The following is a 57,671-nucleotide window of genomic DNA, read 5'->3' on the forward strand; positions in this document are numbered from 1 at the left end:
CCTCGCCGTGTTTCCTTTATCTCAGTCGGAAACTACGAAATCCGTACGCCGATGATCAAGGCGCTTCCGCTTTTGTTGTCGTCTAGCTTCAGCGCCTATCAGCTAGCGTATTTCTCCGTTTTCTCCCTACGATAAGTCAACATCGGCTCGTGGACTACCTCGCCGTGTTTCCTTTATCTCAGTCGGAAACTACGAAATCCGTACGCCGATGATCAAGGCGCTTCCGCTTTTGTTGTCGTCTAGCTTCAGCGCTTATTGCTAGCGTATTTTTTGGCCAATTGCTGAAATGATTCATTCGTATTTGTGATGAGTATTTTTGTCCCGATTGGTACTTTGTCATATAGCTTTTCCACCGAATCTTTATGCATCCGTATACATCCATTGGAGATATATTTTCCAATGGAACTCGGATCATTTGTTCCATGGACACCATAGATTCTCCCATTTGTATGTTTCGCGTCAAAGCCAATCCATCTTGTTCCAAGTGGATTTCTTGGATCTCCACCAGGAATATTTTCCCTTCTATAATAGGGATTTTTAGCTTTCACTGTAATTGTGAACAGTCCTTCAGGTGTTAGCTCCTGCGTTTTCCCTGTGGCTACTTGCTCAACCATTTGAATACTCCCATTTTCAACATAAGCTAATTGATTGATCCTCTTATTTACAATCACCAAAGGTTCTACTTGTTTTGCATCCCATTCAGTGGACCAAAAAGGCGTAACCAAAAATGAAATAAAGAGAAGTAGTCGAAACATTTTTTACCACATTCCAATCAATGAATTTAACATTAGTTTGCGACTTCTCTTCTTTTTTCATGCGAGGGTCTTTTGTTTATTTAACCCTTTAAAAGAACTTTTAATCCTTAAATACTGTTTCATTTCCCATAAAAAATGAAATAGTGCAGCCCTTGCTTCAAATTCTTCACGTGTCTGTGGCAAATCCGCTTGTTCAAATGATTTCTTCATATTATACAGTTTTTTAATATAAAGAGCAGCTGTATTTCCCGGGTGAATATGATGGCTGAGGTCTTCCATGAAATCTGCAATCATTTTTGCCTGATCCACTTGATGCGATATGGAAGTAACAATAGGCAATACTCTTTCTAATATGTCTAATTGTTTTTCCCTCATTTTGAAATAATAGTAAAAAGTATTTTCCTCTTTTAATAAATAATTCTCTGTATGACGGGAGGAGAGGCTTATTGCCTTTTCAAGAAGGTTTGCTGTCTCAACTAACTCTTTTCCATCCCAATTTCGGTCTTTATTCGTACGTAAATAATAAATGATTTCTTCAAAAATCTTTTCGAAATTTTTCTCAAGCTGTTGCTGATAACTATAAAGCTTCCCCTCAACACTAGGCATATATAAATTCATAATGAGAGCAATACCGATCCCCACAACAATAATTCCAAATTCATTCATTAATAATTCTAAATTAATCTCATTGGCTGAATAAACATGAAGAATAATGACACTACTCGTGACAATACCTTCTGAAATTTTGGCATAGACGGTGATGGGAATAAAAAAAAGTAATAAGACTCCAATCATAGCTGGATGATGAAAAAGCTGAAATATAATCGATGAGCCGACCATCGCAATCATGCATGCGAGAAATCGAGTCCAAGCGGCATGTAGAGATTTTTTTTTCGTATTCTGTATACATAAAATGGTGATAATCCCAGCCGAAACGAAATTGGGAAAATGAAACCATTGGGCGATCATGATCGCTATTGGAGTACCGATTGCCGTCTTAATTGTTCGATAACCTATTTTGACCATACTTCCTAATGCTCCTAAAATGTATTCTTTTAAACATGGAAAAAAGACTGCCCCAAACCAAGGGAATCAAAGCCCTTATGGAGACAGCCTCCTTTATCAAAGTCAAAAATAGCAAAAAAATCTCCCTCAATGTTCAGGCATTAAAGTTCATCACAATACTTATCAAAAGCATTTTGTAGTTTTTGAACTACAGACATAGGCTCATGCCCTTCAATTTCATGTCTTTCGACCATCGTGCATAGTTTTCCATCTTTCAGTAAAGCAAAAGACGGAGAGGAAGGTGGATATCCAGTAAAATAACTTCGTGCTTTCGCAGTTGCTTCTTTGTCTTGACCCGCAAACACTGTGACAAGTTGATCAGGTCTTTTATCGTAATGAATCGCATGTGCTGCTGCAGGACGCGCAATTCCCCCTGCACAACCACAAACAGAATTAATCATCACCAATGTCGTACCTTTCTTTGCAAATGCTTCATCCACTTCTTCTGGTGAATGGAGTTCTGTATATCCAGCTTGAGCAATTTCCTCACGAGCTATACGAACAACATCATTCATTAAAAAATTAAAATCCATGTTCATTCCCATATTCCTCCTCACATAAGTACAGTACCTTTATGATAATGGAATCATTATTTGTTTTCAAATAATGAATGGCAAAAAAAGTAGATATTTTTCACTCAGATTAGGTTTTAATGATATAGGAATTGGGAATATTAAGATAACAACTAGATTCATTCCCCTAACTCCCTAATATAGCTGGTGAACTTCACCAGCCTCTTTTTCGTAAAAACCTGAAATTAAAGGTGAAGTAGAATGATCCTAAGTCCCCGTCAAATGGGATCTACCGTTTTTGATCTCCATACACATTTGAAAATAGTGTGTGTACTGCCTGAGAAGGTGTCATTTTCCCTTCCATTGTTTCTGTCTCAATCGATTGAATATGTTCAAGAACATAAGGATGTTGGTAAAAACTATTTTTTAATTGATCAAGAATTAAAGTATGGAGCCACTCTTTTGTTTGTTGTTTTCTTCGAGAAAAAAATACATTGCTTTCCTTCGTGTTTTTCATAAATTTTTGAATGACATCCCAAAGCGAATCCATTCCCTCATGCATAATAGCAGAGCATGTATAAGCTTTTGATTGCCAACCAGGTGTTGATGGCTGTAAAAAATGAAGGACCTGGTTATACTCAGCCTTTGTCTTGATTGCCAAGCGCTTATTATCTCCATCTGCTTTATTCACAACAATCGCATCCGCAAGCTCCATAATTCCCTTTTTCATCCCTTGGAGTTCATCACCCGCACCTGTTAAAACGATCAGCATGAAGAAATCGACCATACTTCGAACAATAAATTCACTCTGACCGACGCCTACCGTCTCAATGAGAATAATATCGAACCCTGCGGCTTCACACAATAGCATCGTTTCTCTCGTTTTACGGTGAACCCCACCAAGTGTTCCGCTAGAAGGAGAGGGACGGATAAACGCATTTTCCTCTCTGGAAAGCAGTTCCATTCTCGTTTTATCTCCGAGTATACTCCCCCCGCTAATGGATGAGCTTGGGTCAATCGCTAGAACGGCTACTTTATAACCTAGATCACAAAGCAATTTACCAAAAGATTCAATAAATGTACTTTTTCCCGCACCAGGTACACCCGTTATTCCAATTCGAATAGAATTTCCTGTGTGTGGAAGAAGCTTTTGTAAAAGCTCTTGACCAAGTTGATAATCCTTAAAGGCATTGCTTTCAATTAATGTGATCGCCCTAGCCAATTGTTGGCGTTTTCCTTGAAGAACTTCATCTGCCAAGAGGGCTAAATCTACATTTTTTTTTGTCTTTTTTCGAAAACGTTTACCCGACCCTGCCGAAAAACCATCATGAGATGAATGGATGCCTTTCATCACATGGAGAGCCGATTGGCTCTCCGGTGTTTTTTGATTTTTTTTGTCAACCATTTATTCCGTCACTTCCTCGTATCCGAGGCTTTTATAGATTTCTTCTAATATTTTTTGAGCAGAAACCGGAATAACTGTACCTGGGCCAAAAATAGCTGCTGCTCCATGTTCACGAAGGAATTCATAATCTTGTGCAGGAATAACACCACCAATAAAGACGACGATATCTTCTCGCCCTAACTTCTTAAGCTCTTCGACGAGAGCAGGTAATAATGTTTTATGACCAGCTGCTAATGAACTAAATCCAACAGCATGAACGTCATTTTCAACAGCTTGTAAAGCTGTTTCCTGTGGTGTTTGGAATAATGGACCGATATCCACATCAAATCCTAAATCCGCATAAGCGGTTGCAATAACTTTTGCCCCACGGTCATGTCCATCCTGTCCCATTTTGGCTACTAAAATACGAGGACGGCGACCTTCATTATTAGCAAATTCGTCTGTCATATCTTTTACTAATGTAATTTGTTCTTCATCAGAGAAATTCGAGCTATATACACCGCTCACAGAACGAATCACCGCCTTATGTCTTCCACTTACTTTCTCAATTGCATCGGAAATTTCTCCTAAAGTTGCACGTGCTCTAGCTGCTTCTACCGCTAATTCAAGTAAGTTTCCTTCACCTGTTTCTGCAGCCTTTGTGATGGCGAGTAATGTTTCAACTACTTTTTCTTCATTTCGTGAAGCTTTAAGTTCTTTTAATCGATCTAATTGTTTTTGACGAACAGCTGTATTATCAATGTCCAAAATATCAATTGGGTCTTCTTGTTCCAACCGATATTTATTTACACCAATAATCGTCTCTTTACCAGAGTCAATAAACGCTTGTCTGCGTGCAGCTGCCTCTTCAATTCTCATTTTTGGAAGACCCGTTTCAATCGCTTTCGTCATTCCACCTAATTCTTCAATTTCTTCAATGTGTTTCCACGCACGTTCCATTAACTCATTGGTTAAGGCCTCTACATAGTAAGAACCTGCCCATGGGTCAATTACCTTAGTAATTCCCGTCTCTTCCTGTAAATACAACTGTGTATTTCGGGCAATACGTGCAGAGAAATCGGTTGGCAAGGCAATTGCCTCGTCTAATGCATTTGTATGCAATGATTGTGTATGCCCCATAGCTGCAGCATGTGCTTCGATTAATGTCCGCGTCACATTATTAAATGGATCTTGTTCAGTTAGACTCCAACCTGATGTTTGTGAATGTGTTCGAAGGGCCATTGTCTTCGGATTTTTCGGATTAAATGTCTTCATTAATTTTGCCCAAATTCGACGAGCTGCGCGCATTTTGGCAACTTCCATATAATAGTTCATGCCAATTGCCCAGAAGAATGAAAGTCTTGGGGCAAATGAATCAATATCGATTCCCGCTTTCAAACCTGTTTTTACATATTCCAAGCCATCTGCCAATGTGTAAGCAAGCTCAATATCAGCTGTTGCTCCCGCTTCTTGCATATGATAGCCAGAAATACTAATGCTATTAAACTTCGGCATATATTTAGATGTGTATTCAAAAATATCGGCAATACTTTTCATCGACATTTCAGGTGGATAAATATACGTATTACGAACCATATACTCCTTCAAAATATCATTTTGAATGGTTCCCGATAATTTTTCTTTAGAAACCCCTTGTTCTTCCGCTGTAACGATATAGAAAGCCATGATTGGGATTACTGCACCATTCATCGTCATAGAAACAGACATTCGATCTAGTGGAATCCCATCAAATAATATTTTCATATCTAAAATAGAATCAATCGCTACTCCGGCTTTCCCTACGTCACCAACAACTCGCGGATGATCAGAATCATACCCTCTATGAGTTGGAAGGTCGAAAGCGACGGATAACCCTTTTTGTCCCATTGCTAGATTTCGGCGATAAAACGCATTACTTTCTTCAGCAGTAGAGAATCCTGCATATTGTCGCACAGTCCACGGGCGATTCGCATACATCGTAGGATACGGTCCTCTTGTATAAGGAGCTACTCCGGGAAAATCACTCAGATGTTGTAAAGACTCAATATCCTTTTTAGTATAAAGCGGTTGTAATGAAATCTTCTCATTCGTTTCATATGATAACTCTTCAAAAGATTGTTTAATTTCATTTTGTAACGATGTTTTCCATTCACTTAAAGAAACATCACTTACATTTGAAAATGGTTGCATTTGTTTGAAATTCGGTTTCGTCACTTGCTTTGTCCCCCTTCCCAGATTGTTAAAAGGGAAGATAATTTTTCTAATAAATTCTGTCTTAAATAAATCGCCCCGTTTAACCCTCTATTCTTCCATTCCTGCATCATCTCATCTTCCATAAGTCCAGCGATGTCAATTTGTAAAGGGATATCCTTAGTTTTCACTTCGCATAGAATATCTGAAACGAATTCCTCATAAGCTTGGTCCGTTCCGCAAATACAATAATATGGGAGTTTTGTTTCCTTCATAAACTGAACGGCATCCTCGATCGTCATGCATTCATCGCTTTTAACAGCTAGAATTCCGCCAGATGCTAAAACCCCTGTAACGAAGTCCGCACGTGGCTTAAATTCTTTCAATTTGCCTAAACAAATTAAACCTGCTTGAACTTTTTCTCCATGATCCAGCAGTTTCTTCGCTCTTTCCCGTAATTGTTCGAAAGGTTCTGCAAGACGTTTTCCATTCAATGGTTGAATCGTTTCAGTTGATGTAAACCCTGCCATTTCCTTAATGGACTCCTGCTGTTTGATTTCTGGTGCAGTTTCAGATACAACAGAAGGGATTTCTTCTTGTAAGTCTGAATAAATGTTTGTGCCGATCATGGATTGTTTACGTACCGCCAAATCAGCCACTCTTTTTTCCATTACTTCAGTAATTTGCTCTTGAATCCAGCCAGTTTTTAATGAAGCAATAATTCCACCTTGCTCGTCTAATTGTAAAAATAATTTCCAAGATTCACGTCCTAATTCGGCTGTTAAGGACTCTACGAAGTAAGACCCTCCTGCTGGATCAATTACTTTATCTAGATGGGACTCACTTTTTAGTAAAAGCGGAATGTTCTTAGCTACTCTTTCTGCCAACTGACTATTCTGTCCAAATGGCTCATCGAAAGGAGCAACTTGTAAATATTCAATTCCTCCAACGACAGCTGCAAACGCTTCACTGCCTGTTCGCAAAATATTCACATGACGGTCTAGTTTCGAAAGGGTGAATTTGGATGTTTCCGCCCCAATCGTCACTTTAATGCTGTCGCCATCTAAACCATAGCCTCGGCAAATCGTTGTCCAAATTTTACGGAAAGCGCGTAGTTTAGCTAATTCGATAAAGAATTGTGATCCAATTGGGAAGTGGAAAACCATTTTTTCTGTTATTTCTGCCACTGACCACCCATTTGCTTGTAATAATTCAATATAATAAACAGCTTCACTTAAAGCAATGGCTAGTTCTTGAACGACAGTTGCCCCAGCATTATGATAAGGAGCTGTATTAATGACAATGGTTTTTAAAGACGCAAATCTTTCTTTTAAAGCGCTTGTCATTTCAGCAAATTTCGACATTTCTTCTTCAGAAGGAATGACACCTTTTGCAACACCTTGAGATAATAGATCCTCCCCTATTACTCCCTCTAATTGAACAGATGGTTCCTCATTAGACCATTTTGTTAAAAAGGTAGCAAACGGAACTGAATATCCCTCTGTAAGAAGATAAAAAGGGAATCCCTTTTGACTGAACTGCTGAAAGAATTGTTTCACTTCATCATATGTCCACCCTGATACGTCATTGACTGAGAAAGAAATAGTATCTTGCCCCGATTGCAATGCATTCTCTAACTTCCCTGTTAGCGTTTGTTGATCTTTTCCCTTCAATGGTTGCGCAATCTTAAATGGCTTTTCGATGTAGCCCCCTTTTGAAAAGCCTCTCGTAAAAGATTGTTCTCCTGGAAATTGATCAATTTCTTCCTTTTCAAGATCACTTGGAATATATAATGGTTTCAAGGTGATCTTCTCATATGTCTCTGTCTTTAATTTCGCCAAAGGCTTTCCCTTCAGAGAAGCCTCTGCTTTTTCTTGCCACTCTTGAACGGAAATTTTCGGAAATGATTGTTCTTTCATTTCTTCGATTTTCATAGAGTGCCCCCCCTTTTTATGAACTCGCATTTAGTTAAACCTAAATATTCGAAATTTTTTTCACATTTATTATTTTAGTATATAAATTTATTGTGCGCAATTATTGACAAAATAAAAAAAATTCGTTATATGATTCTCCTTATGTACATCATTCCCTTTTCGCCCTAAAAATACCACTTTTTTGCTCATAACTTGTATTTGTAGCTGATTATAATTAAAATTGAATGAGGTATGGTTTCAATTGCTATATATGGAATGATACCTTATTTTATTAAACTTGGGGAGAGACATTTATGAAAAGAATATTTTCATTACTAGCCATCTTAATCCTAAGCTTTACGATGTCAGTTAAAGCGGATAGTGTTGTTGGGGATACGATTGTTACATTGGGAGAAAACCTAACTCCAGCACAAAAAGAAACGGTGTTAAAAGATATGGGGGTTGGCGAGGATGTAACCACTATTACGGTATCCAATGCTGAAGAGCATAAATATTTAGGAGATTACGTCCCAAAAGCACAAATTGGATCAAAAGCGATTTCTTCCACCAAAATTACAACAAAAGAAAAAGGATATGGAATAGTCGTTAATACGAACCATATTACTTGGGTTTCAAAGGAAATGTATACAAATGCCTTAGTTACCGCTGGAGTGAAAGATGCTGATATCTATATAACAGCTCCATTTGATGTTTCTGGTACAGCTGCTTTAACAGGAATATTAAAAGCATATGAAGTTTCAACTGGTGAAAAAATCCCAGAGGATCAGAAACAAGTGGCCAACGAAGAAATGGTTACAACGGCTAAATTGGCTGATTCGATCGGACAAAAAGAGGCAACCGAACTCATCCAAAAAGTAAAAGAGGAAATTGCTAAACAGGATCCGAAGACAGCCGAAGACATTAAGGTGATTATTAATAATATTTCGAATGAGTTAAACATTCAATTAACACAGGATCAATTAGATCAATTAGTAAGTTTATTCGACAAAATGAAGGATTTAAATATTAACTGGGATCAAGTAAATTCCCAATTAGACAAAGCGAAGGAAAAATGGAATGACTTCAAAAATTCCGAAGAAGGTAAAGGAATTATCCAATCAATCCTTGACTTCTTCAAAGCGATTTTCAACTGGATCGCTGGATTATTTAGCTAACCCTTTTGACCAGTAAAATCAACATCAATCTAACAAGCCGCTGATGAATCATGAGCGGCTTGTTTTTATCTTGGTAAAAGTTACTTCTATGCTGCCCCTCTAACTCTTCTCATTAAAGAAAGCCCTTAAACCTTAATAAATGGTCGTATGCTCCTTTGATGTATTTTCCAAAATATCCTTCACACGTTGCAAGAAGCGACCACAAATAAGCCCGTCTAAAACCCGATGATCTAAAGACATACATAAATTGACCATATCACGTACTGCAATCATCCCGTGATCCATCACAACAGGTCGCTTGATGATGGATTCAACTTGTAGGATCGCTGCTTGTGGATAATTGATAATTCCCATTGATTGAACAGATCCGAAAGAACCTGTGTTATTGACAGTAAATGTTCCCCCTTGCATATCTTCTGATTTCAAAGAACCTGTACGGACTTTTTGGGCGAGCTCCATAATTTCTTTCGCAATCCCTTTAATCGTTTTTTCATCCGCATTTTTTATGACAGGAACAAACAGCGCATCATCCTTTGCGACTGCAATTGAAATATTCACTTCTTTTTTCTGAACAATTTTATCTCCTGCCCACATTGAATTAATCATTGGAAATTCTTTCAATGCTTGCGCTACCGCTTTAACGAAAAAGGCGAAGTAAGTTAAATTGAATCCTTCTCGCTGTTTAAACTCGGTTTTGATTGAATCTCGATATTGAACAAGATTGGTGACATCTACTTCCATCATTGTCCATGCATGAGGAATTTCATGCTTACTTCGGAGCATATTCCCAGCAATTGCTTTTCGTACACCACTTACTGGAATTTCAATATCCCCTGGAATGGTTGGAACTTGTACTGGTTGTGGCTCTTGTTTTTTCATAGTATTACTCAGGTTTACGTCAATTTCTTTTTTAGGTATTTCGTTTGTTGTTGCCTGTTTTTTCGTTGAGCTTGTTGGAATATTTCCAGATTCAATGATTTTTAATAAGTCTTTTCTAGTAATTCGACCGCCTCTTCCCGATCCATTTACTTGACTTAATTCAATGCCATGTTTTTGAGATAGTTTTAATACTGCAGGGGAGTAACGAGCACTTTGTGCATGTTCAGCCACAGAATCTTTCCCTGTATTCTTTTCTTCTGTCGTTTCTTCTAATTCCTTTGAAGAATCTATCGCCACACCACCTTCGATCTCAATCGTGCAAATGACTTCTCCCACTTCAATGGTTTGGCCTTCATCTGCGATCAATTCCTTGATCACTCCCGAAAAGGAAGATGGAACTTCGGCATTCACTTTATCTGTCATTACTTCTGCAAGTGGATCGTATTTATTAATTGAATCCCCCACTGAAACTAACCACTTGCTAATCGTCCCTTCTGTAACACTTTCCCCTAGCTGAGGCATCGTAATTTTTTCTATAGACATAGAAAACCCTCCTAACAATCCAAAATGTTGAGCCATGATTATGGTGTTTTATATCAATATATTTTTCACTTTTAATTCATCAACCCGCGTGGCGCTTACGGCTCCTAGTTGCTCGAGGTCAAGTGTCAAGCTCCTCCAGAAGGAAAATCGCCTTCTTGCGGATCTTGACTCTTGCTTGTCGCAACTGGGCAGTCGCCTTCACTTTTTATGTTAAAATTCGGATAATTCTCTTATGGCTTGTTCTACTTTGTCGGGGTTCACCATAAAGAATTTTTCCATTGTTGGGGCATATGGCATGGCAGGTACATCTGGTCCCGCTAATCGTTTGATTGGTGCATCAAGTTCAAATAAGCAATGCTCTGCAATGATGGCAGACACTTCACTTAGAATACTTCCCTCTTTATTATCTTCGGTCACAAGCAGAACCTTTCCTGTTTTACTTGCGGCTTCTATGATCGCTTCTTGATCTAAAGGATAAACGGTTCTTAAATCAAGAATATGAGTTTCGATTCCATCCTTCGCCAAACGTTCGGCAGCTTGCAGGGCAAAATGAACACATAGGCCATAAGTAATTACGGTGACATCATCCCCTGTTCGTTTCACATCCGCTTTTCCGATCGGTAAAACATAATCATCTGAAGGGACTTCTCCTTTAATTAAACGATAGGCCCGTTTATGTTCGAAAAATAAGACAGGATCTTCATCGCGAATGGCAGCCTTTAATAAACCTTTTACATCATATGGAGTAGAAGGCATGACTATTTTCAATCCCGGCTGATTGGCAAAAACGGCTTCAACTGATTGAGAATGATACAATGCTCCATGCACGCCACCTCCATATGGGGCACGAATCACCATCGGACAGTTCCAATCATTATTGGAACGGTAACGAATTTTGGCTGCTTCCGAAATAATTTGATTGACAGCGGGCATAATAAAATCAGCAAATTGTATTTCTGCAATTGGTCTCATTCCATACATTGCTGCACCAATCCCGACACCAGCAATCGCCGATTCTGCAAGCGGTGTATCGATCACCCGCTCTTCTCCAAATTGCTCATATAAACCTTGTGTCGCTTTAAAAACGCCACCTTTTTTCCCAACATCTTCCCCAAGCACAAATACTTTCTTGTCACGTTCCATCTCTTCACGAATCGCCATTGTTACGGCATCAATATAAGAAATGACTGGCATCGTTATCTCCCCCTTGCTTCTATTCTGCGTAAACGTATTTCAATGCGTGTTCTGGTTCAGCGTACGCTGCGTTTTCTGCATATTCCGTTGCTTCATTGACGATTTTCATCACACGATCATTAATTTCTTTCTCTAAAGAATCATCCATAACACCTGTTTCTTTTAAATACGCACCAAATGTAATAATGGGATCATTCGTTTTTGCTTTTGCCACTTCATCAGGAGAACGATAGGAACGATCATCATCATCTGATGAATGTGGTGTTAAACGATAGGATATGGTTTCAATTAACGAAGGGCCTTCCCCACGACGGCCTCGCTCAGCCGCTTCTTTCACTGCTTTATACACTTCTAACGGATCATTTCCATCAACTGTAACACCTGGCATTCCATAACCTATTGCACGATCGGATACTTTCTCACAGGCTAATTGTTTTTCAATTGGAACAGAAATGGCATATTTATTGTTTTCACACATGAAAATAACAGGCAATTTATGCACTCCCGCAAAGTTTGCTCCTTCATGAAAATCTCCTTGGTTAGAGGAACCTTCTCCAAATGTCACAAACGTAACTAAATCTTTTTTCTCCATTTTTCCCGCCAACGCCACCCCGACCGCATGGGGAACTTGGGTTGTAACAGGTGAAGATCCAGTTACAATTCGATTCGCTTTTTGTCCAAAATGTCCTGGCATTTGTCGACCACCAGAGTTTGGATCTTCAAGTTTTGCAAATCCCGAAAGAAGGAGCTCCTTCGGCGTCATTCCAAAAGTAAGAACAACCCCCATATCACGATAATAAGGTAGAACATAATCTTTTTCCCGATCGAGAGCAAAAGCTGCTCCAACTTGGGCTGCTTCCTGCCCTTGACAGGAAATGACAAATGGGATTTTTCCAGAACGATTTAACAGCCACATTCTTTCATCAATTCGTCGAGCAGTGAGCATTATTTCATACATTTCTAATACTTGATCATTTGTTAACCCTAATGGTTCATGACGGTTTTCGACCATTTTCTTAACCTCCCAATTTACATATTTCTATAAATGAATTGCTTTTCCATCGACCGCTAATGCCGCTTCGCCAATGGCTTCGCTTAATGTCGGATGTGGATGGATCGTATGAGCCACTTCCCAAGGTGTGGCATCAAGTACTTTCGCTAATCCTGCCTCTGAAATCATATCGGTCACATGTGGACCGATCATATGAATTCCTAATACATCATCTGTATCTGAGTCGGCAATTATTTTCACAAATCCATCTGTTTCACCGAACACTAAAGCCTTACCGATTGCTTTAAACGGAAATTTGCCGATCTTTATATTGTACCCCTTATTCTTTGCTTCTTGTTCTGTCAAGCCTACACTAGCCGCTTCAGGGTTAGAATAAATACATTTGGAAATGGTAAAATAATTAAGAGGATAGGGATTTTCACCCGCCATATGTTCTACGGCTACAATCCCTTCATGAGAAGCTACATGAGCCAATTGTAGTCCTCCGATACAATCACCAATCGCATAGATATGGGATTCTTTTGTTTGGAAATATTCATTCACTTGAATAAAACCTTTTTCTATTAAAATATCGGTATTTTCAAGGCCAATTCCTTCTGTATTTGCCTCTCTTCCAACAGATAAAAGGATTTTTTCCGCCGAAAAGGAAGAGATTTTTCCGTTTACTTCTGCTGATATTGAGACTTTCTCCTTCGTTTTTTCCACTGTTTCAGGCAAAACTTTTGCGTTTGTTACGATTTTCACACCTTTTTTCTTCATTAAACGTTCCATTTCTTTTGAAATATCTTGATCTTCTGTCGGCACCATTCGATCTGCATATTCCAAAACGGTTACCTCTGTGCCAAAATCAGCAAGCATGGATGCCCATTCTATCCCAATGACCCCGCCACCAACAATGATCATGGACTCGGGAAGAGTATTGATTTCTAAAGCTTCATCAGAAGTTAAAACAAATTCGCCATCCACTTCTAACCCTGGTAGAGACTTTGGTCTAGAGCCAGTTGCCACAATGACATTTTTAGGAATAAGCATTTCGTTTTCCCCGCCATTATTCATTTCAACAGAAATCGTCCCTGGTAAAGGCGAAAAAATAGAAGGTCCCAATATTCTCCCAATTCCTTCATATACATCAATTTTGCCTTTTTTCATTAAATGTTGGACACCTTTATGCAATTGACTGACAATATTTCGCTTACGCTCTTGTACCTTTAAGAAATCAATTTCAACATCATTCGCTTTAATTCCGTACTCTTCTCCTCGTTTTGCGGTTCTATACACCTCTGCACTCCGCAAAAGAGCTTTACTTGGTATACATCCCTTATGCAGACAAGTTCCCCCAAGGTTTCCTTTTTCAACTACCGCCGTTTTCAAACCTAACTGTGCAGCCCTAATTGCTGCCACATAGCCACCTGTACCTCCACCTAGAATGACTAAATCATATTCCACTTGTGCCATTTTCAGGTGCCTCCAATCTGTTTATTTAAATTTTCGTCTTATTATAATCTTTCACTGTCTCTTCGCCTTTTAAAACTCTTAAGGCTCCTTCTGCAAGAGAGAGCAATTCATTTTCTCCAGGGTAAACCAAAATATCGGCAATCCAATGAGTGCGTCTAGTAATTTTTTCAACAAGTCCTTTGCAATGCGCTAAATCTCCTGTAAGAATAATTGCATCCACCTTTCCAACTAAGGCGGCAGCTTGGGATGCAATTTCTTTGGCAATTTGATAAGCCATTGCTTCAAAGACCATTTTCGCTTCTTCATTACCTTGGGAAATAAGAGCTTCTACTTCGTTCAAATCATTCGTCCCTAAATAACCGACTACTCCTCCATGACTAAGGAGATAATCGCTTATTTCCTGTTGATCCATATCCCCTGAGGTGAAGAGATTCACTAAATCACCCGCCGGGACAGTCCCTGCATTTGTAAGACCAAAAGGCCCTTCACCATGTAATCCATTATTCACATCAATAACTTTTCCATTTTTATGTGCACCAACTGTAATCTCATTCCCCATATGAACCACAATAAAGTTGCCGTCTTCATATGGTCTTTCTAATGTTATCGCTGCACGACGAGCAATGGCTTTCTGATTCAAAGCATGGAAGATACTTTTTCTTGTAATATGAGGCATCCCAGATATTCGAGCAATAGGTTGAAGCTCATCAACTACTAAGGGATCAACAATGAAAGCCGGAATATTTAGGCCAGTTGCAATTTGAAAACTGATGGCAGCTCCAAGATTAGATACGTGATAACCATTTACCCCCATTTCTAGATCTTCCAACATTTGGTCGTTTACGGTATATGTACCTCCTTCAATCGGAAATAATAATCCACCCTTCCCTACAACGGCATTTAGCTTCGACAAGTTGATTCCTTCTTCATCTAGAGTTTCTAAAATTGCCTGCTTTCTCAATTCCAATTGATCAAAAAGAGGTACCATCTTTCTGGATATAAGCATTTCATGAACGATTTCTTTTTCCAAAATAAATAGTTTATTATGAAAAACACCGATCTTAGTTGATATGGAGCTGGGATTAATGACTAAAATACGATATTCTTCATTCTTAATGACCATCGAAACCTCCTTATATGATTTATCATTTTCAAGAAAAGGATAGGATATCCATAATGTTTCTTTTGCTTTTATCACAATAAAGTGAAACTTCATTCGTGGGGGCATCTTCATCCCCCACTGAAGGCAGTTTCATTTCTCCCTAACGGCGACGATTTAAAATATGTTTTCCATCTAGTAAAAATTGGCTACGTGAACGACGCATTTTTTCGATTCTTTCTTCTGCCAAACGATCAGCCGCTACATAACTTGGAACTTGATCCCGTTTTGAAATGGCAAAGATTTTTTCAATTGTATGATAAATTTGATCCACTTTTTTCATGGCTCGTTCGCGATTATAACCGTATAATTCATCGGCTACATTGATCACTCCACCTGCATTAATCACGTAATCAGGAGCATAGACAATTCCCATTTCATGAATGGTATCTCCATGTCGAGTTTCTTTTAACTGGTTATTAGCAGATCCTGCAATCGCTTTCACTTTTAATTGTGGGATGGTTTCGTCGTTGATGACTGCTCCTAGTGCACACGGGGCAAAGATATCAGCCTCAACTCCATATATTTCATTCGGCTCAACAGCCTTGGCACCAAAATCATCTACAGCTCGTCTTACTGCCTCTTTATTAATATCCGTTACAATTAAACTCGCCCCTTCTTCATGGAGGTGGCGACATAAATTATAAGCAACATTCCCCACCCCTTGTACCGCAATTGTCCGTCCTTCTAACGAATCTGAACCGAAAGCCTCCTTTGCAGCTGCTTTCATTCCGACATAACACCCATAAGCTGTCACTGGAGAAGGATTACCTGATGAACCAAAAGCAGGGGAGATTCCTGTAACATAATCGGTTTCTTCATGAATTAAATCCATATCACTTACGGTTGTTCCTACATCCTCAGCCGTAATATATCGGCCACTTAAGCTTTGAACATAGCGGCCAAATGCACGAAACATCTCCTCGTTTTTGTCTTTTCGAGGATCCCCGATAATAACGGTCTTTCCACCACCAAGATTTAAGCCAGCTGCAGCGTTCTTATACGTCATTCCTTTTGCTAAACGCAGTGCATCTTCAATCGCAGCTTCTTCCGATGCATATGTCCACATTCGAGTCCCACCTAATGCCGGGCCTAAAGTTGTGTCATGAATGGCAATAATCGCTTTTAACCCTGATTGTTGATCTTGGCAAAATACTAATTGTTCATAATCATATTTCTCCATATATTTAAATAATTCCATTCTTTTTTCCTCCTTGAAATCAATCTTTAATACTAGCTTAATCATAGTGAACTGTTTCCAAACTTCAGATTCTAGAAAGAATTGGTGAATCAAAATCCATAAAGTGAAACTTCATTCAGTAGGGGTTTTCTTCATCTCCCACTGAATGTTAGTTGAACTTATCGGATCTTTAGGGGCAGTTTTCCTCCACCGATCTTTTTTGTTTCCAAATCATTTTGAGGTGGAGGTTTTACTGCCCGTTAAGGCGGGATAAAGCATTTCCTCATTTATTTACATGCAAATTCCGTGCCAATTATTAAATAATACCAAAAAACTTTCATTGAAATCGAGCGTCCCGCTTTCTATCGGCTTTTTTTCTAAATCAACTACTTCGGACTTCTTGTTTTCCTATACAAAAAACGATCGAAATACCATGCAATATTTTGCATACAACGCAATATATTGCATGCTGTTTACTGCAAATTATATTTATCTAGCTTGTAATAGAGATTCCGAATGGAAATGCCTAGTTTTCTTGCCGTTACTGTTTTATTCCCTTTATTCTGTTCTAAATATTGTTTAATAATCTCTTTTTCATACTCTTCCAAGAGGAATGATAACTCTTTATTTCCACTCAAATCTAATCGTAACGATTGTTTTGGGTACTCTTCATTTTTTTTCTCAATAAAATGTAAATGTTGATCATTGATTTCTGCTTCATTATAATTCATAAAAATCATCGCTCTCCCTAAAACATTCTCTAGCTCCCGAACGTTTCCTGGCCAGTCATATTCCATTAGCTGTTCTAACGCTGACTCTGTCACCCCTTCAACATTTCTTCCATAATCTTGGTTAATTTTTGTAATTAACCTTTCACATAAAAAGGGAATATCAGATATTCGGTTACGTAAAGGAGGAATTTGAATAGGCATGCGACTTAAACGATAGTATAAATCCTCCCGAAACTTCCCTTCCGCCATCGCTTTTTCCAAATTGACATTGGTTGCAGCGATGACACGTACATTGATTGGCACAGGCTTCGTACCACCGACACGGATAATCTCATTTTCTTGAAGAACACGTAATAATTTCGCTTGTGTATTCGCACTTAATTCTCCAATTTCGTCCAATAAAATACTTCCATTATGCGCTTCTTCGAACAACCCTCTTTTTCCGCCACGTTTTGCTCCTGAAAATGCTCCTTCCTCGTATCCGAATAATTCACTTTCTAACAGCGATTCTGAAATCGAGGCACAATTCACTCGAAGAAATTTATTATAACGACGGTCACTAGCATTATGGATGGCATGAGCAAAAAGCTCCTTTCCTGTCCCAGATTCTCCTCTTATTAAAATCGTGGCAGGAGTTTTAGCTCCCAATTTTGCTTGTTCGACGGCGATTTTTATTTCATCAGACTCCCCGATGATATCTTCAAATGTATATTTCGCTTCCAATGTACGAATGATCTGTCTCGCACGATTTAATTTCTCTGTTAAAGATTGAATTTCCGAAATATCATGAATAACTCCGACACTTCCTTTCAATTTTCCATTTACAATAATGGGCGCAACATTAACAATGACCCCTTTCTTTTTAGGCCCTACACTCATTTTGACTCCACGAACCGGTCTTCTTGTTTCCAATACTTTCAAATGAACACTATCGCCTTCATTAATATCAATGGTCGCCGGCTTCCCGATCACTCGTTCCTCCGTTAATCCAGTAATTCTTGTATAAGCCGGATTGATTAATATTCCTCTTCCTTTTTCATCTACAACCGAGATCGCATCATCACTTGAATGAATAATAGCCTGTAGCATCGTTTGAATTTCCTTTAAGTTCGTTACCTCTTCTGCTAAATCCATTACTTTGGTAATATCCCGAAAAACAGCAAAAGCGCCAATAACATCCCCATGATCATTAATCATCGGGATCCTCGTTGAAATAATTTCCAAATCATTGTCTAAAACATGTTCCTGATTGGCCTCTATCTTTTTCGTTCTTAAGATTTGCGGGAGTCTTGTATTTGGAACAATTTCTTGAACTTTCGCTCCGATCGCAACCTTTTTTTCCACCCCGATGATTCTCTCTGCACTTTTGTTGAACAGCATGATCTTTGTATCGAGGTCTATCCCTATCATTCCTTCTTCAGTTGAATCTAATATGAGATCAATTTTTTTCGTTTCACTTTTTAATTGGGCAATCAATTGTTCCTTTTCTTCCATTAAATTAGCTAAAATATAAGCGACACTCCCTGGAATGAGTAACATATTTTTATTTTGGGCTTCCCTCAATTTGTAAAATACCCCTTTATCCCCAGTTACCTCAATCACGATATCAATCTCATCTGTTAAAAATTCTCTCCAATCATCCCCTGTTTTTATCCCTAGTTTTTTTGCTTGTTGGATCGCCTTCGCTTCCCTGTCTATATCCACAATCGCTGCAATGTTGAACATCGTCGTTTCTAATAAAATCTTCATAATAGCACTGCCACCTTGACCGCCACCAACGATTAATACATTATGCATGTTGATCCCTCACTTCACTTATCTATGCAATATTTTTCATGTTTTCATTGTATTGAATCTCTTTTCACTTGACAAATCATCTAGTTAAGATATGATTTTCTGGAAAGGATTTTTCGATATTCTAAAAAAATATGACAATTAGTGTATATATTTTTTCATATAATGTAATGATCCTCATGAAGGAGAATGTTTATGATTCGTTTAATCGCACTTTTGATACTCGTGATCCCTGGTATCATGGCTGGATTAGGTATAAAGTTGATGAGAGATATGCTCTTCGGTATTTTACAAGCTCCCTTTCCATATCTTTGGTTGCAATTTATGATAGGACTTCTCCTATTCCTAGGCGGACTTGGCTTTATTGGAGGGTTCATCTTTCGTCGGGATCAAAAAAATAATCGAGTGCAAAAAAGATTCCAAAAAAAATAAAAGAAACATGAAAACGGAAGTAATCATCATTTTGATTACTTCCGTTTCTTTATTTCTTTCTTTGCAGTTTTTTTACCGTGATGGCTTTTTCAGGATCGTCGGTAATGATCGCTGAGCACTGAAGGGAATACAACCACTCCATCACTTTTGGATCATTAATTGTATAGGGACGGACTTGAATTTGATCGTTTAGTGATGATTGAATAATGTCGGCGTTTAATGTTTTCACATTTGGATGAATTGCTTTTGCATTGATAGATTTGGCGTAAAGCCATGGCATAAATATTCCATTGGAGTAGAGAGGCGCGATTTCAATATCTGGAGCAATCTGATAACAGTGAACAATGGAATAGTGATTAAAGGATGATAAAATAACACGATGCTCGAAATGAAATTCACGAATTAATTGAATGACCTTTTCTTCTAAAAATTCGTATTGAATTTTATTATTTTTTAACTCGATATTGCAAATCATTTCGTTTTCAGTCATCCATTGAAACACTTCCGCTAATGTTGGTATTCGATATTTTTTTATTTTTTTCTTAAATTTATAACTGGCATCCAATTTTTTTAGATCTGTTAATAAATAATCCTTTACATATCCTTTTCCATTCGTTGTGCGGTCTACTTTCTCATCATGAATGACCACAATTTCTCCATCTTTTGTCAATTGGACATCGATTTCAATTCCGTCTGCCCCAGCTTTATACGCCGCTTGGAACGCTTGCATCGTATTTTCCGGTTGTAGACTTGAAAAACCTCGATGCGCAAAGATTAATGTCATATTCGTTCTCCCTTTTTAAAGCATCCTTTCTCCAACCTGTTAGGATGCTTTATGTTCTAAACGTAATTTATCTGCGACCATGGCAATGAATTCACTATTCGTTGGTTTTGCTTTAGACATGCTCACGGTGTATCCGAATAAGGAGGATATGGAATCAATATTCCCACGGCTCCAAGCAACCTCAATTGCGTGACGAATCGCCCGCTCTACACGACTTGCGGTTGTGTTATATTTCTTGGCGATGTCTGGGTATAATACTTTCGTAATTGATCCCAAAAGCTCAATGTCGTTATAAACCATAGAAATCGCTTCCCGCAAATAGAGATAACCTTTGATATGCGCTGGAACACCAATTTCATGGATAATGCTTGTAATACTTGCATCAAGATTTTTCGTTTTTTGCTCGGCTGGAGGACGTGTTGTTGTAAAAGAGGCTGATTTTTTAATAACTGGATTTGAACTCCCACTTACTTGACGGATATGGTTAATTAAATGATCCATATCAAATGGCTTAAGAATAAAATAAGAAGCCCCTAGCTCAACAGCTTTCTTCGTGACATCTTCTTGACCAAATGCTGTTAACATAATGACATTGGGAGTAGATGTGACAATCGATGGTTGCTCTCTCATTCTTTCTAGGACGGCAAGACCATCTAAATGTGGCATAATAATATCTAAAATCAAAACATCCACTTCAGTTTGCTGCAATAAATCTATACATTCTTGACCATTATGAGCTGAACCTACCACTTCCATATCGTCCTGTGAAGAAATATATTCATCTAGTAGGTTAACTAGCTCACGATTGTCATCTACGATCGCTACCTTTATTTGTTTCACTACAGGTTTCCTCCTCAATTCAAGATATCTTTACACTCTCTTTACACTATGTCTTAAATGAATTTTTCGACAAAGGTATTGGAAATCCTTTTATTTTTTTATTTTTTATTCAAAAAAATGAAAATGATCTTTATTTCTTAGTTTTTCTTCTATTTTCGACGTTCTTCACATTTTTGTCGAAACGTTTATTCAATAATTCATTCATCTTTATATTACCACAACTCGAAGTTAAAAAAGAAAAAACAGATGGGTTCTCCATCTGTTTAGCTTGCAACTTCTTCTTTATTTTGATTTTGATAAATATTAATCCCTGCTTCATTTAACATCCACTCGATATGAACACCATAACCACTCGTCGGATCATTTACAAATACATGAGTGACAGCACCGATTATCTTCCCATTTTGAATGATGGGACTTCCACTCATTCCTTGAACAATCCCGCCCGTTTTATCCAATAATTTGGGATCTTTTATTTTTAAAACCATCCCTTTTGTTGCTGGATATTTTTGGGGAATAGTACTGACAATTTCAATATCATATTTTTCAACCTTTTCACCATCTACAACTGTTAATATTTGTGCTGGACCTTCCTTCACTTGATGTGATAAGGCTATAGGCATCGGCTTTTGAATAATTCCATTTGAGATATTCTGATTGAGCTTTCCAAAGATTCCGTAGGGACTGTTTCGATTTATATCTCCAATTACTTGCCGATCTTCTGAAAACTGTGCGAGCTTTTCTCCAGGATCTCCGTGACGCCCCTTTTCAATCGATGTGACCTTTGACTTTACAATTTGGCCATCTTGAACAACGATCGGTTTTTTCGTATCCATATCAGAAATGACATGTCCGAGAGCACCGTACTTCTTTGAATGAGGTTCATAAAAAGTCATTGTTCCGATACCAGCGGCTGAATCACGAATGTAAATACCTAATTTAAATGACTTTTCTGTGCTATCTTTCATTGGCTGAAGTTTCGTGTTAATTATTTTTTTATCTCGAAGCAGTTCAATATCCAATGGTTTTTGTTTTTCACCTGCTTGTTGAACGAATGGAGCTACATCATTCATTTTATCAACTTTTTCACCATTGATTTTGGTAATCATATCCCCTACTTGAATTCCAGCTTCTTCGCCTGGGGATTTTTTGCCATCAGGAGTATTGACCAAATGATGTCCTACAACAAGAACCCCTAACGTATTCAGTTTCACCCCGATAGATTGACCGCCAGGAATCACCTTTAAATCTTTTACAACATTGACATCCACTTTTTTGATTGGGAAACCTGCTAACTCGAATACGACATCTTCTTTTCCAATATCTTTTCCAACAACAGATAAAGCACTTTTATTATTTTGAATATCGGCTACATGATTTGAAGAGGAAAACACTTGTATGGCTGGACTTTTTTCTAAGGAGAGCTTTTCTCCTTTTTGCATCGTTATTGTATCAGGTAATAACAAATATTGATGAACTGGAGGTAAAAAAGTAAATAATAATAAAGAAACAAGGAGAATTCCACCAATGAATTTTCTCAAACGTTCTGTTTTCAAATTTTCCACTCTCCTCGCTTCTAGTCCACACTTACGATGGCTACAATAATAATTTCTCCCTACAAGCCATCATTTATAACTGACTTTCATATAAAAAACATCCCCATTTTGGATAGTTATTACATTGCATTTTGCATCAAAAAATATCCCCACTTTGACCATTTTTTGTTATCCTTCTTATTTTTATTACAAAAACATAGGTGTGGAAAAAATTCTTATTAAAAAGAGCGGGTCCTTTAAACCCGCTCTCATTTCCTTAGATTTGTTTCATTGTAGAAGCTAATTGCAGTAATTCTTTTGCATGCTGTTTGGTTAGGTCCGTCATTTCAACCCCTGAGATCATTCGTGCAATTTCTTTTATTTGATCACCGGCTTGTAAATAATCGACAGAAGAAGTCGTACGACCTTCATTGATTGTTTTGGAAATAAATAAATGGGAATCTGCTAAAGCCGCGACTTGTGGCAGATGAGAAATGCAGAGAACTTGGGAATGAATCGATATTTGGTAGATCTTCTCGCCAATTGCTTGGGCTACCCGACCACTAACCCCGGTGTCTACTTCGTCAAATATTATAGAGGTAATCCCTTGGTGTTTGGAAAAAATGGTTTTTAACGCTAACATCATCCGGGATAATTCTCCACCGGATGCCACTTTGGAAAGAGGCTTTAAAGGCTCTCCTGGGTTTGTAGAAATATAAAACTCTAAAATATCTACCCCATCTTTTTGAAACGGATCCCTTTTTTCATCTAAATCAGTAGCTGAAACAACAAATCTTACTTCAAAAACGGTTTTATCCATATAGAGTTGCTGAAGTTCATGATGAATTGCTTCTGTTAACTTGGTTGCCCATTTTTTCCTTAATTCACTTAATTGTTTTGCTTCTAAAAATAGGTCTTGCCTTAATGATTTTAATGTTCGGTTTAAATTTTCTATATGACTTTCACGATTGGTTAATGTTTCAATTTCTTCTTCAATCGTCGCCGCATATTCCATAATTTCTTCAATGGAGGAGCCATATTTTCGCTTCAATTGGTTGATTTCATTCAATCGCGATTCAATAAAATTTAATCTTTCAGGGTCAAATTCCAACCCCTCCAAGGCATGATTTAACTGATGAGCGACATCCTCTAATAAATAAAAACAATTGGAAACTGATTCAAGTAATGAACCGTATTCCTCCGAATCTAATTCAGCTGCCGTCTCCAACTGATTCATCACTAGCCCTACCCAATCAAGACCTTTTCCTTCACTTCTTAAAGCATCATAACCAATTTGGACAGATTCGAATAATTTTTCAAAATTCATTAATCTCTTCTTTTCTTCTAATAATTGGTCATCTTCATTTAAGGAAATATTGGCATTTTGTATTTCATTTAACTGAAATTGGATTAAATCAAGGCGATGGGCCATTTGTTGCTCGTTTTCACTTAATTGCTTTATTTTTTTTAATGTCTCATCATATTGTTTGTATATTTGAAGGTAATTATCCTTCGCTTGAGCTATTTCATCGTCTCCAAATTGGTCGAGCAGCCTGATATGAGAAGCGGCATTCATTAATTCCTGGTGTTCATGCTGACCGTGAATATCTACTAAAGATGTACCAATTTCCCTCATGATGGCAATCGTAACTAATTTCCCATTTACCCGACAAACACTCTTGCCATTAGCTGAAATTTCCCGGCGTAATACGATTTGCGCATCCTCAATGTCAATCCCTACCTTTTTGGCTTGATCATAACACGGGTGATGTTCATCTTCTAATAAAAACAGCCCTTCTAGTTCTGCCTTTTTTTCACCGTGACGAACAAATTCGGATGAACCACGGCCACCACATAACAATTGGATCGCATCAATGATTATCGATTTTCCAGCCCCTGTTTCCCCTGTTAAGACTGTTAAACCTTGATCCAATGAGAGATTTAACTTTTCAATTATGGCAAAATTTGTGATAGATAATTCCTGCAACATATGTATCTCACCTCAAAAAATTTAACTGCACCACTTTATAGTAAGCACCCTGAGCTGTCGCCTTCGCTTTTATTTTTATCCAGCTACGGCTCCTTGCTGCTCGAGGTCAAAAGTTCATCCTTTCTGTGGCAAACTACACCACGTCAAGGATGCTCTTTTGCTTGTCGCAGCATAACAGTCGCCTTCGCTTTTAGCGTCATAGCATTTGTAGGAGTCGGTTGGTGACGTCTTCTGTGTTTTCTGGTGTTCGGCAAATGATTAGACAGGTGTCGTCTCCGCAAATGGATCCCATGATTTCGTCCCAATCTAAATTATCAATTAAGGCTCCAACTGCTTGGGCATTTCCTGGTAACGTTTTCATCACCACAAAATGTCCAGCACGATCAATACTGACGAATGCGTCTGTCATGGCTCTCTTTAATTTTTGTAAAGGGTTGAATCGTTGATCAGCAGGTAAACTGTATTTATATCTTCCATCCATTAACGGAACCTTCACTAAGTGTAATTCTTTAATGTCACGGGATACCGTCGCTTGCGTGACATTGTATCCATCATTTTTCAAGAGATCAACTAAATCATCTTGAGTTTCTATTTCATTATTCGCAATTATTTCCCGTATTTTAATATGTCGTTGTCCTTTATTCATCTAATAAACACCTCTTTTGTTTGAATAAATATACTTATGTATACACAATCATACCTTATTTTTTTGTACAAGTATAGAATTTTGGAATGGGAATAATTCTTGGAAAAGCAAAAAACAGTGAGGGATGAAAACCCCCCACTGATTGAAGTTTCACATAATCATTCATGCTTTTTGGTCTTAAAACACTTGTGAGCTTCTTGAACAAGATCCGATACTTCGAAATTCAGTTCATTTTTACCATGTTCTTTGTTCTTTCCACACCAGTGAAGGTGAAGCAAAAACTCAATATTTCCATCTCCCCCTGTAATAGGGGAATAAGATAAATTTTTAATATTATATCCTTCTTGCAATGCAAATTGAATAATTCGATCCACAACCGACTCATGTACCTTTGGATCTCTCACGATACCCTTTTTCCCTACTTGATCTCTACCTGCTTCAAATTGTGGTTTTACTAACGCGATCACATCGCTATTTCCCACTAATAAAGTTTTCAGCACGGGAAGAATCAGCCTTAGGGAGATAAATGAAACATCGATTGTAGCAAAGTTAGGCATATCCCCTTGTAAATCGGCTGGTGTTACATAACGGAAGTTCGTTCTTTCCATCACATATACTCGTTCATCTTGCCGTAATTTCCAGGCTAATTGATTATAGCCGACATCTAATGCATAAGACATTTTCGCGCCATTTTGAAGAGCACAATCGGTAAATCCTCCTGTGGAAGATCCAATATCAAGCATGATTTTCCCTTCTACACTTACATCGAATTCATTCAATGCCTTTTCAAGCTTTAAACCGCCCCGACTTACATAAGGAAGGGCATTCCCCTTAATCTCTAAAGGAGTGTCTTCTGGTACTTTTTCACCAGCTTTATCTAAGCGTTGTTCATTTGAATATACTTGCCCTGCCATGATCAATCTTTTCGCTTTCTCTCTTGTCTCTACAAGACCTCTTTCGACGAGCAAAAGATCAATTCTTTGCTTCTTTACTTTCATATCTATGCTCTTTTCTGTTTTTGTGGTATTAAAGAACTCATTGTCTTTATTATATTTTCCTTTGTTAAACCAATTTCCTCTAATAACTTATTCACGTTACCATGCTCAATAAATCGGTCTGGAATCCCCATACGATTAATCACCGTATTATGAAACCCATGGTCATGAGCAAATTCTAGAACTGCACTTCCAAAACCACCTTGAACCACCGCTTCTTCGACTGTTAAAATCGGAATATTTTCATCCATTATTGAATGAAGCATTCCTTCATCCATCGGTTTGATAAATCGGGCATTGACAACTCGAATAAATACCCCTTGTTTTTCAAGTTCGGTTGCTGCGGCCATAGCCATTGGAATGGTTGTGCCGAATGTTAAAATGACACCGTCTTTTCCTTCTTTAAGGACTTCCCAAGAACCAATCGGGATTTCTTTTAATTCCTTATCCATCGGTACGCCTAATCCATTCCCTCTTGGAAACCTTAAAGCGATTGGTCCATCATCATATTGTACAGCCGTATTCACCATATGTTGACCCTCGTTTTCATCTTTCGGCATCATAATAACAATATTCGGTAAATGTCTTAAAAAAGCAATATCAAACACACCTTGATGTGTTTCACCATCTGCTCCAACAAGTCCAGCACGATCAATCCCAATAAAAACATTTAAATTGGCTCGGCAAATATCGTGTACAACTTGGTCATACGCCCTTTGTAAAAAGGTAGAGTAAATCGCTAAAAACGGTTTCATTCCTTGTGTTGCAAGTCCAGCTGCCATCGTTGCCGCATGTTGTTCCGCTATCCCAACATCAAACATTCGGTCTGGAAATTCCTCCGCGAAGCCAAGAAGCTTTGAACCTACAGGCATCGCAGGTGTAACCGCAACAATTCGCTGATCCTCTCTTGCTAATCTTCTAACCGTTTCACTGATTAATGAACTCCAAGCAGGAGGTGCATCAATAGGTTTAATTATATCACCTGTTTCAATTTTATATGGGCCCGTACCATGCCATGTTCCTTTCCGGTCAAGTTCGGCCGGCTCATAACCTTTTCCCTTTTTCGTAATGACATGAAGCAGTACAGGTCCCTTTGTTTTTTTGGCATATTGAATATTCTCGAATAAGTCTTCAAAATTATGACCATCAATTGGACCCAAATAAGTAAATCCTAGCTCTTCAAAGAACATGCCAGAAACAAATAAATATTTTAAACTATCTTTTAGACGTTCAGCCGTTTGCGCTAGTTTGCCACCTACTGCTGGTATTTTTTTAAGAAAGACCTCTAGTTCATCTTTTACCCAATTATACTTACCTGCTGTCCGCAGTCTTCCAAGCACACTATGAAGTGCCCCAACGTTTGGAGCAATGGACATTTCATTATCATTCAAAACGACAATCATATCTTTTTTCTCATGCCCAATATGATTCAATGCTTCTAACGCCATTCCACCTGTTAATGCTCCATCTCCTATGACAGGAATGATATAAGAGTTTTCCTTTTTTACATCTCTCGCGATGGCCATTCCCATTGCGGCAGATAAAGAGGTGGAACTATGTCCCGTCTCCCAAACGTCATGTTCACTTTCTTCCAGTTTTGGGAATCCTGATAACCCCTTATATTGTCTTAACGAATCGAATTGACTTGCTCTTCCCGTCAATATTTTATGAACATATGATTGATGGCCGACATCCCACAAAATTTTGTCCTGTGGGCTTTTAAAACATCGGTGAAGAGCAATCGTTAATTCCACTACACCGAGGTTGGGCCCGATATGTCCACCCGTTTTAGAAAGTTTTTCTACTAAAAATTTTCTAATATCTAAACTTAGAGATTGCAATTCTTCCATTGATAATTTTTTCAAAAAGGAAGGTTCCTTTATTGTCAAAAGATCCAATTCGGATCACTCACTTTCATTTCTGTTTCAACGAACAATTTTTTGGTCCATTATCTATTCTATAAATCATTATAGCTTTATCCTTTATTTTTTCCATAGAAATAAAAATTTCTTTGTAAAAAAAGCCGCTAACACAAATGTGATAACGGCATGTTCATCTTTTGAAAATTATTTTTATTATACCATATGGAAAGGACATCAACAAATGTTTGTTTACGATTCCCTTGTTGCAATTAATGTAACCATTTCCTGTAAAAGGTCTGTCTCTAAGCCTGTTTTATTTAACGCTTTTGTCGCTTCTTGGATATGATACTGAAGTTTCTCTTTTGCGCCATCTAATGAAAGGAGAGAAGGGTATGTACTTTTATCTTTCGCAGAATCACTTCCTACTTTTTTTCCGATTTTCGCTTCGTCACCCTCGACATCCAGAATATCATCCTTTATCTGAAAAGCGATTCCTAAATGTGAAGCAAATTGTTGTAGAATTTCAAGTTGTTGAGCAGTTGCCTCTGCGATCATTGCCCCTGCAAGAATACCGTAGGCTAACAGCTTTCCTGTTTTATTTTTATGAACATTTTGTAGTTCCTCGAGTGTGAGATTTTTCGTTTCCCCCTCTATGTCTGCTACCTGTCCGCCAACCATCCCTTCTGGTCCTGCCCCTTTTGCTAACCATTCTATTAGTTTTACTTTTAGATGATCTTCATAATGAGGGGTTTGAGCTATAATTTGAAAGGCATAGGTTAATAAGGCATCTCCTGCTAAAATCGCATACCCTTCACCAAATACTTTATGGTTGGTTGGTTTTCCTCTTCGAAGATCATCATCATCCATACTTGGTAAATCATCATGAATAAGAGAATACGTATGAATCATTTCTAACGCAAGAGCGGTTTCTAGCCCTTTTTTCGGATCTTGATGAAATGCCTGCAAGGTGGCAAATAGAAGAATGGGACGTATTCTTTTTCCACCAGCTTGTAAGGAGTAATCCATTGCTGATTTCAAAATTTCTGGGGCATTCAATGTAGAAATATAGTTCTTTAATTCGTTTTGCAGTTGTTCATTATATTCTTTCATAAATAGTTTCAGTTGAGACTGACCCATCGTACTACTCCTCCTCTTGGATAACAAAATCTTTTTCACCGTCTTCTGTCATTAATTTTGTAAGTTGTTCTTCGGCATTTTTCAATTTCCCATGACAGCGTCGCGATAATTCCATTCCCGTTTTATATATTTGTAATGCTTCTTCTAAAGGAACATCCCCTTCTTCTAACCGTTTGACGATTGCTTCTAGTTCTTCCAAAGCTTTTTCAAATGTCATTTCATCTTTCATTTTTCCCACTCTCCTCTACAGACATTACTTTACAGAAAATGCGTCCATCTACTAATCGAATGTTCATTTCATCATCTTTTTTTAATTGCTGACTTGACTTTACTAACTCATGATCTGCTGTGTAGGCTATGCTATAGCCCCTTTCCATTATTTTCAGTGGGCTTAAAGCATCTAATATGGATACAGATTGTCCAAATAATTGTTGCTTCCGCTTTAAAAGCATTTCCATTTGTTTTGTTAATTGTTCGGTTAGATGATCCTTCTTTTCCACTGCAAGTTTAAGAAGCTTCTCTGGGTGATTACGTTCAAGCCTATTAGCTAAAAATTGATGAGTATCCTGCAAGTGTTTGATTTTATAGGTTTGTTCTTTCACTAGTTTTTCTGTTAAGCGATCAACTTGTTCCATTTTTTGTCTATATAATGCAGAAGGATTTCTAAATACATAAGAATTTGTCACCGTCTCTAGTCGTTTTCTGTCATGCTTTAATTGATCAGCAACCGCTCTTATTAGGCGTGTTTTTTTCGTTAATAGCCGCTCTAACACTTCGTCTAAGTGGGGCACTGCTAACTCTGCTGCGGCTGTAGGTGTTGGTGCCCGCATATCAGCCGCAAAATCAGCAATCGTAAAGTCTGTTTCATGACCGACTGCTGAAATTACCGGAATGATTGATTCGTGAATCGCTCTTGCGACTATTTCCTCGTTAAACGGCCATAATTCTTCAATCGATCCTCCCCCACGACCTACAATCACCGTATCAACCTTTTGTTGTTTATTGACCATCTGGATCGCTTTAACAATTGAAGCTGCTGCATGATCTCCTTGAACTAAAGCAGGATATATAAGGATCTTAGCAATTGGATATCGACGTTTAATGGTTGTGATAATATCCCGAACAGCCGCCCCTGTTGGAGATGTAATGACACCAATTGTTTGAGGAAAAGCGGGTAATTTTTTTTTGATTTCTAATCGAAACAATCCTTCTTTCTCAAGCTTTTCCTTTAACTGTTCAAAAGCTAAATAAAGTTCCCCAATTCCATCTGGTTGCATTTCCTTCACATATATTTGATATTGTCCACCTGCTTCGTAAACGGTAATATCTCCTTTTATTAATACTTGCATCCCGTTCTCTGGATTAAACTTTAATTTTCGATTAGCTGAAGAGAACATAATGGACAACATACGAGCATTTTCATCTTTTAACGTAAAATACATATGTCCGCTTGTATGACGTTTGTAGTTCGATATTTCCCCTTTCACATAAACATCCGTTAAATAAGGATCCGCATCAAATTTCCTTTTAATATATTTCGTCAGTGCTTTCACTGTTAAATATTGTTGTGGATTCATCATAAACCACCTTATAAAAAATTCTAAAACAGAAAAGCTGCATTCCGATTAAGTTGAACAGGAAGGCAGCTTATTCATATATATAATATTACTATTTAAATCAATTGAATGCTATTGTTTCCCCTTTTGTTTAGCTGATTTCACAGTGTTATAAAGAAGCATTGTAATCGTCATTGGACCAACTCCACCCGGTACAGGTGTAATATAGCTCGCTTTTGATTTAGCATCCTCGAAATCAACATCTCCACAAAGTTTCCCGTTCTCATCACGGTTCATGCCCACATCAATAATCACCACATCTTGCTTAAAATCATCCGCTTTTAAATATTTGGCAATTCCGACAGCAGCAACAACGATATCAGCTTGTTTTGTAAATGATGAAAGATCTTTCGTTCTTGAATGACAATAAGTTACAGTGGCATTCTCTCTTAAAAATAATAATCCAGCTGGTTTCCCAACGATATTACTTCTTCCTACGATCACAACATGTTTTCCTTCTAGCGGGATATTTTCTCTTTCCATTAACTTAATGACTCCGTATGGTGTGCATGAAACGAATCCATCTTGTCCAATAGATAGTTTTCCAACATTAATCGGATGAAAGCCATCTACGTCTTTTTCCGGGGAAATTGTATCGATTACTTTCGTTTCCGAAATATGCTTTGGTAGAGGAAGTTGAACTAATATACCATGTATGGAATCGTTGGCATTTAAATCTTTAATTTTATTTAATAGCTCATCTTCAGTAATCGACGCAGGGTATTCATATAGTTCTGAATGAATCCCAACTTGAGCACAGCCTTTTGTTTTATTACGAACATATGTATGAGAAGCGGAATCGTCTCCTACAATTATTACTGCTAATCCAGGGACTATTCCTTGTTCCTTTAGTTGTTCAACTTCTGTTATTAACTCTTGTCGAATGTCATTCGCAATTTGTTTTCCATCAATTATTTTTGCTGTCATTTTCCTACCTCCTTGGTATTATTCTAACGTTTTTTTAATATTGGAAAGAACCCCATTGATAAATTTGCTTGAGCGTTCTTCACTGAATTTCTTCGCAATTTGAACAGCTTCCGTAATGGCAACATTAAATGGCACGTCTTCCATATACTTCATTTCATATACAGCAATCCGTAATATATTCCGATCGACTTTTGCTAAACGATCGAACGACCAATGTTCGCTATGCTTGCCAATGATTTCATCAATCTCTTGTAAATGGTCCATCGTTCCTAGAACAATTTGTTCAACATATGGTGCGGTGGTTTCCTCTTCCATCACGTTTTCAATTGCTTCTTTTGGATCGATCTCACTTATGTCTATTTGAAATAATGCTTGTAAACCTCTTTCACGTGCTGTACGTCTTTTCATTCATTTAACTCCTTTTAAACAATATCATATGTATAAGACGATCATAGCATAAATTCAAAAAAAGTCGCAGAAAAATATTAAATCAACATGTATTCAGAAATTTCATACCATTACTTTACATATCCTTGCCCCTTCATAGAGTTTACTCTATTGTTGACGTTAGTCAAAATTTCAGAACAAATGCGTAAGAGCAAAAGCACTGGTGTACGGATTTTGTAGTCACAGGGTTAGATAAATGAAAAACAGCGAGGTAGCTCACGAGCTGATGTTGACATCTCGTAGGGCGAGACGTAGAAATATGCTAGCCGTTAGGCGCTGAAGGCTTGCCACGAACAACATTTTTAATGATGATCCACATGTGTGAACTACCCGTCAATGAATTGACTGAGCTTCTCGCTTCATCGGGCGGTCTATCGACCTGCCCTCCACGAAGGTTTATTCCGAACCTTGCAATGGTTTCAAATGAGTGGGTCTTTCCCACATGACAGGCATTATTTTACGTGGTGACTGTTCTTTCTTCACCACAACCCCATATAATGCAGTTTTCAAAGAACACTCGTTCTTGTAAGTAGTATATCATGTTTTGTCTTGCCATCCCACAAGGGGATTTCGACAAAAGCGTACTCTCATCTCTACTCTAAAGAGGTAGAGGATTCCCGTCCGCAATCCTAAATTTTATAGTACGCCAAATAATCAGAAAAAAACCAAAGGTAAATCCCTTTGGTTTTTTTCTTTACATTTCCTCTACGAAATCGCCTTCAGGAGCTTTTGTTTCAAATTGAATCCCTACGATGTGAATATTGATTTCATCCGCTTCCAAAGCTGTCATGTTCAGCAATGCTTGGCGAATATTATCTTGGATTTTTTGAGCGACAGTAGGAATGGATACCCCAAATGTCATGACACAAAAAACATCCACTTTTATTCCATCTTCGACAAGTTCAACTTTTACACCTTTGCCATGATTTTTCTTTCCTAATCGTTCCACGACTCCTGAAGCAAAACCTCCACGCATTTGCGCAACTCCATCCACTTCAGAAGCGGCGATTCCCGCAATCACTTCAATGACTTCTGGGGCGATTTCAATTTTACCAAGGCCGTTTTCATGATTACTCATTTCCAAAACGTTTTTGTTTTCTGACATGAAAGTAACACCTCCGGCTTTGTTATTTATTTCATCACTTCATATTTCTCTAGGAATTTTGTATTAAAATCCCCTTCAACAAACTTCTCATGATTTAACAGTCTGAGATGGAAAGGAATAGTTGTATGGATTCCTTCCACAACAAACTCATTCAAAGCACGCTTCATCCGAGCGATTGCTTCGTCACGAGTGGCACCGTAAGAAATTACTTTCGCTATCATGGAATCGTAGAAAGGCGGAATCATATAGCCAGGGTAGGCAGCAGAATCCACCCGAACTCCTATGCCACCTGGTGGTAAATACATATTAATTTTACCTGGTGAAGGCATGAAATTCTTCGCAGGATTCTCTGCATTGATTCGGCATTCAATCGCCCATCCATTAAATTCAACATCTTCTTGGCGTAATGATAATTTTTCACCAGAAGCGACCAGAATTTGTTCTTTAATTAAGTCTACTCCTGTTACCATTTCAGTCACTGGATGCTCAACTTGAATTCTCGTATTCATTTCCATGAAGTAGAACTTACGGTGATTATAATCATAAATAAATTCTACTGTGCCGGCACCAGTATAGTCAACTGCTTTCGCTGCCTTAACTGCTGCCTCACCCATTTCTTTACGGACCTCTCCATCAAGAGCTGGTGATGGTGTTTCTTCTAATAATTTTTGTAGACGGCGTTGAATGGAACAATCACGCTCACCTAAATGAATAACATTCCCGTGTTGATCGGCTAACACTTGAATTTCAACATGGCGGAAATCTTCAATATATTTTTCAATATACACACCTGGATTTCCGAATGCTGTTGCCGCTTCCTGTTGGGTAATATTAATTCCTTTTTCAAGCTCCTGTTGGTCTCTAGCAACACGGATCCCTTTTCCGCCTCCACCAGCAGTTGCTTTAATAATAACAGGGTAACTCATTTCATTTGCTAATTGAATGGCTTCGTCTACACTATTAATAATCCCTTTAGACCCTGGTACGATAGGAACTCCGGCATCACGCATTGTTTCACGTGCAATATCTTTTGTACCCATTTTCGTAATGGCTTCAGGAGTAGGTCCAATAAATGTAATATCGCATTCACGACAAAGTTCTGCAAAATCTGCATTTTCGGCCAAGAAACCATAGCCTGGATGAATGGCATCACAGTTTGTCAATTTCGCTACACTAATAATATTTGTAAGACTTAAATAACTGTCTTTGGAAGCGGTAGGTCCAATACAATAGGCTTCATCAGCTAGTTGGACATGAAGGGCTTCTTTATCTGCTTCTGAATAAACAGCAACAGACTCAATCCCTAAATCACGGCATGCACGAATAACACGTACAGCAATTTCCCCTCGGTTTGCAATTAATATTTTTTTAATCATGCCAATCCCCCCCTTACTCAGGTTTCACTAGAAATAGTGGTTGACCATATTCAACTAATTGGCCGTCTTTCACTAAAACCTCAACAATTTCCCCTTCTACTTCTGCTTCAATTTCATTGAAAAGCTTCATTGCTTCCACGATACATACAACGGATTCTTCTGAAACTTTAGATCCTACTTTCACATATGCATCCTCATCAGGTGATGGCGATTGATAGAATGTACCTACCATAGGAGACGTGATTTTATGTAAGTTTGCATCATCGACATCTACCTTAGCTGCTGCCTTTGGTGCTTCTTCGACTTTTTTCTCTACTGCAGGTTTTGCTACAGGAGCACTTGCAGCTGGTGCTTTTGCTTCTTGTACTACTTGTTGAACAGGTTCTTGTTCAACATATGTAACACCTGTACGTTTTTTCATTTTCACCTTTGATCCGTCTGTCTCAACCACTAATTCATCAAGGCTCGACTGATCAATAAGTTTAATTAATTCTCTAATTTCTTGTACTTTCATTTCTGACACCCCTTAAAAAATATGACTAGCTACTAGAATGATACGATATATTAGAAAGATAATCCAATCTTTATCATAATTTTACCTAGTAGACTTATTCTATTTTATCACTCTTTTCAAAATATTAAATATTAAAAATAATATTTTAACTCACATCTTTTTCCAGATGTCTTAATTTCCCCCGTTTCCCCCTATTTATTCATCCATTAAGTGGAAAAGTTCCTCACAAAAAAAGCCAGTTCCTCCCCTCACGATGAATCGGATCTGACTTGCAACCGTCCACTTCATCGTTATGAGAAGGAAACCTGGCATTAAGGTCCTTCACTTTATTTTGTTGGTTGGAATTCAACATAAAGTGGTTGATATTCACCGATTTCATTTTCTACTAAGCGAATAATTTCGTTTGCTTCACTTGGGCTATGTTTCTCAGCCTTTACTGTAATTCTTACACTTTCTCCATCTGCTCTAACCAGGGCATCTTTATACCCTTTTGATTTAATCAATGTTTCCAATACGTTTTCTTTTGTCGCCATTTCTGTTAGAGTTTCCATTTGTTCATATGCTTTATTTTTTTCTTTTGCTGATAAGTCCTTTGATGCTACTTTTTCAGTTAAATCCTCCCGGAGTTTGTTTCTTTCATCTTGTAATTCTAAACGTAATACTTCAAATGCCTCATCACCAGCGGTTTCTGTAATTACTTCAACATTCCCTGTTTTATTCTTTTCTTTGCTTTGGGTTTGAATCTCCTCTTTTTTCTTTTCGTCAACAGCTAGATCCGTTCCTTGTTGATTTGGAGATGTAATATAGTAAACAGATAACACCACCACTAAACTCAACATTGTCAAAAGCCATACTGTTTGTTTTTTTAATAACATTCTTTATTCCCCTTTCGTTTTTTTAGGCATCACTGCTACACGATGACTTGGAACATCTAAAACCCTTGTAACAGCTTCAATTACCCATTTCTTCACTTGTATATTGTCAACTCCAGTAGCCACTACAAGAACACCTCTAATTTCTGGATTTCTCGTTTCAAGCACAATTGGGCTTTCCTTTTCACCCTTTCGGATAATGACGAGTTGCTCTTCCTTTGTTTGGTCTTCTATCTCCCTTTCGCCACCTTGTTTATCTGTCTCTTTCGTGACCTGTTTTTGCGTTGTAGTATTTTTTTCGAGTATTTTCTTTTCAGTTGCTTCTACATTCACAATGACTGTGACATCATTTACTCCGACGATTTCATCTAATGCTTCTTTTAACTGATTTTCATATTTTGTTTCATAATCTTTAATGGATTTTGGTTTCTGCTCTTTTTTTGCTCCAAAAGTTTCCACGTCTATTTGTTCCGTTTCCTGTTTAACAGCAGGTGTCGATAGATTTTTTTCAGTCCACATATTACTTATGAGCATAAAAGCAATTCCCACAAGACCAGCGATCAATAGCCATTTTGTTTTCTTTGGTGATTTATAATCATCTTTGTTTTCCTCATTTGGAGGTTTAAGATGATTAATAAGCTTTTTGAGCGGGCTTTGATTTGAACCCATCTTGATCCGCCCCCCCTTCTAAGTGAAGTTCTATTTTTGTACTTTCTACATCCCATATTTTTGAGAGAAATGATGTAACTTCTCCTTGTTCTCGATCATTCATCTTTGGGGGTAACGGTGTCGTTGTATTAATATCTACTTCATGGATGGAGTGGATTGAACTGTCACCCTCTGATTTTTTCAGGTAAACATGAATCATCGTCAATTGATCATTCCAATTTCCTTGGGTATCTTTCATTTCAACTTCAATTTTTTCAATCTCATTTTGATACTTCTGAATCAGCTCCTTTTCCGCTACGTTTTCTAATTGGACAGCCATCTGTTCTAAAATATATGCATGCTGAGATGCTTGTATTTCTTTTTTCTTCATTTCTACTAAATTTTCTACTTTATTCCCCTCCATATCCTTGCTGATCACAGACTGAAGTTGTTGATGAAAGTCCCCAGAAATTAGCTTTAAGATTGGGGTCATAATCACTAAAATGAGAAGGAGGCCAATGACCATTTTGGTATACTTTTGAAAATTAGATGAAGGAAGCAGCATCTCAACGACAATAGCCAAAAGAATAAATAGGATAATATTCGTAATCCAAGTGGTGATAAATTCCATGGTCTCCCCCCTACCGCACCATCATCGTGATATTTCCAGCTGTAATAATAATGGTGATACATAGAAAAAACATGATGGAAACGATGGCAAGTGAAGCGAAGATGTAGATGACACTTTTGCTAATGGTATCTAGACAGTTAATGATAGGACCACTCCCGAGAGGTTGTAGGATGGCAGCTGCAAATTTGTAAATGAGAGCAATAATGAGAATCTTGATTGCGGGAAATGCTGTCATAATCAATAAGATGGCTACGCCTGCAATGCCAACTGTATTTTTTAGCAATACCGATGCATTGACAACCGTATCTGCTGCATCGGTAAACATTTTTCCGATGACAGGCACAAAGTTCCCAGTAACAAATTTCGCTGTTCTCATTGCAACTCCATCCGTAACAGCTGTGGAGGTTCCTTGAACCGATATAACTCCTAGGAAAATGGTCATAAAAGCTCCAAGTATCCCGATGCTCCAATTTCTTAGTAGTTGGGCCAATTGGGTTACTTTATAATGAACGGATAATTGACTAACAATACTTAATAATGTGCTTAAAAATAACAAAGGCAACACAATATATTGAACGATCATCCCACTAGTATTCATGAGAAAAATAATCACTGGATGAAAGAAAGTGGCTGAAACAAATCCACCTGAAGTGGCAATTAATGCTAATAAAAAAGGGATTAGTGCCAATATAAAATGGATCATTCGTTCAATTGCATCTTCAGCATATTCCATCGCTGAGTGAAAACTATTTAAAGCCATAATAATTAACACAATAAAAACTATCGCATAGGCAATTTTGCTAATCGTTCCTTGTTCAAATGCATTTTGCAATGACTGTAAAAACATACAAAAAATCGTTAACATCATGATGGTTCCAAGGAGCTTTCCATTTAAAACAATTTCTTGAAAGGCGAATTTAATGATTCCTTTTACCCAACCTTCCATTGAAAATTGCTTTTCGCCTTTCATTAGTTCCATGAAAGACCCCTTCTGCATCTCAGGTAAATATCCACCATATTGGTCGATCATGTCTTCCCAATATCCTTTTAATTCCTCAATTCCTAAATCATCAAGTTGTTGCTCCACAAGTTGATCATCCTGATTGTTTTCCTTCGCTGAGAACTCTTCTGCTTGTACAATTTCTGGCCCTATACAAAACAGTAGTAACAAAAGCATTAATCGTGATATTTGCTGCATTGTTTTCACCACCATCAGCGAAAAGCTACTTATTTAGATGGAATCATCGAAATAACCGTTTCAATTAACAAGGTTAAAATGGGGATCGCCATGGCTAAAATGAGTATTTTCCCCGCTAACTCTACTTTTGCAGCCAATGCTCCCTGCCCCGCGTCTTTCGTAATTTGGGAAGCAAATTCAGCGATATACGCAATCCCGATAATTTTCAAAATCGTTTCAACATACATCATGTTCACATTGGCATTTTCTGCGATGCCTTTGATCATTTTGATAATTTCGTATATTCTATCTATTAAAAATAAAAAGATTCCACAACCGACAAAGAGGACGAGTAAAAAGGCAAAATTAGGTTTTTGTTCTTTTAAAATTAAGGTTAGAAAAACAGTTATAATGGCAATTCCAGCGATTTGAAGAATTTCAATGGCTCATCCCTCCCAATCAATGGAATAAAAAAACGGATTTAATTTTTTCGAATAAATCGTCAACGATTGAGGCTACCATAAAAAGAATATAAATGAAACCAAATAATGTCACCCATTGGGCATACTCCTTCTTCCCCACCTGATCAAGAATCGTATGTAAAAAAGCGACGACGATTCCAACACCAGCAATCTTAAAGATCACATCCACTTCAATCCCCATTTTCATTCCCCTCCATTTTTACAAAAGCAATATAATCAATAGGAGCCCGGATAAAAAACTTAAGCTTTTGATCATTTTTTCATAGCGAAGTTGGTTCTCCCTTGCATATTCCTCTTCTCTCTCCAGATAGGAAAGTGCAAGTAAAATTTGCTTTTGTTGAGTGATTCGATCATGTCGGCCAAGAGTTTCCCCAAATTGTTGCAAAATTTCAAAGTCTGTTGTTTTTAATGCTGTTTGATGTTTAATGTCAACCAAACTCATATCCCAGGCCGCTTTCACTGAAGTTTCAGTAGTTGTTAAATAATGAGTAAACTGATGGAACAATCTCGAAATAGGAACGGAAAGTTGATTGGAAATTTTCCGGGATGCTTCATGAAGTGGTGTGTGACCGTACATAATTTCCGCTTCTAATGTTTGAAGACCATTTTTTAATAACCGTAATTGTTTTGAACGCTCACTTAAATGTCTGGCCAATTCAAAACCGATCCATGTCGTGGTGATCAATATGATAGCTGCTCCTACTAATTTCATCATAGGGTGACACTCGCCTTATTCTGTATACATTCTCCGCTTGAATTTCGTATGGTGGCCGTAGGTTCCAAGCCTTCATGGCGATGAAGTTCCACATATCTTTCAATCATTCCACCTTGGACAATGTCCTGCAATAATGGTCTTTTTTTAATTTCTGATAATGATTCTCCATGTGTGGTCATGATGAGGGTGATTCCGGCATTAACGGCTTCCATAATGGCTTTTCGATCTTCCTCACGGCCAATTTCATCAACGACCAGTACATCTGGACTCATGGAACGGATCATCATCATCATCCCCTCTGCTTTTGGGCAAGCATCTAAAACATCGATCCTTGGCCCAAACGTAAGCTGAGGAATTCCATTCACACAACCCGCTATCTCTGAACGTTCATCAACAATCCCTACTTTTTGTGAATGAATATTTCTTTCATCATCGCCGGTTGAGACAAGCCTAGCCAAGTCGCGTAATAATGTCGTCTTTCCTGTTTGCGGTGGTCCGATAATCATCGTATGCATCCACCTTGTCTCAAATAGATAAGGAAGAAGCGGTTTACTAATTCCGATTTTCTCACGGGCAACCCGAATATTATAAGAAGAGAGATGACGAAGGCCTTTCACCTGACCATTCTCTAAAATTACTTTCCCTGCTAACCCAACACGATGTCCCCCTTCAATGGTGATGTACCCCCTCTTCAACTCTTCTTCTAATGTATAAAATGAGTGATGACTTAATTTATTAATAAAATGTTCGCCATCTTCTTCTGTAACTGTATATGGAAGAAACGTTGGCCTTCCCCTTGCAATAACTTCTAGAGGGCGAAGTATACGCATTCTAATCTCCTCCATATTTTCCTTTATAACAGAGGGTAAAAGGATCATTTGTTCAGCAATTGATTTAGGCAAATATGAATAAAAAGTTTCCATCATCATTCCTCCTCGTACATGCCCCTCGTTAATTCAATGTATTCTATTAATAATTGTTTATGACAAAATTTTTTATACTGAATTTGCGATCATTTTGAAAGGGGAAAATATGGGGTCTTTAGAGAAGGTTAATCTTTATATAGAGTACAAAAAAGCATCTGCTAAATAAGATAGCAGATGCTTCACCAATGAAATGGGATGATTAAATTTTACTAGCTTTGATTCCAAATAAAAATCGTTTTTTTATGCTCTTGAGACGTACGACCCATCGGAAGTATTGACAATGAGTACGTCCCCCTCATTCACAAAGAAAGGTACTTGAACAATTAGACCTGTTTCAACTTTTGCTGGTTTTGAACCACCAGAAGCGGTGTCACCTTTAATTCCTGGTTCAGTTTCTGTCACTTTTAACTCAACTGTGTTTGGAAGTTCAATACCTAATGTTTCTCCTTGGTACATCATAATATGTACTTCCATATTTTCTTTTAAAAATTTCAATTCATATTCAATTGCGGCTTCGTTTAATTCAATTTGTTCATAGGATTCATTATCCATGAAAACATGTTGATCACCATTCGCGTATAAATATTGCATTTTACGGTTATCGATTTGCGCCTTTCCGACTTTTTCACCAGCTCGGAATGTTTTCTCTTGGATCGCTCCTGTACGTAAATTACGTAATTTAGAACGAACAAATGCCGCTCCTTTTCCAGGTTTAACATGTTGGAAATCCATTACACGCCAAATGCCACCATCCACTTCAATTGTTAAACCTGTACGAAAATCGTTAACTGAAATCATTAAGGTTCCTCCTATAACGTTACAAAATAATTAATTCTTTCGTAGAATGTGTGAGTAACTCATTTCCACTTTCGGTTATGATGGTATCGTCCTCAATACGGACGCCACCTGTACCCGGCAAATAAATTCCTGGTTCAATGGTTACAGCCATTCCTGGTTGTAACATAATTTTGTCCGATCGTAAAGAAAGAGTCGGTGCCTCATGCACTTCGAGTCCAATTCCATGCCCTAATGAGTGACCAAATTGCTCCCCATATCCTTTTTCACTTATGTAATCACGGGCGATGGCATCGGCTTCCTTCCCAGTTAAGCCGGGTTTGATTTGATCGACAGAACGTAATTGTGCTTCAAGTACGATATTATACACATCTTTCATTTGTTCTGAAGGCTCACCAACGGCAATCGTTCTAGTAATATCAGAAACATACCCATTATAGTATGCTCCATAATCAAGTGTAACCATATCACCTGCTTCAATTACCTTTTTACTTGCGACACCGTGTGGTAAGGCAGAACGGTAGCCTGATGCGACAATTGTGTCGAAAGAAGATGAGGTTGCTCCACATTTTCTCATATAAAACTCTAATTCATTAGAAACATCAAGCTCACTTATTCCAGGCTTAATAAAATCTAATATATGTGTGAATGCTGCATCCGCAATATTCGCAGCTTCCTTTAATATCTTAATCTCTGATTCACTCTTAATCAAGCGCAAGTTTTCAATTAGGTTCTGAACTGGAACTAGTTCCCCTTTGAAGATATTCTGATATTGTTGATACACTCCGAAAGTAATGTAGTCTTGTTCAAATCCTAATTTTTTGATTCCTAATTTCTCTGCTTGTTTCACTACTTCTTCAATAATTGGACCTGAATGTTGAATAACTTCATATCCTTCAGCTTGTTTTGAAGCTTGTTCAGTATATCGAAAATCTGTAATAAATAATGCTTTATCAAAAGAAATAAGAACAACTCCCGAAGAGCCTGTAAAATTTGACATATAACGTCTATTATAAGGACTATTAATAAAAATTCCATCGATTCCATTTTTCTGAAATTGTTCACGAAGTTGATCAATTTTCCCCATTTTTCTTTTCCCCCTCTATCCACTGATTTAATGCTAATAAAGCGAGTTCATAGCCATGTAGGCCTAATCCAACAATTTGCCCGAAAGCAACGGGAGCAATTACAGATTGATGACGGAACTCTTCCCTTTTATGGACATTTGAAATATGAACTTCGATGACAGGTATAGAGATCGAAGCGATTGCATCCCTTAGTGCATAGCTATAATGGGTAAATGCCCCTGGATTGAAGATGATCCCATCAACATGTTCATCTGCTGCTTTATGTAGTCGGTTGATTAATTCCCCTTCTACATTCGATTGAAAGGCTTCTATTTCGACTCCTAATTCACTTCCCTTTGATCTTAAATGGTTCTCCAACATTTCCAATGTCTCAGTCCCATAAATCTCCGGTTCCCTTTTCCCTAACCTATTTAAGTTTGGGCCATTTAAAACTAATATTTTGGTCATTTCTTTCACCTTTGATTTCATAAAAGATTTAGTAAGGATATTTTACCATAAATTTCTTACCTATAAAGTGAAACATGATTCTTTCAAATGGAAAGGGCTTCAACCAGTTTAGGGAACTTACATGTAAGTTAACGGTTCAAGTCTTCATTTTGGTTTGCGCGTTCCACTTCAGAATTTTCAAATGATATCGAATATCCGATAAATACTCCATACAAAATGTACACACAAACACATGTCATAATCGTATTAAAATCTGTATCCTTCCATGACTTCATGCTTGGAAACATAGGATTTAAAATAAAGAAAACAATTAGAAACAAAAGAATTCCATAGAGTGCACCCGCCCACCACGATTTCACTTTTCTTAAAAGAGCATAATAAAGAAGTGCGGCCCCAATTGAAACGATTCCATATACGATAATGGATAAAATGATCCCAATCCATGTATTTCTCCAATGACCTACAGTAAAAGGTTCTAATATGATATTGGGCTCAATCTTTGTAAATTGAAACATATAGAAAAAGTAAGCCACTAAACTCCATATTACTCCACCAACAAATCCAGTTACAACCGTCATCATAATAAAAGACATGGGTTCTTCAGATTGATTCTGTTCTAATTTCCCCTCGTTTTCGCTCATATAGAACACCTCCATTTTGTAGTATATCCATGGACAAAAATCTATTGCATTCAAAAATAAGTTAAAGTTCCGTCCTCCCTATATACTGTAATTTTTGGTACAATAAGTAGAAGCATTCATTTTTCAAAAAGAGAGTAAAGGAATTGTCTCATTTCAATAGGTAATATTTAGAGGTTCTTTTAATTATTTTCGATCGATAATCAAGCAAAAAGAATGACGAAAGAGGTTTTGATATGAAAGAAAATCAGCCTATTTATGGTGGTCAAGCAGTAATCGAGGGGGTGATGTTTGGGGGTAAGCACCATACTGTTACAGCTATTAGGCGAAAAGATCAATCCATTGATTACTATCATTTGCCAAGGCAACCGAATCCTAGCCTTCAAAAATTGAAGAAAATTCCCTTTATAAGGGGAATTGTCGCCATATTTGAAGCGGCAGGCACTGGAACAAAGCATCTTAATTTTTCATCTGAGCGATATGATCTTGACCCTTCTGAAGACGGCCAGATTGAAAGTGCAGAAGAAACATCTAAATTAACACTGATCCTCGGAGTGGCAGCAGTTGGTGTACTATCCCTGCTTTTTTCAAAATTTGTTTTCACCCTCGTTCCCGTATTTCTAGCGGAACTAACTCGCCCACTATTTCAAAGTGACTTGGCTCAGATATTAATTGAGGGTTTTTTTAAACTATTATTATTACTTGCTTATATCTTTATCATCTCTTTAACCCCATTGATCAAACGAGTATTTCAATATCACGGTGCAGAGCATAAGGTGATTAATGCTTTTGAAAATGGGTTAGAATTAACGGTTCAAAATGTTCAGTCACAATCAAGACTTCATTATCGTTGTGGCAGCAGCTTCATTTTATTTACAGTCATTGTCGGTGTTTTTGTTTATTTGCTTGTACCCACAGACCCTTTATGGGTGAGAATATTAAACCGGATCGCCCTCATTCCTGTCGTTCTGGGAATTTCATTTGAAGTATTACAGTTTACGAACAAACTACGTAATATCCCAGTCTTAAAAGCCTTAGGGTATCCTGGATTATGGTTACAACTTATTACAACGAAAGAACCGAGCGATGATCAAGTGGAAGTGGCCATCGCATCCTTCCATGAATTATTAAAGTTGGAAAAAAGTAAAGAAAGACGGTTAAATGAGGAAGATATCGTCTAAAATAATCATAAGATAAATAATCATCATGCTTGATAGGAGGTGGCTTTTTTGAATCGACGTACAATACTCGTTTCGATTATCGTTATGTTTGCCGTCATTGGTTTCGTTTCGCTACTCGTTAGCCAGCCTCAGTACTTATTAAAACAATTTCTCTTTCTTGTTGTTTTCGTAGGTTTGATCTACGCCTTATATCAATTCATGATGAAAGGGAAGCTGAATAAGAAAGAGCAACAAGCATTTTTAAAAGCTGCACGTAAGTCCAAAAAGCGAATGCAAAAGAAACATCATTCCCATCATTCAACGAGCTCGCAGAAAAGAAAACCATTACGTAAACGAAGCCATGCACATTTGACGGTGATCGAAGGAAAAAAAGGCAAAAAGAAAAACCGTGCATCTTCCTAAATGTCTCTTCAATAGCTCCATTTTTTTAAAAATTCTCGAGCCGCTTTACGCCCTGTTTCGACTAGGGCGTGTTTTTTTTCATCATTTAATTCAAATTCGGTTGCAGATGTCCCATTTGTTTTGATAAAAATAATATTTTTTTCATGTTTCCTCGAAATATATCTAGCATCATGTGCATCCTTCATCGTTTGAAATAATGCATGGAATAATTGAAATGAATTGTGAATCGTATATTTCGGGTATTCGGAATAATGGGGACTTAATTTAATTCCAAGTACTGGCCTAGTTCTTCTGCCATCACGATCAAATAACCACATCGGAAAATTACTTAACACTCCCCCATCCACAATGAGTGATACACCATCCTGGCCTTTTAATTTAACAGGTTGAAAAAAATAAGGGATGGTACAGCTCATTCGGATGGCTCTTGCTACCGGGAAATGTTTCGGATGAATCCCATATTTTTTTAAATCATCTGGTAATACCAGCATTCTGCCCCTAGTGATATCAGAGGCAACTACACGTAAAGTTTGATTCGGTAGATCAGCAAATGTGACGACTCCTTTTAAGGCCAATTTCTCATTGATCCATGTTTCAAGTGCATTTCCTTTATATAGACCTAACTTCCAAAAAACTGCTAACCATTTAAATAGAGCGAAATCAATTGGACTAGTTGAATCCAGAAGCTTCATCGTGTCTAATTCATCTAATAATTGATAAATTTCCTTTGATTTATAACCAGCTGCTATAAAGGCTGCTACAATAGACCCTGCACTTGTACCCGCTAATCGCGAAAAGACATATCCTTTTTCCTCAATTTCTTGATAGGCGCCAACTAATGCAAAACCTTTAATACCTCCACCCGAAAAAACACCGTCAATCAACATATTCCCACCTCCGCTTCTATTCACTCCCCCTTTACTATAGTAATCACGCTAGTTTGTCTATTAGAACAAAAATCAAGGTGGAATTGTGGAAGATAGGGCCACTTCAACCATTCTTGAACAATTAAACAAGCCGAATTCGAATAAATCTCGAATTCGGCTTGTTTTCTAAATTAAAGACCACATTTTAATTGGGCTCCACAATTCGTACATGTATTGCAGCCACCCACTTCTTCTACCGTTCCTTTTCGGCAGACAGGACAAGTATTACCTACTTCATTTCCAATCGTAACGTTTGTTGAGCGTAGATCTTGTATTGTATCAACAAGAACAACCTTTTGTTTTTCAGTCTGTTGTTTTGCTTCCTCATAATCATCTAATCGATTTTCTTCCGCTTTTAATGTTAATACTTGAGAATCGCGGCTTCCATCAACATAAACAGTTCCGCCTTTTGCTCCACCCTTATATAATCGTTCATACACTTTTTCAACTTGCTCCACAGCATACCCTTTTGGCGCATTAACCGTTTTGGAGATTGAACTATCGATCCAGCGTTGGATGACACATTGAACATCTGCATGGGCCTCTGGTGCAAGATTCATTGCCGTAACAAACCAACGTGGTAAGTGGTCAGCATCTGCCTCTGGATGAGCCTGTAAATATTCTTGAACAATATCTGCCTTTACCTCAATAAATTTACCTAGGCGCCCACTTCGATAATAAGTGAAGGAAAAATAAGGCTCAAGCCCTGTAGAAACCCCCACCATTGTTCCAGTCGATCCAGTTGGAGCTACTGTCAGTAAATGAGAATTGCGCACGCCATGTTCAAGAATAGCTTGACGAACTTCCTCTGGCATCTTTTTCATATATCCAGTATGAATAAACGCATTTCTAAGTTTATTCGTTTGTTCTTCAGTCTTTCCAACTAAATATGGAAAACTTCCCTTTTCTTTCGCTAATTCAACCGAAGCCTTATAAGCAGTCGTCGCAATCGTCTCAAATAATTGATCAACTAATTGATTGCCTTCCTTAGATCCGTATTCTTTTTCACAGTAAATAAGCAAATCAGCTAGCCCCATAACGCCCAAGCCAACCCGGCGTTCACTTAAAGCTTGTTTTTTATTTTCTTCTAAAAAGTAAGGAGTTGCATCTATGACATTATCTTGAAGTCTAACTCCAACCTCGACCGTCCGCTTTAACTTTTCAAAATTGACTGTTTTCGTTTCTTTATCTGCCATTTCAGCCAAGTTAACTGCGGCTAAGTTACAAACAGAGTATGGAGCCAAAGGTTGCTCCCCACATGGATTTGTTGCAACTACTTGCTGTCCGTATGCTTTTGCATTTGTCATTTCATTCGCATTATCAATGAAGAAGATCCCCGGCTCTGCTGAATAAGTTGCACAAATATTAATAAGGTTCCAAAGTTCACGGGCTTGGATTTTTCGATACGTTCTTACCTTATGTCCAAGCTTTTCCCATTCACGGACATCTCCAACTTTATGCCATTCTTGGTTGTATACATCCATTTCCTGTTCATTATATGTTTCTACAGCTGGAAAACGGAGTTCATATTCTTTATTATTTTCAACTGCTTGCATAAAATCTTTTGTTAAGCAAACGGAAATATTAGCACCTGTTAAAAACTCAGGATTGTGAACTGAATAAGTTCCACCTGTGCGTAGTTTTTCTTCGGCATCTTTAATAATCGCCTCGCTAAATCCACCATATCCTGGAATTTCCTTATAATTTACGATTCCTTGATACATGACTTCTTCTTGCAACGTAAGGGGAATAAATTTTAATTTTTCTTCCGCTGATTTTTTGATTCGCTCATCCTTTGTATTTTCAATTAGGAAACGTAGAATTCTCGGATTTTGCATTTTAGATACGATGAATTCGACGATATCTGGATGCCAATCTGCTAACATGATCATTTGTGCCCCTCTACGGGAACCGCCTTGTTCAACGAGATGAGTTAATTTTGCGATATCATCTAGCCATGAAACAGAACCTGATGATTTTCCGTTTACACCTTTTGCCAATGTATTTCGTGGGCGTAATGTTGAACCATTTGTCCCTACACCTCCACCACGACTCATAATTTCCATCACTTGCTTTCGATGTTCAGAAATTCCTTCGCGGGAGTCGGGTACAAACGGCATAACGTAGCAATTAAAGTATGTAACATCTGTTTCAGACCCAGCCCCATATAATACACGCCCTGCAGGTATAAAACGAAGATTGACGAGTTCATCATAAAACTTTTCAAACCATTCTTGACGTTTTTCATCTGTTTTTTCAACAGAAGCTAATCCTGTTGCATTTCTTTTGGCGATTTGTTCATAAAAAACCTCTAATGGCTTCTCAATGACATCTAACGAACGACAAACAGTACCCGATTTCGCTTCTTGTGGATCATCAATGGCACTGCGAAATTCTTCTTCAATCCATACAGTTGCTTTTTTATTTTGCCAATCAATTTTTTTAATATATCCTAGGCCTCTTGCAGGAAATTTCGGATCCTCTTTGACAGTAAGAACAACGAAGTCCCCCTCTGTTAAAGTAAGCTTTTCAGTGTCTTTAAAAGAATATCTATCAATCATTACAAGACGGGAAACACCTTTATGTGTAAGTTTCATATCTGGGGTAATAGGATGGACCTGTGGAAAAAGATGAATATCTTTATTTAATTTCTCCGTATTCAAAGTCATACCTTTTTTTGACGCAACAGACATTTTGACAACTCCTTTTCTTAAACAAAAAAATCATTCTTTCTTATCTATTAAGTTAGCATATCAATATATGAGGACAATAGACGCTAAATACACAATATATTGTGTATATCATTTTATTGCACTTACTATATATTGATTTAGAATGACTTTTTTGTCAAGAGAAGAAAAAGCTAGATTTGATAGTAAATCACTGTTTTTTCTATTAAAACGCTGAATTTCAGGAAGAATAAATAAATTTTCAAGGTTGCAAGTAGAATACAAATACTATGTAACAGGCCATAACAAAGTATTTCATCCAAAGCAAAAAGAAAAAAGCGAGTAGATTATCGCTTTCTCCTTTTCTATCGTTTAAAATTCCACTCCGTAGATTTATACCGTCTCTTTGCTAGATCATTTACATAAGCAAGCTGATCTGCCGTTAATTCATATGGTTTTAATTCGATACCTAAACCTTCCTCAAAACCTTGTTTAAAAGCATTCCTTGCCATGTCAATGGTCACCCTAGTTGGGCTTAAGTCGTTGATCGCAACCGCTTTTGATTTTAACGCTTTTTGCATACGCTCTTTCACACGCTCATTGCGATATTTAAATAGGCTAAAGAGCTTCTCTTCATCTAAGTCTAAAAGAATAGACCCATGCTGCAGTATAATCCCCTTTTGGCGTGTTTGCGCGCTTCCTGCTACTTTTCTCCCTTCGACAACTAACTCATACCAACTTGGAGCATCAAAGCAAACAGATGAACGGGGATTCTTTAACTTACTTTTTTCTTCATCCGTATGGGGCACAGCAAAGTACGCATCAAGCCCTAAATGATGAAACCCTTTTAAAATCCCAGCTGAAATCACCCGATAGGCCTCTGTTACCGACGAAGGCATTTTCGGATGCTCTTCTGTCACAATGACACTATACGTTAATTCATGTTCATGTAGTACGCCTCTTCCCCCAGTCGGACGGCGTACAAATCCAAGATGATGTTTCTTTACAGCATCTAAGTCAATTTCCTTTTCTACCTTTTGAAAATAACCGATGGATAAGGTAGCTGGATCCCAACCATAGAAGCGGATAACGGGAGGAATTACTCCTTCACTATGCCAATCCAATAAAGCCTCGTCTAAAGCCATGTTAAACGATGGGGAATGAGCTTGATAGTCAATAAACCCCCAAACTTCTTGATCCGTCATAAGCGCAAACCTCGCTTTTAATATTTTTCTTTTACTAGTCTAACAAATGATGAAAGAAAAACAAAGAACATCGGTTTATTTCTGATTATTCCAATAATAATGCAGTTGTCCTAACTAAAAAATGAGCAAAAAACTCAGGTAGAAAAATCTCAATGATTCGTAAAAAATTTTTGATTCTATTTCCATTGATGATTATAATAGAATATAGTGTAAAACCGTAGAAAGGGGCAATATCATTGCTGTATACCATTGCATTCATTTTAGGAGCAATTATTATTTATTCATTATTCACGTATTTTTATCAAAAAAAAATCGTCAAAACATTGAGCGAAGAAGAATTTAAAGCGGGATACCGTAAAGCCCAATTAATTGATGTACGTGAACCAAATGAATTTGATGCGGGACATATCCTAGGAGCCCGAAATATTCCATTATCTCAAATGAAGATGCGAATGAAAGAAATTCGTCCTGATAAACCTGTTTATTTATATTGTCAAACAAGCATGAGAAGTGGCCGCGCAGCCCAAACTCTTTATCGCAAAGGATATCGCGATTTATATTTATTAGAAGGCGGCTTTAAGAAATGGTCTGGAAAAATTAAGACAAAAAACTAAAAACATTTCATTTAGTAAAAGTAAGTTTTCAAGCTACTGAAATATGAATATTATTTGTTCATTATAAAATCAATCGGTGTCATACTGATTGATTTTTTGATGTTTCATATGAAGAAAAGTGAAAAAAGCCCCCTAATGGTGATATACTGCTTTCACTAGGGGGCTTGATTGTTTACGATTCTTTCGTATATTTTAATACAGGTTTTCTTGCTGCTAGCGTTTCATCCAAACGACCAACAACCGTTGTATGTGGAGCTTCTTGAACAATTTCCGGATTTTCTTCCGCTTCTTTTGAAATTTGAATCATCGCATCGATAAAAGCGTCTAATGTCTCTTTCGACTCTGTTTCAGTCGGTTCGATCATCATTCCCTCTTCCACATTTAATGGGAAATAAATAGTAGGTGGGTGATAACCGAAATCTAACAGGCGTTTCGCCATATCTAAAGTGCGCACACCTAATTTCTTTTGTCGTTTACCACTCAACACAAACTCATGCTTACAATGACGATCAAATGGTAGTTCAAAATATGGCGCTAATCTTCTCATCATATAGTTCGCATTAATGACGGCATTCTCAGTAACCGCCTTTAATCCATCTGGCCCCATTGTACGGATGTACGTATACGCACGAACATTAATTCCAAAGTTTCCGTAATAAGCTTTCACTCGGCCGATCGACTGTGGACGATCATAATCCAATTGAAATTGCTCATTTTTTTTCACAATTAATGGTTTTGGTAAAAATGGAATGATCTCCGCTTTTACGCCTACAGGACCAGAACCAGGGCCACCGCCACCATGAGGGCCTGTAAATGTTTTGTGAAGATTTAAATGGACAACGTCAAATCCCATATCTCCAGGACGTACTTTTGATAAAACAGCATTTAAATTGGCTCCATCATAGTATAATTTACCTCCAGCACCATGAACAATCTCCGCCATCTCAAGAATATGTTCTTCAAAAAGCCCTAATGTATTTGGGTTTGTTAGCATTAAAGCTGCTATATCATCCCCAACTACCCGTCTTAAATCTTCTAGATCAACTAAGCCATTCTCATTGGATTTCACTGTGACCGTTTCAAATCCGGCTACAGTTGCAGACGCAGGGTTCGTTCCATGAGCAGAGTCAGGAACGATGACTTTCGTACGGTGGAAATCGCCATTGGATTCATGGAAAGCGCGAATCATCATCAAACCAGTCCATTCCCCTTGCGCACCCGCTGCTGGTTGTAAAGTGACTTCATCCATTCCAGTAATTTCTTTTAAATGTTCTTGGAGATCATACATTAATTCAAGTGAACCTTGAACCGTTTCTTCCGCTTGGTATGGATGAACATATGAAAACCCTTCAAATCGAACAACATCCTCGTTCACTTTTGGATTGTATTTCATCGTACATGAGCCAAGTGGGTAAAATCCAGAATCGACACCATGGTTGCGATTGGATAACGCTGTGTAATGACGAATAATATCAAGTTCAGAGACTTCAGGAAGTTCTGCTTCTTCTTCTCGAATATATTCATCGGGAATAATGGATGAAAGCTCCATTTCCTCGATATCTAATTCTGGCAAACTATGTCCGATACGACCTTCTTTAGATAATTCAAAAATAAGAGGTTGATCTTGCTTATTCATGGCCATCCCCCAATTCCTTAACAAATAAGTCAATTTCTTCTTTCGTTCTCAGTTCTGTCACAGCAACTAACATATGTTGTTCCAAATCACCATCATCACGACCGAGGTCATAACCGCCAATCATCCCTTTAGTTAGTAACTGTTTATTGATTTCACTTACAGGCTTATCTAATTTAACGACAAATTCATTGAATGATGGACCATCAAAAGCAATGTCGAATCCTTGAGCCTTTAATAACGTCTTTGCATAATGAGCCTTTTGGATATTTTGAATGGACATTTCTTTTAATCCTTTTTTTCCAAGAGCCGTCATGGCAACACTTGCAGCTAAGGCGTTTAATGCCTGATTTGAGCATATATTAGAAGTTGCTTTATCTCGACGAATATGCTGTTCTCTCGCTTGTAATGTCAACACAAACCCACGAGTTCCATTTTCATCTACGGTTTGACCGACAAGACGGCCAGGGACTTTCCTCATAAGCTTTTTAGTGACGGCGAAATATCCACAATGTGGCCCCCCAAATGATGCAGGAATCCCGAATGGCTGAGCATCGCCGATGACAATATCTGCACCGAGTTTTCCTGGTGGTGTTAAGGCGCCTAATGCTAATGGGTTAGAGGACACAACAAACAATGATTTTTTTTCATGAATCACTTTTTCAATCTCTTGTAATGATTCAATTCGCCCAAAGAAGTTTGGATATTGAATAATGACAGCTGCAGTATCCTCATCAATCATCTCACTCAATTTCGATAAATCCGTCACACCCTCAGAATGGGGAACTTCTTGAATTTCAATATTTTGACCTTTCGCATACGTATTTAAAATAGCACGTGATTCTGGATGGACTGCTTTTGATACTAGTACTTTTTTTCGCTTCGTTTGACCCGCACTTAACATCGCTGCTTCAGCTAATGCAGTACTACCGTCATACATAGATGAATTGGCTACATCCATTCCCGTTAATTCACAAATCATCGTTTGAAATTCAAAAATAGCTTGTAACTCACCTTGGGAAATTTCCGGTTGGTATGGAGTATAAGCTGTGTAAAATTCTGAGCGTGAAATGACATGATCGACAATGGATGGAATATAATGATCATACACCCCTGCTCCTAAAAAAGACGGTACTTGTTTTGTATGGATATTTTTACTAGCTAATTGAGCCAACTCTTTTTTTAGTGCAGCTTCCGATTTTGCAGGCTTGATATTATACTCACCCTTAAAACGAACTTCTTCCGGAATATCTTGAAAAAGCTCTTCAACGGAAGAAACTCCGATGGCATCTAACATTTCTTTTTGATCTGTTTCAGTCATTGGTAAATAACGATGCTTCATTTGAATCCCCCTCATCTCTTCCCTTATTTAGATCTTTTATAAAATGGTGTTGGGATAATTTTGGCTGTTACCCGCTTTTTGCGGATTTCAACTTGGATTTCTTTCTCTAATTGGGCTTTTTCAGCTTGAACCAGGGCCAACCCAATATTTTTCTTTAATGTAGGTGACTGTGTCCCTGTTGTGACAAAACCAATTTCCTTTTCTTCACTTAAAACGGGATAGCCGTGTCGAGGAATCCCTCTTTCCACCATTTCAATCCCTACTAACTTCCGCTCTAAACCATTTTCTTTTTGCTCTTTTAACGCTTTTTTCCCTATAAAGTCTACTTCTTTTTCGGTCTTTACAGCAAAACCGATTCCTGCTTCAAGTGGGGATATATCAGCAGAAAGCTCTTGCCCATACAACGGAAGACCTGCTTCAAACCGCAGAGTATCCCGTGCCCCCAAACCACAAGGTAGAACATCTTGAGTCTTCCCAGCTTCTAAAATATCCTTCCAAAGTTTTGGTGCATCTTCACTTCGGCAGTAAATTTCAAATCCATCTTCTCCTGTGTAGCCTGTACGAGAAAGGAGCACCTTTGATCCATTTAGGTCGACATTATGTTTAAACTTAAAGAACTTAATTTCTTTTAGATTCATGTCCTTCACGAGAGTTTGTAAAACCTGCTCAGCTAAAGGACCTTGTAAGGCCAATTGTCCCCATTGATTCGAAGCATTTTGAATTTCTACTTCACCTTCTTGGTGCTTCGATAACCACCGGAAATCTTTTTCGGTATTTGCGGCATTGACGACTAATAGGTAATCCTGTTCATCAAGCATATAAATAATTAAATCATCTACTGTACCGCCCTTTTCATCACACATGGCAGTGTAAATGGCCCCTTGTGGCTTTACACGAGAGATATCATTCGTCATCATTTTTTGTAAAAATGGTAGACTATCCTTCCCTCTTACTGTAATTTCCCCCATATGTGATACATCGAATAAACCCGCTCTCTTTCTTACAGCCTCATGTTCCTCTTTAATACTCGAAAATTGTACTGGTAGCTCCCATCCCCCGAAGTCAATTGTTTTTGCCCCGTATTCCTTATAGAGTTCAAATACTGGTGTACGTTCAAGTGTCGACATAACAAAATCCCCCTTATTTTTTTATGATCCATTTAAACTAATACTCTTTTTCCCGAAAATGTTGATTACTACCCAAAAACGATTAAACATCAACTTATTGAATAGTGCCAAAATTCACGAAAATAGGCATAATAAAAAAGACAAAGAACCCATATATGAGTCCTCTGTCCATGTACCTGAAAGTTTGACCTACTAATAGAAGGCTTTCTTCTTTGGTGGTTTCCCCCTAATAGCTTCAAAAAGTGGGATGGCAATTGCCGGTTTCCGATTTGAGCCATTAAAGAAACACTCTCCAGAGATGCGTCCAACAAGAGTTCTTTTGCCTGAGAGATTCACATCATACATGCTTGCTCCTTCGGCGCTGCCTTGGCAGACTCTCCCCTTGTCTTCATTCGCCAATATTTAGTTTATAAATGGATATACTAAAAAATAGAAAACACTTATGAACTGAAGCGGATTATTCGGAAATTGTTAAAATTAAGAGTTTTACTATTCAATCTCATCCTACCATTAAATGATCCTTTTCGGCAATCCTTTTTATAAAGTGAAACTTCATTTCAGTGAGGGGTTCTTCATCCCCCACTGAATGTTAGTTGACCTTATCGGACCTTTAAGGTCAGGGATCTTCTTTGTTTCCAAATCATTTAGAGGTGGAGGTTTTACTACCCGTTAAGGCGGGATCAAAAGAAAACGCTTAAAAGGGATAGAAAAAATTTCGTTAAATACACTCGTTTCTAAGTACATAACTGTTAAGAGCTTTCTTGAATCACAAAGTCTCATTTTGCAGCAAAAAATATGTAAATTTTAAATAACAGTATTTATTAAATCATGATATTTCCCACATACTATTGAATATTGTTCGTTTTTCCGCCGGCTTTCATTATATTTTTGCAGATAAATCGTCATAGACTTCCTAAGATTAACAACGGATCTTTCGAATGCGTTAGTTTTGTAGACAATCGCTCTAGGAAATCCTAATTTTTTCCTTTCTTTATAAAGTTCAACTAACATTCAATGAAGGTTTTATTGCCTGCTAAAGTAAACCCACCTAATAAGGAGTTGTAACGTATGAATCTATCCATTGAATTCGATCATGAATGGGGAAAAGAATTAGACAATAAATTAGAACATGATGGTCCATGGGGGAGCTGGCCCTTATTCCAACTGGCAATTGATATGGAAAATAGAATGATTATTCCTGAATTTGAAGGTCTTCAAGCACCTAAATTTTTGCCCAATTTGACGCCCCTTCCTCATCAATTAGAAGCTGCTAGACAAGTAATTGAGGAGATGAACGGGAAAGCAATCCTTGCTGATGAAGTCGGTTTGGGGAAAACAATTGAAGCTGGTCTTATTCTGAAAGAATATATGATACGTGGTTTAGCAAAAAAAGTTCTCATTCTTGTACCAGCCTCTCTTGTTTCCCAGTGGGTATCTGAATTAAATTCAAAATTTTTCATCCCGGCAGTCGCTCAAAAGAAAGATTATGTGTGGGATCAATTTGATGTTGTCATTTCCTCCATTGATACAGCGAAAAGGAGCCCACATCGTGAGAAAATTTATCAACAAAACTACGATCTTGTGATCATTGACGAAGCACATAAATTGAAAAACCCAAAAACAAAAAACTATGAATTTGTTCAAAATTTAAAGAAAAAATTCTGCTTATTATTAACCGCAACCCCCATACAAAATCGAGTCGACGAGATCTTTCATCTTGTTTCATTGTTAAAACCGGGACATTTAGGAAACCAAACAGGATTTGCTAAAAAATTTAAAAAAGGAGATCGTTCTATAAGGGATGACCTTTTCCTTAAAGAGCTTATCAATAAAGTAATGATTCGAAATAGAAGGCAAGATACAGGGATTGAATGGACAAAAAGGCATGTTGAAACGGTCCTTATTGAGTTTTCAAAGGAAGAACTGCAACTTTATCATTCCTTGCAAATATTAAAAGAACATCAAAATATGAACCAACAAAGTCCTTTTTCATTGATTACCCTACAAAGAGAGGCATGCAGCAGTCGGGAAGCCGTTTATTTAACATTAAAAAACATGTTAAATAAACATGCAGGCAATGAGCACTTAAAAGAGAAGATTTTCAGACTCATCAAAAATGTAGAATATGTGACCGAAAACTCCAAAGCCAAAAAAGCATTAGAACTCGTTCAAAAAATCAATGATAAAGTCATTATTTTTACGGAGTATCGAGCAACACAACTTTACTTACAATGGTACTTAAAGCAACATGGCATAACATCTGTACCCTTTCGTGGTGGCTTTAAGCGTGGTAAAAAAGATTGGATGAGAGAACTTTTCCAGCAGAAAGCCCAAGTATTAATAGCGACTGAAGCGGGCGGTGAAGGTTTAAACTTACAATTTTGTCATCATATTATTAATTTTGACTTGCCATGGAATCCGATGAAACTAGAACAGCGAATTGGACGTGTTCATCGACTTGGACAATCAGAAGATGTTAAGGTTTTTAATTTTGCCATAAAAAATACAGTTGAAGAGCATGTGCTAAAACTACTTTATGACAAGATCAGATTATTTGAACAAGTAGTTGGTGAGCTTGATGAGATCTTAACAAAGCTCGATTTTGGAAAGTTGGAGGATCACCTAAACGATATTTTCCAAGAATCACTAACAGAAGGTGAAATGAAAGTAAAATTAAATAATTTCACATCAATGATTGAATTAGCACAAAATCTCCAAGAGGGTGAAATCAATGCAAAAGCAAGAAATACATCAATATCTTGAACATTATTTTACAGCAAATCAATGTGACATTGTGGAAAATGGGGGCTGTTATCTAACCGTGCAATTATCCGCTCGGATGGATAAAGAATTGATGAATCGACCTTTCTATTGGCATTACATTGAGAAAACAGGAGGGTCCCCTGCCCCAATGAAAGTGACATTTATTACCGATCAACAGCAAATATCCGATTCAATTAAAGGTGAAATTATTCATTATGGATCCCCACGTCTCCATCAAATATT

The 57,671-nt window shown here is 37.7% G+C and carries 53 protein-coding genes and 2 riboswitches (1 of these 55 running past the window's edge); of the genes, 7 read left to right on the plus strand and 46 right to left on the minus strand.

All coding sequences use genetic code 11. The annotated features are described in order from the left end of the window. Positions 1–245: 245 nt before the first annotated feature. The 6 genes from J2S13_RS00945 to J2S13_RS00970 form a co-directional block, all read right to left on the minus strand. Positions 246–755 (minus strand): L,D-transpeptidase, encoded by a 510-nt coding sequence (locus J2S13_RS00945; RefSeq protein ID WP_307255798.1) that lies wholly within the window; start codon positions 753–755, stop codon positions 246–248. A gap of 57 nt (positions 756–812) precedes the next feature. Continuing rightward, complete coding sequence (locus J2S13_RS00950; RefSeq protein ID WP_307255799.1) at positions 813–1,781, minus strand: aromatic acid exporter family protein; 969 nt, start codon at positions 1,779–1,781, stop codon at positions 813–815. Positions 1,782–1,921: 140 nt separating this feature from the next. After that, positions 1,922–2,359 carry a BrxA/BrxB family bacilliredoxin gene (locus J2S13_RS00955; protein WP_307255800.1) on the minus strand — a complete coding sequence of 146 codons (438 nt, stop codon included), beginning with the start codon at positions 2,357–2,359 and terminating at the stop codon, positions 1,922–1,924. A gap of 262 nt (positions 2,360–2,621) precedes the next feature. Then, positions 2,622–3,737 (minus strand): methylmalonyl Co-A mutase-associated GTPase MeaB, encoded by a 1,116-nt coding sequence (gene meaB, locus J2S13_RS00960; protein ID WP_307255801.1) that lies wholly within the window; start codon positions 3,735–3,737, stop codon positions 2,622–2,624. Next, the gene (scpA, locus tag J2S13_RS00965; RefSeq protein WP_307255942.1) at positions 3,738–5,906 is read right to left on the minus strand and encodes a methylmalonyl-CoA mutase; all 2,169 of its coding nucleotides are present in this window, start codon (positions 5,904–5,906) and stop codon (positions 3,738–3,740) included. A 20-nt stretch (positions 5,907–5,926) separates the two neighbouring features. Next, the gene (locus J2S13_RS00970) at positions 5,927–7,840 is read right to left on the minus strand and encodes a methylmalonyl-CoA mutase family protein (RefSeq protein ID WP_307255802.1); all 1,914 of its coding nucleotides are present in this window, start codon (positions 7,838–7,840) and stop codon (positions 5,927–5,929) included. A 293-nt stretch (positions 7,841–8,133) separates the two neighbouring features. On the opposite strand from J2S13_RS00970, the gene J2S13_RS00975 reads away from it, so the two are divergent. Continuing rightward, positions 8,134–8,994: a DUF1002 domain-containing protein gene (locus tag J2S13_RS00975; protein ID WP_307255803.1), complete on the plus strand. Its 861-nt coding sequence runs from the start codon at positions 8,134–8,136 to the stop codon at positions 8,992–8,994. Positions 8,995–9,126: 132 nt separating this feature from the next. Here the strand turns inward: J2S13_RS00975 and J2S13_RS00980 are convergent, their stop codons facing one another. From J2S13_RS00980 to J2S13_RS01010, 7 genes are all read right to left on the minus strand, one after another. After that, positions 9,127–10,416: a dihydrolipoamide acetyltransferase family protein gene (locus tag J2S13_RS00980; protein WP_307255804.1), complete on the minus strand. Its 1,290-nt coding sequence runs from the start codon at positions 10,414–10,416 to the stop codon at positions 9,127–9,129. A 210-nt stretch (positions 10,417–10,626) separates the two neighbouring features. After that, positions 10,627–11,610: an alpha-ketoacid dehydrogenase subunit beta gene (locus J2S13_RS00985; RefSeq protein WP_307255805.1), complete on the minus strand. Its 984-nt coding sequence runs from the start codon at positions 11,608–11,610 to the stop codon at positions 10,627–10,629. Positions 11,611–11,629: 19 nt separating this feature from the next. Continuing rightward, entirely contained in the window at positions 11,630–12,622 is a 993-nt protein-coding gene (locus J2S13_RS00990; protein ID WP_307255806.1) for a thiamine pyrophosphate-dependent dehydrogenase E1 component subunit alpha, read from the minus strand. 27 nt (positions 12,623–12,649) lie between these two features. Continuing rightward, entirely contained in the window at positions 12,650–14,077 is a 1,428-nt protein-coding gene (gene lpdA / locus J2S13_RS00995; RefSeq protein WP_307255807.1) for a dihydrolipoyl dehydrogenase, read from the minus strand. Positions 14,078–14,102: 25 nt separating this feature from the next. Then, positions 14,103–15,194 carry a butyrate kinase gene (gene buk / locus J2S13_RS01000; protein ID WP_307255943.1) on the minus strand — a complete coding sequence of 364 codons (1,092 nt, stop codon included), beginning with the start codon at positions 15,192–15,194 and terminating at the stop codon, positions 14,103–14,105. A gap of 145 nt (positions 15,195–15,339) precedes the next feature. Next, complete coding sequence (gene bcd / locus J2S13_RS01005) at positions 15,340–16,437, minus strand: branched-chain amino acid dehydrogenase (protein ID WP_307255808.1); 1,098 nt, start codon at positions 16,435–16,437, stop codon at positions 15,340–15,342. Positions 16,438–16,889: 452 nt separating this feature from the next. Continuing rightward, positions 16,890–18,944 carry a sigma 54-interacting transcriptional regulator gene (locus J2S13_RS01010; RefSeq protein WP_307255809.1) on the minus strand — a complete coding sequence of 685 codons (2,055 nt, stop codon included), beginning with the start codon at positions 18,942–18,944 and terminating at the stop codon, positions 16,890–16,892. 192 nt (positions 18,945–19,136) lie between these two features. Here J2S13_RS01010 and J2S13_RS01015 point away from each other — a divergent pair, with 192 nt between their 5' ends. Then, a complete protein-coding gene (locus J2S13_RS01015; protein WP_307255810.1) occupies positions 19,137–19,373 on the plus strand; it encodes a DUF2627 domain-containing protein in 237 nt (78 codons plus the stop codon). A gap of 49 nt (positions 19,374–19,422) precedes the next feature. Here J2S13_RS01015 and J2S13_RS01020 read toward each other — a convergent pair whose 3' ends face one another. The 27 genes from J2S13_RS01020 to J2S13_RS01150 form a co-directional block, all read right to left on the minus strand. After that, positions 19,423–20,157: a glycerophosphodiester phosphodiesterase gene (locus tag J2S13_RS01020; RefSeq protein ID WP_307255811.1), complete on the minus strand. Its 735-nt coding sequence runs from the start codon at positions 20,155–20,157 to the stop codon at positions 19,423–19,425. A gap of 39 nt (positions 20,158–20,196) precedes the next feature. Further along, positions 20,197–20,997 (minus strand): sporulation transcription factor Spo0A, encoded by an 801-nt coding sequence (spo0A, locus tag J2S13_RS01025; RefSeq protein ID WP_307255812.1) that lies wholly within the window; start codon positions 20,995–20,997, stop codon positions 20,197–20,199. A 263-nt stretch (positions 20,998–21,260) separates the two neighbouring features. Next, complete coding sequence (gene spoIVB / locus J2S13_RS01030) at positions 21,261–22,553, minus strand: SpoIVB peptidase (protein WP_307255813.1); 1,293 nt, start codon at positions 22,551–22,553, stop codon at positions 21,261–21,263. A gap of 256 nt (positions 22,554–22,809) precedes the next feature. Further along, positions 22,810–24,522, minus strand: coding sequence for a DNA repair protein RecN (gene recN / locus J2S13_RS01035; protein WP_307255814.1), 1,713 nt, complete (start codon positions 24,520–24,522; stop codon positions 22,810–22,812). Between the two features lie 196 nt (positions 24,523–24,718). Next, positions 24,719–25,168: a transcriptional regulator AhrC/ArgR gene (gene ahrC / locus J2S13_RS01040; protein ID WP_307255815.1), complete on the minus strand. Its 450-nt coding sequence runs from the start codon at positions 25,166–25,168 to the stop codon at positions 24,719–24,721. A 158-nt stretch (positions 25,169–25,326) separates the two neighbouring features. Then, positions 25,327–26,166 (minus strand): TlyA family RNA methyltransferase, encoded by an 840-nt coding sequence (locus J2S13_RS01045; protein WP_307255816.1) that lies wholly within the window; start codon positions 26,164–26,166, stop codon positions 25,327–25,329. Between the two features lie 2 nt (positions 26,167–26,168). Then, positions 26,169–28,061, minus strand: a complete 1,893-nt coding sequence (gene dxs, locus J2S13_RS01050; RefSeq protein WP_307255817.1) for a 1-deoxy-D-xylulose-5-phosphate synthase — start codon at positions 28,059–28,061, stop codon at positions 26,169–26,171. Positions 28,062–28,274: 213 nt separating this feature from the next. After that, the gene (locus J2S13_RS01055) at positions 28,275–29,162 is read right to left on the minus strand and encodes a polyprenyl synthetase family protein (RefSeq protein WP_307255818.1); all 888 of its coding nucleotides are present in this window, start codon (positions 29,160–29,162) and stop codon (positions 28,275–28,277) included. Between the two features lie 4 nt (positions 29,163–29,166). Then, a complete protein-coding gene (gene xseB / locus J2S13_RS01060) occupies positions 29,167–29,391 on the minus strand; it encodes an exodeoxyribonuclease VII small subunit (protein WP_307255819.1) in 225 nt (74 codons plus the stop codon). Further along, entirely contained in the window at positions 29,381–30,739 is a 1,359-nt protein-coding gene (gene xseA, locus J2S13_RS01065) for an exodeoxyribonuclease VII large subunit (RefSeq protein WP_307255820.1), read from the minus strand. The genes xseB and xseA overlap by 11 nt, the downstream gene beginning before the upstream one ends. 111 nt (positions 30,740–30,850) lie before the next feature. Next, positions 30,851–31,705, minus strand: coding sequence for a bifunctional methylenetetrahydrofolate dehydrogenase/methenyltetrahydrofolate cyclohydrolase FolD (folD, locus tag J2S13_RS01070; protein ID WP_307255821.1), 855 nt, complete (start codon positions 31,703–31,705; stop codon positions 30,851–30,853). An 18-nt stretch (positions 31,706–31,723) separates the two neighbouring features. Continuing rightward, positions 31,724–32,113, minus strand: a complete 390-nt coding sequence (nusB, locus tag J2S13_RS01075; protein WP_307255822.1) for a transcription antitermination factor NusB — start codon at positions 32,111–32,113, stop codon at positions 31,724–31,726. 733 nt (positions 32,114–32,846) lie between these two features. Beyond that, positions 32,847–33,257: an Asp23/Gls24 family envelope stress response protein gene (locus tag J2S13_RS01080; protein ID WP_307255823.1), complete on the minus strand. Its 411-nt coding sequence runs from the start codon at positions 33,255–33,257 to the stop codon at positions 32,847–32,849. Between the two features lie 26 nt (positions 33,258–33,283). Then, the gene (gene accC, locus J2S13_RS01085) at positions 33,284–34,633 is read right to left on the minus strand and encodes an acetyl-CoA carboxylase biotin carboxylase subunit (protein ID WP_307255824.1); all 1,350 of its coding nucleotides are present in this window, start codon (positions 34,631–34,633) and stop codon (positions 33,284–33,286) included. 13 nt (positions 34,634–34,646) lie between these two features. Then, positions 34,647–35,147 (minus strand): acetyl-CoA carboxylase biotin carboxyl carrier protein, encoded by a 501-nt coding sequence (gene accB / locus J2S13_RS01090; protein WP_307255825.1) that lies wholly within the window; start codon positions 35,145–35,147, stop codon positions 34,647–34,649. A 326-nt stretch (positions 35,148–35,473) separates the two neighbouring features. Further along, positions 35,474–36,022, minus strand: coding sequence for a SpoIIIAH-like family protein (locus J2S13_RS01095; protein ID WP_307255826.1), 549 nt, complete (start codon positions 36,020–36,022; stop codon positions 35,474–35,476). Positions 36,023–36,025: 3 nt separating this feature from the next. After that, entirely contained in the window at positions 36,026–36,688 is a 663-nt protein-coding gene (spoIIIAG, locus tag J2S13_RS01100) for a stage III sporulation protein AG (RefSeq protein WP_307255827.1), read from the minus strand. Next, on the minus strand, positions 36,651–37,298 hold the full coding sequence (gene spoIIIAF / locus J2S13_RS01105; protein ID WP_307255828.1) for a stage III sporulation protein AF: 648 nt from the start codon (positions 37,296–37,298) through the stop codon (positions 36,651–36,653). The genes spoIIIAG and spoIIIAF overlap by 38 nt, the downstream gene beginning before the upstream one ends. Before the next feature lie 10 nt (positions 37,299–37,308). Beyond that, a complete protein-coding gene (gene spoIIIAE, locus J2S13_RS01110) occupies positions 37,309–38,496 on the minus strand; it encodes a stage III sporulation protein AE (protein ID WP_307255829.1) in 1,188 nt (395 codons plus the stop codon). Between the two features lie 29 nt (positions 38,497–38,525). Next, entirely contained in the window at positions 38,526–38,912 is a 387-nt protein-coding gene (gene spoIIIAD / locus J2S13_RS01115; protein WP_307255944.1) for a stage III sporulation protein AD, read from the minus strand. Between the two features lie 22 nt (positions 38,913–38,934). Continuing rightward, positions 38,935–39,138 (minus strand): stage III sporulation protein AC, encoded by a 204-nt coding sequence (spoIIIAC, locus tag J2S13_RS01120; RefSeq protein ID WP_307255831.1) that lies wholly within the window; start codon positions 39,136–39,138, stop codon positions 38,935–38,937. Between the two features lie 18 nt (positions 39,139–39,156). Next, positions 39,157–39,672 (minus strand): stage III sporulation protein SpoIIIAB, encoded by a 516-nt coding sequence (spoIIIAB, locus tag J2S13_RS01125; RefSeq protein ID WP_307255832.1) that lies wholly within the window; start codon positions 39,670–39,672, stop codon positions 39,157–39,159. Further along, on the minus strand, positions 39,669–40,595 hold the full coding sequence (gene spoIIIAA / locus J2S13_RS01130; protein WP_307255833.1) for a stage III sporulation protein AA: 927 nt from the start codon (positions 40,593–40,595) through the stop codon (positions 39,669–39,671). The genes spoIIIAB and spoIIIAA overlap by 4 nt, the downstream gene beginning before the upstream one ends. Positions 40,596–40,838: 243 nt before the next feature. Continuing rightward, a complete protein-coding gene (efp, locus tag J2S13_RS01135) occupies positions 40,839–41,396 on the minus strand; it encodes an elongation factor P (RefSeq protein WP_307255834.1) in 558 nt (185 codons plus the stop codon). Positions 41,397–41,415: 19 nt separating this feature from the next. Then, positions 41,416–42,480, minus strand: a complete 1,065-nt coding sequence (locus tag J2S13_RS01140; RefSeq protein ID WP_307255835.1) for a M24 family metallopeptidase — start codon at positions 42,478–42,480, stop codon at positions 41,416–41,418. Further along, positions 42,467–42,928, minus strand: a complete 462-nt coding sequence (aroQ, locus tag J2S13_RS01145) for a type II 3-dehydroquinate dehydratase (protein WP_307255836.1) — start codon at positions 42,926–42,928, stop codon at positions 42,467–42,469. The genes J2S13_RS01140 and aroQ overlap by 14 nt, the downstream gene beginning before the upstream one ends. A gap of 128 nt (positions 42,929–43,056) precedes the next feature. After that, entirely contained in the window at positions 43,057–43,569 is a 513-nt protein-coding gene (locus J2S13_RS01150) for a YqhR family membrane protein (RefSeq protein ID WP_307255837.1), read from the minus strand. Between the two features lie 233 nt (positions 43,570–43,802). Between J2S13_RS01150 and J2S13_RS01155 the strand changes: the two genes are divergently transcribed. Beyond that, positions 43,803–44,747, plus strand: coding sequence for a DUF1385 domain-containing protein (locus tag J2S13_RS01155; RefSeq protein WP_307255838.1), 945 nt, complete (start codon positions 43,803–43,805; stop codon positions 44,745–44,747). A 48-nt stretch (positions 44,748–44,795) separates the two neighbouring features. Beyond that, positions 44,796–45,149, plus strand: a complete 354-nt coding sequence (locus J2S13_RS01160; RefSeq protein ID WP_307255839.1) for an SA1362 family protein — start codon at positions 44,796–44,798, stop codon at positions 45,147–45,149. Between the two features lie 8 nt (positions 45,150–45,157). Here J2S13_RS01160 and J2S13_RS01165 read toward each other — a convergent pair whose 3' ends face one another. The 3 genes from J2S13_RS01165 to lipM all read right to left on the minus strand — a co-directional run bounded on the left by J2S13_RS01165 (position 45,158) and on the right by lipM (position 49,949). Then, positions 45,158–46,036, minus strand: coding sequence for a patatin-like phospholipase family protein (locus tag J2S13_RS01165; RefSeq protein WP_307255946.1), 879 nt, complete (start codon positions 46,034–46,036; stop codon positions 45,158–45,160). A 170-nt stretch (positions 46,037–46,206) separates the two neighbouring features. Beyond that, positions 46,207–48,768 (minus strand): vitamin B12-dependent ribonucleotide reductase, encoded by a 2,562-nt coding sequence (locus J2S13_RS01170; RefSeq protein ID WP_307255840.1) that lies wholly within the window; start codon positions 48,766–48,768, stop codon positions 46,207–46,209. A 341-nt stretch (positions 48,769–49,109) separates the two neighbouring features. Beyond that, positions 49,110–49,949 carry an octanoyltransferase LipM gene (gene lipM / locus J2S13_RS01175; protein ID WP_307255841.1) on the minus strand — a complete coding sequence of 280 codons (840 nt, stop codon included), beginning with the start codon at positions 49,947–49,949 and terminating at the stop codon, positions 49,110–49,112. Between the two features lie 230 nt (positions 49,950–50,179). Between lipM and J2S13_RS01180 the strand changes: the two genes are divergently transcribed. Next, entirely contained in the window at positions 50,180–50,563 is a 384-nt protein-coding gene (locus J2S13_RS01180; RefSeq protein WP_370873926.1) for a rhodanese-like domain-containing protein, read from the plus strand. 172 nt (positions 50,564–50,735) lie between these two features. Here the strand turns inward: J2S13_RS01180 and gcvPB are convergent, their stop codons facing one another. From gcvPB to gcvT, 3 genes are read right to left on the minus strand one after another with little or no spacing between them, the layout of a single operon-like run. After that, a complete protein-coding gene (gene gcvPB / locus J2S13_RS01185; protein WP_307255843.1) occupies positions 50,736–52,199 on the minus strand; it encodes an aminomethyl-transferring glycine dehydrogenase subunit GcvPB in 1,464 nt (487 codons plus the stop codon). Continuing rightward, positions 52,192–53,538 (minus strand): aminomethyl-transferring glycine dehydrogenase subunit GcvPA, encoded by a 1,347-nt coding sequence (gene gcvPA, locus J2S13_RS01190; protein WP_307255844.1) that lies wholly within the window; start codon positions 53,536–53,538, stop codon positions 52,192–52,194. The genes gcvPB and gcvPA overlap by 8 nt, the downstream gene beginning before the upstream one ends. Positions 53,539–53,561: 23 nt before the next feature. Beyond that, a complete protein-coding gene (gcvT, locus tag J2S13_RS01195) occupies positions 53,562–54,665 on the minus strand; it encodes a glycine cleavage system aminomethyltransferase GcvT (protein WP_307255845.1) in 1,104 nt (367 codons plus the stop codon). A gap of 162 nt (positions 54,666–54,827) precedes the next feature. After that, positions 54,828–54,963, minus strand: a riboswitch (glycine riboswitch). A 3-nt stretch (positions 54,964–54,966) separates the two neighbouring features. Then, positions 54,967–55,057, minus strand: a riboswitch (glycine riboswitch). A 676-nt stretch (positions 55,058–55,733) separates the two neighbouring features. Between gcvT and J2S13_RS01200 the strand changes: the two genes are divergently transcribed. Next, entirely contained in the window at positions 55,734–57,428 is a 1,695-nt protein-coding gene (locus J2S13_RS01200; protein ID WP_307255846.1) for a DEAD/DEAH box helicase, read from the plus strand. Further along, positions 57,397–57,671 carry the beginning of a YqhG family protein gene (locus tag J2S13_RS01205; RefSeq protein WP_307255847.1) on the plus strand. Its footprint extends 523 nt past the window's final position, so 275 of the gene's 798 nt are visible here — the first part of the coding sequence; it begins with the start codon at positions 57,397–57,399; its stop codon lies off the right edge, out of view. The genes J2S13_RS01200 and J2S13_RS01205 overlap by 32 nt, the downstream gene beginning before the upstream one ends.

Origin of the sequence: Oikeobacillus pervagus (assembly GCF_030813365.1) — a bacterium.
GTDB lineage: Bacteria > Bacillota > Bacilli > Bacillales > DSM-23947 > Oikeobacillus > Oikeobacillus pervagus.

Bases quoted from the DNA above. Each gene is read 5' to 3' on its own strand.
- J2S13_RS01150 (WP_307255837.1), bottom strand. From the start codon at position 43,569: ATGAGCGAAAACGAGGGGAAATTAGAACAGAATCAATCTGAAGAACCC.
- J2S13_RS01155 (WP_307255838.1), top strand. From the start codon at position 43,803: ATGAAAGAAAATCAGCCTATTTATGGTGGTCAAGCAGTAATCGAGGGG.
- J2S13_RS01055 (WP_307255818.1), bottom strand. From the start codon at position 29,162: ATGGGTCAGTCTCAACTGAAACTATTTATGAAAGAATATAATGAACAA.
- J2S13_RS01200 (WP_307255846.1), top strand. From the start codon at position 55,734: ATGAATCTATCCATTGAATTCGATCATGAATGGGGAAAAGAATTAGAC.
- xseA (WP_307255820.1), bottom strand. From the start codon at position 30,739: ATGAATCCACAACAATATTTAACAGTGAAAGCACTGACGAAATATATT.
- J2S13_RS00980 (WP_307255804.1), bottom strand. From the start codon at position 10,416: ATGTCTATAGAAAAAATTACGATGCCTCAGCTAGGGGAAAGTGTTACA.
- J2S13_RS01020 (WP_307255811.1), bottom strand. From the start codon at position 20,157: ATGACATTAATCTTTGCGCATCGAGGTTTTTCAAGTCTACAACCGGAA.
- J2S13_RS00985 (WP_307255805.1), bottom strand. From the start codon at position 11,610: ATGCCAGTCATTTCTTATATTGATGCCGTAACAATGGCGATTCGTGAA.
- J2S13_RS00990 (WP_307255806.1), bottom strand. From the start codon at position 12,622: ATGGTCGAAAACCGTCATGAACCATTAGGGTTAACAAATGATCAAGTA.
- spoIIIAE (WP_307255829.1), bottom strand. From the start codon at position 38,496: ATGCAGCAAATATCACGATTAATGCTTTTGTTACTACTGTTTTGTATA.
- J2S13_RS00970 (WP_307255802.1), bottom strand. From the start codon at position 7,840: ATGAAAATCGAAGAAATGAAAGAACAATCATTTCCGAAAATTTCCGTT.
- J2S13_RS01140 (WP_307255835.1), bottom strand. From the start codon at position 42,480: ATGGGGAAAATTGATCAACTTCGTGAACAATTTCAGAAAAATGGAATC.
- bcd (WP_307255808.1), bottom strand. From the start codon at position 16,437: ATGGAATTATTTAAATATATGGAGAAATATGATTATGAACAATTAGTA.
- J2S13_RS01045 (WP_307255816.1), bottom strand. From the start codon at position 26,166: ATGAAAGTAAAGAAGCAAAGAATTGATCTTTTGCTCGTCGAAAGAGGT.
- spoIIIAG (WP_307255827.1), bottom strand. From the start codon at position 36,688: ATGGGTTCAAATCAAAGCCCGCTCAAAAAGCTTATTAATCATCTTAAA.
- J2S13_RS01015 (WP_307255810.1), top strand. From the start codon at position 19,137: ATGATTCGTTTAATCGCACTTTTGATACTCGTGATCCCTGGTATCATG.
- accB (WP_307255825.1), bottom strand. From the start codon at position 35,147: ATGAAAGTACAAGAAATTAGAGAATTAATTAAACTTATTGATCAGTCG.
- xseB (WP_307255819.1), bottom strand. From the start codon at position 29,391: ATGAAAGATGAAATGACATTTGAAAAAGCTTTGGAAGAACTAGAAGCA.
- accC (WP_307255824.1), bottom strand. From the start codon at position 34,633: ATGATTAAAAAAATATTAATTGCAAACCGAGGGGAAATTGCTGTACGT.
- J2S13_RS00945 (WP_307255798.1), bottom strand. From the start codon at position 755: ATGTTTCGACTACTTCTCTTTATTTCATTTTTGGTTACGCCTTTTTGG.
- J2S13_RS00955 (WP_307255800.1), bottom strand. From the start codon at position 2,359: ATGAACATGGATTTTAATTTTTTAATGAATGATGTTGTTCGTATAGCT.
- lpdA (WP_307255807.1), bottom strand. From the start codon at position 14,077: ATGGCACAAGTGGAATATGATTTAGTCATTCTAGGTGGAGGTACAGGT.
- J2S13_RS01080 (WP_307255823.1), bottom strand. From the start codon at position 33,257: ATGTCAGAAAACAAAAACGTTTTGGAAATGAGTAATCATGAAAACGGC.
- recN (WP_307255814.1), bottom strand. From the start codon at position 24,522: ATGTTGCAGGAATTATCTATCACAAATTTTGCCATAATTGAAAAGTTA.
- meaB (WP_307255801.1), bottom strand. From the start codon at position 3,737: ATGGTTGACAAAAAAAATCAAAAAACACCGGAGAGCCAATCGGCTCTC.
- J2S13_RS00975 (WP_307255803.1), top strand. From the start codon at position 8,134: ATGAAAAGAATATTTTCATTACTAGCCATCTTAATCCTAAGCTTTACG.
- gcvT (WP_307255845.1), bottom strand. From the start codon at position 54,665: ATGTCGACACTTGAACGTACACCAGTATTTGAACTCTATAAGGAATAC.
- J2S13_RS01170 (WP_307255840.1), bottom strand. From the start codon at position 48,768: ATGTCTGTTGCGTCAAAAAAAGGTATGACTTTGAATACGGAGAAATTA.
- scpA (WP_307255942.1), bottom strand. From the start codon at position 5,906: ATGCAACCATTTTCAAATGTAAGTGATGTTTCTTTAAGTGAATGGAAA.
- J2S13_RS00950 (WP_307255799.1), bottom strand. From the start codon at position 1,781: ATGGTCAAAATAGGTTATCGAACAATTAAGACGGCAATCGGTACTCCA.
- ahrC (WP_307255815.1), bottom strand. From the start codon at position 25,168: ATGAATAAAGGACAACGACATATTAAAATACGGGAAATAATTGCGAAT.
- J2S13_RS01165 (WP_307255946.1), bottom strand. From the start codon at position 46,036: ATGTTGATTGACGGTGTTTTTTCGGGTGGAGGTATTAAAGGTTTTGCA.
- folD (WP_307255821.1), bottom strand. From the start codon at position 31,705: ATGACAGCAAAAATAATTGATGGAAAACAAATTGCGAATGACATTCGA.
- aroQ (WP_307255836.1), bottom strand. From the start codon at position 42,928: ATGACCAAAATATTAGTTTTAAATGGCCCAAACTTAAATAGGTTAGGG.
- spoIIIAB (WP_307255832.1), bottom strand. From the start codon at position 39,672: ATGATGAAATTAGTAGGAGCAGCTATCATATTGATCACCACGACATGG.
- J2S13_RS01010 (WP_307255809.1), bottom strand. From the start codon at position 18,944: ATGCATAATGTATTAATCGTTGGTGGCGGTCAAGGTGGCAGTGCTATT.
- nusB (WP_307255822.1), bottom strand. From the start codon at position 32,113: ATGAAAAGACGTACAGCACGTGAAAGAGGTTTACAAGCATTATTTCAA.
- efp (WP_307255834.1), bottom strand. From the start codon at position 41,396: ATGATTTCAGTTAACGATTTTCGTACAGGTTTAACAATTGAAGTGGAT.
- gcvPA (WP_307255844.1), bottom strand. From the start codon at position 53,538: ATGAAGCATCGTTATTTACCAATGACTGAAACAGATCAAAAAGAAATG.
- spoIIIAA (WP_307255833.1), bottom strand. From the start codon at position 40,595: ATGGAAACTTTTTATTCATATTTGCCTAAATCAATTGCTGAACAAATG.
- J2S13_RS01095 (WP_307255826.1), bottom strand. From the start codon at position 36,022: ATGTTATTAAAAAAACAAACAGTATGGCTTTTGACAATGTTGAGTTTA.
- gcvPB (WP_307255843.1), bottom strand. From the start codon at position 52,199: ATGAATAAGCAAGATCAACCTCTTATTTTTGAATTATCTAAAGAAGGT.
- spoIIIAF (WP_307255828.1), bottom strand. From the start codon at position 37,298: ATGGAATTTATCACCACTTGGATTACGAATATTATCCTATTTATTCTT.
- spoIIIAC (WP_307255831.1), bottom strand. From the start codon at position 39,138: ATGGGGATTGAAGTGGATGTGATCTTTAAGATTGCTGGTGTTGGAATC.
- lipM (WP_307255841.1), bottom strand. From the start codon at position 49,949: ATGACGGATCAAGAAGTTTGGGGGTTTATTGACTATCAAGCTCATTCC.